Origin of the sequence: Nostoc foliaceum FACHB-393 (assembly GCF_014698505.1) — a bacterium.
Taxonomy (GTDB): domain Bacteria; phylum Cyanobacteriota; class Cyanobacteriia; order Cyanobacteriales; family Nostocaceae; genus Nostoc; species Nostoc foliaceum_A.
Genome location: NZ_JACJTD010000026.1, coordinates 57,672 through 111,486, shown reverse-complemented (window position 1 = coordinate 111,486; position 53,815 = coordinate 57,672). Strand labels below are relative to the sequence as shown.

At 41.7% G+C, this 53,815-nt stretch carries 46 protein-coding genes, 1 tRNA gene and 1 pseudogene (1 of these 48 running past the window's edge); 23 read left to right on the top strand and 25 right to left on the bottom strand.

Annotated elements, in window-relative coordinates; genetic code table 11:
* Positions 1-109: 109 nt before the first annotated feature.
* Both H6G92_RS21255 and H6G92_RS21250 read right to left on the bottom strand, forming a co-directional pair.
* Positions 110-325, bottom strand: coding sequence for a hypothetical protein (locus tag H6G92_RS21255; protein ID WP_190895578.1), 216 nt, complete (start codon positions 323-325; stop codon positions 110-112).
* A gap of 1,539 nt (positions 326-1,864) precedes the next feature.
* Complete coding sequence (locus H6G92_RS21250; protein WP_190895588.1) at positions 1,865-3,553, bottom strand: iron uptake porin; 1,689 nt, start codon at positions 3,551-3,553, stop codon at positions 1,865-1,867.
* 302 nt (positions 3,554-3,855) lie between these two features.
* Here H6G92_RS21250 and H6G92_RS21245 point away from each other — a divergent pair, with 302 nt between their 5' ends.
* Positions 3,856-6,210 carry a hypothetical protein gene (locus H6G92_RS21245; protein WP_190895577.1) on the top strand — a complete coding sequence of 785 codons (2,355 nt, stop codon included), beginning with the start codon at positions 3,856-3,858 and terminating at the stop codon, positions 6,208-6,210.
* Between the two features lie 99 nt (positions 6,211-6,309).
* Here H6G92_RS21245 and H6G92_RS21240 read toward each other — a convergent pair whose 3' ends face one another.
* The gene (locus tag H6G92_RS21240; protein ID WP_190895576.1) at positions 6,310-6,501 is read right to left on the bottom strand and encodes a hypothetical protein; all 192 of its coding nucleotides are present in this window, start codon (positions 6,499-6,501) and stop codon (positions 6,310-6,312) included.
* A 528-nt stretch (positions 6,502-7,029) separates the two neighbouring features.
* On the opposite strand from H6G92_RS21240, the gene thrC reads away from it, so the two are divergent.
* Both thrC and H6G92_RS21230 read left to right on the top strand, forming a co-directional pair.
* Positions 7,030-8,121 (top strand): threonine synthase, encoded by a 1,092-nt coding sequence (thrC, locus tag H6G92_RS21235; protein WP_190895575.1) that lies wholly within the window; start codon positions 7,030-7,032, stop codon positions 8,119-8,121.
* Positions 8,122-8,322: 201 nt separating this feature from the next.
* The gene (locus H6G92_RS21230; RefSeq protein ID WP_190895574.1) at positions 8,323-8,913 is read left to right on the top strand and encodes a chromophore lyase CpcT/CpeT; all 591 of its coding nucleotides are present in this window, start codon (positions 8,323-8,325) and stop codon (positions 8,911-8,913) included.
* Between the two features lie 66 nt (positions 8,914-8,979).
* Here the strand turns inward: H6G92_RS21230 and H6G92_RS39630 are convergent.
* A pseudogene (locus H6G92_RS39630) lies at positions 8,980-9,075 on the bottom strand (MbtH family NRPS accessory protein); the annotation flags it as partial.
* Between the two features lie 282 nt (positions 9,076-9,357).
* Between H6G92_RS39630 and H6G92_RS21220 the strand changes: the two are divergent.
* From H6G92_RS21220 to H6G92_RS21195, 6 genes are all read left to right on the top strand, one after another.
* Positions 9,358-9,428: transfer RNA gene (locus H6G92_RS21220), tRNA-Cys, on the top strand.
* Between the two features lie 601 nt (positions 9,429-10,029).
* Positions 10,030-12,336, top strand: a complete 2,307-nt coding sequence (locus tag H6G92_RS21215; RefSeq protein ID WP_190895572.1) for a sensor histidine kinase — start codon at positions 10,030-10,032, stop codon at positions 12,334-12,336.
* Positions 12,281-12,727: a response regulator gene (locus H6G92_RS21210; protein WP_190895571.1), complete on the top strand. Its 447-nt coding sequence runs from the start codon at positions 12,281-12,283 to the stop codon at positions 12,725-12,727. Before H6G92_RS21215 ends, H6G92_RS21210 begins: the two co-directional genes overlap by 56 nt.
* Before the next feature lie 124 nt (positions 12,728-12,851).
* Positions 12,852-14,015: a hybrid sensor histidine kinase/response regulator gene (locus H6G92_RS21205; RefSeq protein WP_190895570.1), complete on the top strand. Its 1,164-nt coding sequence runs from the start codon at positions 12,852-12,854 to the stop codon at positions 14,013-14,015.
* A 457-nt stretch (positions 14,016-14,472) separates the two neighbouring features.
* On the top strand, positions 14,473-15,819 hold the full coding sequence (locus tag H6G92_RS21200; protein ID WP_190895569.1) for an NAD(P)/FAD-dependent oxidoreductase: 1,347 nt from the start codon (positions 14,473-14,475) through the stop codon (positions 15,817-15,819).
* A gap of 280 nt (positions 15,820-16,099) precedes the next feature.
* Positions 16,100-17,122: a tRNA-dihydrouridine synthase family protein gene (locus H6G92_RS21195; protein WP_190895568.1), complete on the top strand. Its 1,023-nt coding sequence runs from the start codon at positions 16,100-16,102 to the stop codon at positions 17,120-17,122.
* Between the two features lie 242 nt (positions 17,123-17,364).
* Here the strand turns inward: H6G92_RS21195 and H6G92_RS21190 are convergent, their stop codons facing one another.
* Positions 17,365-17,649, bottom strand: coding sequence for a hypothetical protein (locus H6G92_RS21190; protein WP_190895567.1), 285 nt, complete (start codon positions 17,647-17,649; stop codon positions 17,365-17,367).
* Between the two features lie 328 nt (positions 17,650-17,977).
* Between H6G92_RS21190 and H6G92_RS21185 the strand changes: the two genes are divergently transcribed.
* Positions 17,978-18,424 (top strand): hypothetical protein, encoded by a 447-nt coding sequence (locus H6G92_RS21185; RefSeq protein ID WP_190895566.1) that lies wholly within the window; start codon positions 17,978-17,980, stop codon positions 18,422-18,424.
* A 271-nt stretch (positions 18,425-18,695) separates the two neighbouring features.
* Positions 18,696-18,893, top strand: coding sequence for a hypothetical protein (locus H6G92_RS21180; protein WP_242059262.1), 198 nt, complete (start codon positions 18,696-18,698; stop codon positions 18,891-18,893).
* 386 nt (positions 18,894-19,279) lie between these two features.
* On the opposite strand, the gene H6G92_RS21175 is transcribed toward H6G92_RS21180, so the two are convergent.
* The 4 genes from H6G92_RS21175 to acsF all read right to left on the bottom strand — a co-directional run bounded on the left by H6G92_RS21175 (position 19,280) and on the right by acsF (position 23,058).
* Positions 19,280-20,221 carry an ATP-grasp domain-containing protein gene (locus tag H6G92_RS21175; protein WP_190895565.1) on the bottom strand — a complete coding sequence of 314 codons (942 nt, stop codon included), beginning with the start codon at positions 20,219-20,221 and terminating at the stop codon, positions 19,280-19,282.
* Positions 20,215-20,958, bottom strand: a complete 744-nt coding sequence (locus H6G92_RS21170) for a hypothetical protein (protein ID WP_190895564.1) — start codon at positions 20,956-20,958, stop codon at positions 20,215-20,217. The genes H6G92_RS21175 and H6G92_RS21170 overlap by 7 nt, the downstream gene beginning before the upstream one ends.
* A 6-nt stretch (positions 20,959-20,964) precedes the next feature.
* Positions 20,965-21,834 (bottom strand): hypothetical protein, encoded by an 870-nt coding sequence (locus H6G92_RS21165; protein WP_190895563.1) that lies wholly within the window; start codon positions 21,832-21,834, stop codon positions 20,965-20,967.
* 147 nt (positions 21,835-21,981) lie between these two features.
* Complete coding sequence (gene acsF, locus H6G92_RS21160) at positions 21,982-23,058, bottom strand: magnesium-protoporphyrin IX monomethyl ester (oxidative) cyclase (protein ID WP_190895562.1); 1,077 nt, start codon at positions 23,056-23,058, stop codon at positions 21,982-21,984.
* A gap of 366 nt (positions 23,059-23,424) precedes the next feature.
* Here acsF and H6G92_RS21155 point away from each other — a divergent pair, with 366 nt between their 5' ends.
* Complete coding sequence (locus H6G92_RS21155) at positions 23,425-23,919, top strand: TM2 domain-containing protein (protein ID WP_190895587.1); 495 nt, start codon at positions 23,425-23,427, stop codon at positions 23,917-23,919.
* Between the two features lie 61 nt (positions 23,920-23,980).
* Here H6G92_RS21155 and H6G92_RS21150 read toward each other — a convergent pair whose 3' ends face one another.
* A complete protein-coding gene (locus H6G92_RS21150; protein WP_190895561.1) occupies positions 23,981-24,640 on the bottom strand; it encodes a DUF2996 domain-containing protein in 660 nt (219 codons plus the stop codon).
* Between the two features lie 292 nt (positions 24,641-24,932).
* Positions 24,933-25,991 carry a DMT family transporter gene (locus H6G92_RS21145; protein WP_190895560.1) on the bottom strand — a complete coding sequence of 353 codons (1,059 nt, stop codon included), beginning with the start codon at positions 25,989-25,991 and terminating at the stop codon, positions 24,933-24,935.
* A gap of 256 nt (positions 25,992-26,247) precedes the next feature.
* Here H6G92_RS21145 and H6G92_RS21140 point away from each other — a divergent pair, with 256 nt between their 5' ends.
* Complete coding sequence (locus tag H6G92_RS21140; protein ID WP_190895559.1) at positions 26,248-26,610, top strand: hypothetical protein; 363 nt, start codon at positions 26,248-26,250, stop codon at positions 26,608-26,610.
* A 277-nt stretch (positions 26,611-26,887) separates the two neighbouring features.
* Here the strand turns inward: H6G92_RS21140 and H6G92_RS21135 are convergent, their stop codons facing one another.
* Both H6G92_RS21135 and H6G92_RS21130 read right to left on the bottom strand, forming a co-directional pair.
* Entirely contained in the window at positions 26,888-28,402 is a 1,515-nt protein-coding gene (locus tag H6G92_RS21135) for an NYN domain-containing protein (RefSeq protein ID WP_190895558.1), read from the bottom strand.
* 63 nt (positions 28,403-28,465) lie between these two features.
* Positions 28,466-29,335 (bottom strand): D-alanyl-D-alanine carboxypeptidase family protein, encoded by an 870-nt coding sequence (locus tag H6G92_RS21130; protein ID WP_199344908.1) that lies wholly within the window; start codon positions 29,333-29,335, stop codon positions 28,466-28,468.
* Positions 29,336-29,735: 400 nt separating this feature from the next.
* Between H6G92_RS21130 and mnmG the strand changes: the two genes are divergently transcribed.
* From mnmG to H6G92_RS21120, 3 genes are read left to right on the top strand one after another with little or no spacing between them, the layout of a single operon-like run.
* A complete protein-coding gene (gene mnmG / locus H6G92_RS21125; protein ID WP_190895585.1) occupies positions 29,736-31,658 on the top strand; it encodes a tRNA uridine-5-carboxymethylaminomethyl(34) synthesis enzyme MnmG in 1,923 nt (640 codons plus the stop codon).
* Between the two features lie 47 nt (positions 31,659-31,705).
* Positions 31,706-31,828 (top strand): hypothetical protein, encoded by a 123-nt coding sequence (locus tag H6G92_RS40405; protein ID WP_277926767.1) that lies wholly within the window; start codon positions 31,706-31,708, stop codon positions 31,826-31,828.
* Between the two features lie 60 nt (positions 31,829-31,888).
* Positions 31,889-33,247, top strand: coding sequence for a hypothetical protein (locus tag H6G92_RS21120; RefSeq protein WP_190895557.1), 1,359 nt, complete (start codon positions 31,889-31,891; stop codon positions 33,245-33,247).
* 79 nt (positions 33,248-33,326) lie between these two features.
* Here H6G92_RS21120 and H6G92_RS21115 read toward each other — a convergent pair whose 3' ends face one another.
* Together H6G92_RS21115 and H6G92_RS21110 are read right to left on the bottom strand one after the other, a co-directional pair.
* A complete protein-coding gene (locus tag H6G92_RS21115) occupies positions 33,327-34,889 on the bottom strand; it encodes a glucosaminidase domain-containing protein (RefSeq protein ID WP_190895556.1) in 1,563 nt (520 codons plus the stop codon).
* A gap of 90 nt (positions 34,890-34,979) precedes the next feature.
* Positions 34,980-35,741 carry an N-acetylmuramoyl-L-alanine amidase gene (locus tag H6G92_RS21110; RefSeq protein ID WP_190895555.1) on the bottom strand — a complete coding sequence of 254 codons (762 nt, stop codon included), beginning with the start codon at positions 35,739-35,741 and terminating at the stop codon, positions 34,980-34,982.
* Positions 35,742-35,935: 194 nt separating this feature from the next.
* Between H6G92_RS21110 and H6G92_RS21105 the strand changes: the two genes are divergently transcribed.
* Positions 35,936-36,211, top strand: a complete 276-nt coding sequence (locus tag H6G92_RS21105; protein ID WP_190895554.1) for a hypothetical protein — start codon at positions 35,936-35,938, stop codon at positions 36,209-36,211.
* A gap of 266 nt (positions 36,212-36,477) precedes the next feature.
* Here the strand turns inward: H6G92_RS21105 and H6G92_RS21100 are convergent, their stop codons facing one another.
* Both H6G92_RS21100 and H6G92_RS21095 read right to left on the bottom strand, forming a co-directional pair.
* The gene (locus H6G92_RS21100) at positions 36,478-37,098 is read right to left on the bottom strand and encodes a hypothetical protein (RefSeq protein ID WP_242059261.1); all 621 of its coding nucleotides are present in this window, start codon (positions 37,096-37,098) and stop codon (positions 36,478-36,480) included.
* A 313-nt stretch (positions 37,099-37,411) separates the two neighbouring features.
* Positions 37,412-38,359, bottom strand: coding sequence for a DNA polymerase III subunit delta' (locus H6G92_RS21095; RefSeq protein ID WP_190895553.1), 948 nt, complete (start codon positions 38,357-38,359; stop codon positions 37,412-37,414).
* Positions 38,360-38,980: 621 nt separating this feature from the next.
* On the opposite strand from H6G92_RS21095, the gene H6G92_RS21090 reads away from it, so the two are divergent.
* Entirely contained in the window at positions 38,981-40,543 is a 1,563-nt protein-coding gene (locus H6G92_RS21090; RefSeq protein WP_190895552.1) for a phytoene desaturase family protein, read from the top strand.
* Positions 40,544-40,761: 218 nt separating this feature from the next.
* Positions 40,762-41,379: a DUF411 domain-containing protein gene (locus H6G92_RS21085; protein ID WP_190895551.1), complete on the top strand. Its 618-nt coding sequence runs from the start codon at positions 40,762-40,764 to the stop codon at positions 41,377-41,379.
* A 123-nt stretch (positions 41,380-41,502) separates the two neighbouring features.
* Here the strand turns inward: H6G92_RS21085 and H6G92_RS21080 are convergent, their stop codons facing one another.
* The 3 genes from H6G92_RS21080 to H6G92_RS21070 form a co-directional block, all read right to left on the bottom strand.
* Positions 41,503-42,468, bottom strand: coding sequence for a tetratricopeptide repeat protein (locus tag H6G92_RS21080; protein ID WP_190895550.1), 966 nt, complete (start codon positions 42,466-42,468; stop codon positions 41,503-41,505).
* Between the two features lie 238 nt (positions 42,469-42,706).
* A complete protein-coding gene (locus H6G92_RS21075) occupies positions 42,707-43,096 on the bottom strand; it encodes a hypothetical protein (RefSeq protein WP_190895549.1) in 390 nt (129 codons plus the stop codon).
* A gap of 461 nt (positions 43,097-43,557) precedes the next feature.
* A complete protein-coding gene (locus tag H6G92_RS21070) occupies positions 43,558-45,321 on the bottom strand; it encodes a Rieske (2Fe-2S) protein (RefSeq protein ID WP_190895548.1) in 1,764 nt (587 codons plus the stop codon).
* A 144-nt stretch (positions 45,322-45,465) separates the two neighbouring features.
* Here H6G92_RS21070 and H6G92_RS21065 point away from each other — a divergent pair, with 144 nt between their 5' ends.
* Complete coding sequence (locus H6G92_RS21065; RefSeq protein ID WP_190895547.1) at positions 45,466-45,708, top strand: hypothetical protein; 243 nt, start codon at positions 45,466-45,468, stop codon at positions 45,706-45,708.
* Between the two features lie 122 nt (positions 45,709-45,830).
* Here the strand turns inward: H6G92_RS21065 and H6G92_RS21060 are convergent, their stop codons facing one another.
* On the bottom strand, positions 45,831-46,193 hold the full coding sequence (locus H6G92_RS21060; protein ID WP_190895546.1) for a hypothetical protein: 363 nt from the start codon (positions 46,191-46,193) through the stop codon (positions 45,831-45,833).
* 242 nt (positions 46,194-46,435) lie between these two features.
* Between H6G92_RS21060 and H6G92_RS21055 the strand changes: the two genes are divergently transcribed.
* Together H6G92_RS21055 and H6G92_RS21050 are read left to right on the top strand one after the other, a co-directional pair.
* On the top strand, positions 46,436-48,580 hold the full coding sequence (locus tag H6G92_RS21055) for a tetratricopeptide repeat protein (RefSeq protein WP_190895545.1): 2,145 nt from the start codon (positions 46,436-46,438) through the stop codon (positions 48,578-48,580).
* 61 nt (positions 48,581-48,641) lie between these two features.
* Positions 48,642-49,118, top strand: coding sequence for a tetratricopeptide repeat protein (locus H6G92_RS21050; RefSeq protein ID WP_206758845.1), 477 nt, complete (start codon positions 48,642-48,644; stop codon positions 49,116-49,118).
* Here H6G92_RS21050 and H6G92_RS21045 read toward each other — a convergent pair.
* Positions 49,083-49,496 (bottom strand): hypothetical protein, encoded by a 414-nt coding sequence (locus H6G92_RS21045; protein ID WP_190895544.1) that lies wholly within the window; start codon positions 49,494-49,496, stop codon positions 49,083-49,085. The two genes, H6G92_RS21050 and H6G92_RS21045, sit on opposite strands and share 36 nt — an antisense overlap.
* Before the next feature lie 36 nt (positions 49,497-49,532).
* Positions 49,533-51,053, bottom strand: coding sequence for an aminotransferase-like domain-containing protein (locus tag H6G92_RS21040; RefSeq protein ID WP_242059260.1), 1,521 nt, complete (start codon positions 51,051-51,053; stop codon positions 49,533-49,535).
* Between the two features lie 216 nt (positions 51,054-51,269).
* On the opposite strand from H6G92_RS21040, the gene H6G92_RS21035 reads away from it, so the two are divergent.
* Positions 51,270-51,485: a hypothetical protein gene (locus tag H6G92_RS21035; RefSeq protein WP_190895542.1), complete on the top strand. Its 216-nt coding sequence runs from the start codon at positions 51,270-51,272 to the stop codon at positions 51,483-51,485.
* A gap of 61 nt (positions 51,486-51,546) precedes the next feature.
* On the opposite strand, the gene H6G92_RS21030 is transcribed toward H6G92_RS21035, so the two are convergent.
* Both H6G92_RS21030 and H6G92_RS21025 read right to left on the bottom strand, forming a co-directional pair.
* On the bottom strand, positions 51,547-53,097 hold the full coding sequence (locus H6G92_RS21030; RefSeq protein WP_190895541.1) for a hydantoinase B/oxoprolinase family protein: 1,551 nt from the start codon (positions 53,095-53,097) through the stop codon (positions 51,547-51,549).
* Between the two features lie 299 nt (positions 53,098-53,396).
* Positions 53,397-53,815, bottom strand: partial view of a hydantoinase/oxoprolinase family protein gene (locus H6G92_RS21025; RefSeq protein ID WP_190895540.1) — the end only. Its footprint extends 1,672 nt past the window's final position; only the last 419 of its 2,091 coding nucleotides appear in the window; the start codon falls outside the window, past its right edge — the gene reads right to left on this strand; the stop codon is at positions 53,397-53,399.

The following is a 53,815-nucleotide window of genomic DNA, read 5'->3' as shown; positions in this document are numbered from 1 at the left end:
GTTTTCTGGCGCTGGCATGTTTCTATCCCGCTTGTGATCTGGGTTTCCGACTCTTGGATTTCCCATCGTTTTTTCCCTTGATGCACCTGTTGACAAGCTTACCTTTTTCTTAAGTTGTCACCAATAGCCAGAGGCTGGGAATGCCCATCAAAATCTCCGGGGTACTCCAACCACACCCGTAAGGGTCGTTGGTGATAGCGTTCGCGTAGCGTCTCGCAGAGAAGCGGTAGCGAGTCTTCTCCCAGCGTTGGGATGATAGGAGCGGCGGTGTGGACGCATCGTTGCAGGCTGTGGAAGATACTGGAATACCAGTCCTGTGAATCAAAACTCTAATCGTGAGGTTAGATGCTTCCGTTACCGCTCTTTTATTACTCTGAAAAAATAAAATATTTGTAGGTTGGGTTGAACAGAGTGAAACCCAACAAAATCAAGGATTCTTGGTGTTGGGTTACCCTGCGGTAAGCCTCTTTGCGTCTACGTTCCTCAACCCAACCTACGCCTAGATTTATAAAAACAAATCAGAAACCAATGTTTCTGATTTTTATCTCGTGAGAGTCATAAAACAGCGTTACACCGCTTGCGGTTAGCGGGAGAGCGTCACTAAGAGGCTCCCCTCCGCCTACCTGACTCGCGGCGGAAATGATGTAGGCAGCATTTCCTTTTTAGATCCTGGAAATGAGATTTTTTCCTGTCTGTTGATTTAAGTTGATACTAATAAGGAATGGCGCACCACTGATGTTGTGGGGCTGATTTTGCTTAACTAACTATATAGCAATTATCTGAACAACGTGAGTTCGACGAACCTCTCCTTGCCTTGAACCTTAGTTAAAGGCAGCCCCTCTCAAATTCAAAGAGGGAAGGTTTTGTTTAGTAAAACCAAGGAGAGGTCTTTTGATTGGGCTAATTAAACAGACACGATATGAGGTGTCAAATTCACGTTCATTACCCACAATATAAAACTATATTTTCTTGTTGCAATTCATAACTAGACCCTTTGAGTAACTATTATTTTTTGGCGAGAGCAAAATTTATAGCTGATAAAAATATCTAACTACAGAGAAATTAATATTTATGCTTTATTGGTAAGTATTTGGCAATTTGGCAGATTGTGATTAAAGTATTTTGATATATTGCAGAAATTACCAAGATGTTTTACTTATTATACAGGAGACGGGCTAACCCCCGTCTTTTTTGTTGTTCATTATTTGGCATTTTGGCATTACATTACAATCAAACTATGTTAAATTGACTAGAATGCAAATGATTAAAACATTAAGAGTCAACTAAACGAGCATTCTTTTTGTTCATATTATTTGCTAGCCTTACAACCTATTGAATTTTATTTGTGCTATTTTTCCAGAGTCCAAGGTGTATTGCTACTTTCAAGCTATTTAGACGGGATAAATAATCCCGTCTTTTATTTTGATTGCTAGTTGGGAACATCGCTTTGATGCAAGTTCTGGAAGTAAAAATCTTTCTAACTATTTTACTAACTTTAACATCTCAATAAATCTGTCGTAGCCTCTAGCCTATGGCAGATTAATTTTTTATTTTAGTATTCAGAGATACTCAGGTAATGTTCTATCAGGTTTCAGGATATTTGCACACATCCTATAGGAAGATGCCCTATGAATATAATAATGAGTAAATTAATTCGGGATGTTGTTATGCACTGGATTTATATAGAGGTTTGGCCATGAGCCAAACCTTTTTTTATATCAATTGAAAATGGAGCATGGTTTATAGGGCATTGAGTATAGGATATTTAAAAAGAGATTTTCATTGTATGTTGCGTCCACTTGGGTATAAACATCTGTAAATACTTAAGTTCAATAAGTTAAATAATATTTATGTGCAAGCGAAATTAAAAAGTAAAAGTACTCCGCAGAATCCCGATGGTAACTGAGTCACTATCTGGTGTATGTCCAGGCTCCAAGAGATGAATTATTCCTGGTGTAATACTGATGTTGTCTGTTAGCTGGAAACGATAAAATGCCTCAATTTGAGTGGTTGTCCCTGGTTGTCCACCTCCACGTCCTAAACCTGTATTGACAAAATCAGGGACATTATTCCCTAAAGGTAAGTTGCTACTGGTGATTTTAGGAGGTTGACCGACATAAATTCCTCCCAAATTTCCTTTAGCGAATAAATCAGGGAAATTCAGAAACACCATATAATTTGTCGTCTCTACATTTCCCGATCGCCCAGGAATGTAAGATTTAGTATAACCACCCCACGCACCTGCGCTAATGCGGGAAGAAATTTGCCAAGTTACAGTCGCACCCACGGCGTTGGTTTGCAAGGGTGCTGATTTTCCTGTAGTAGTATTAACTGTAGTTAAGCATTCATCGCCAACAAAGGTTAGTAAACAGCCATCTGAGGAGTAATTGTTAACGTAATACAAACTTAAATCTAGAGTATCGGTTGGTGTCAGCAGCAATTGCACGCCTGTAGTGGTGGTTCCATCAAATAAACCGCTGCTTTGACCGGGATTTCCTGGTTGATAACTAGTATAAATAGCTTGCAAACTAGCGCGTTGAGCAAATTGCCAATCAATAGCTATACCGCCGTGACCGTATCCCATATTTAAAATAGGGTTTCTTTGGGCAAAATAAGATAACGGCCCTGTTGCAGCACTTTCTACTCGATTGGGGCCTCGGAAAGCAGCTGGCATACTTACACCTTCTGTTCCCACCATCACTGCTAATTTATCTGTCACTAGCCAATGAAAATTAAGGTCACTTACAATCAAGCTATTTGTAGGAAATTCATAGCCGAGTAAAACATCATTCCGGGAAACACTATTGGTAAATCTCGGCGCAGTAGTACCTTTTCCATCTATAAGACCTATAAACAAGTAACTACTGGGAGTGATTTGACTAGTTAAATACAACTGCGCCAGAGACATAACATTAACGTTTGTCCCTGCATCATCTGTATCTTTTTGTCCATCTCTAGGATTAACATCGCCACGATTGTTAGTGCGTCCTTGAATGCCAACTATCAGTAGTCCACTGAGTTTGGTTGTTGTTGAGAATTCGTTAGCTTCGATTTCGGCGGTTCTAGCTTCTAAACTATCCATACGACCCCGCAAAGTTGCTAATTCAGGGGCAAATTCTGACTGCAATTTTTGTAATATTGCTAAATCTTCGCGGGTGACTAAATCGCTGGTGGCTGTAGTGATTAATTCGTTGACTCTATCTAGACAAGCATTCACACCGGCCGCAAATTCATACCGATTTAACGCACGATTACCGCGATAGCTGCTATCTGGATATCCGGCGATACAACCATAACGTTCTACTAGAGACTGTAATGCCTGGAATGCCCAATCGTTCGGTTGTACGTCTTTGAGTTGAGAAACCGATGTAACTTGTGCCATCGGATCTTTTGGGGAGAGGGATGGAGATGAGGGAATAATATTATCACTCTTAACTTCTGTCTCCTGGCTCCTAACTTTTAACTCCTGAGTAGTTATTGTGTTTATGTACTCTTGTGCTATTGCTTTTTGTGCAACTCCATTTACTCCCGCAATTAGTAACCATGCGAACATCCAGGTTTTGCTATGACTGCGGCTACTAATAAATCTACCTTTCAATTTTTTACACTCTGTTCACATACTTAAGTGAAGAGTGTATTCCCGATCATCTAGCGTTCACATGGGGAAATTTACGGATTTTGTCCCAAATTAGACTTAATGCTTCTGGGCAACTTCTGAAAGGGCGAGTATAACAGGGTATTAAGTACTGGGGAATGGTCGAGCCACGGGGATGTGGGGACGTGGTGAATAACTAATACCCAATCTCCAATGCCCAATACCTAATGCCTAATTTAATGGATTGATTGAAAACTAATATGGCAAATCGCTCACGCAAGCTGACGCCAAAAGCCTCTAAACTAAATAAACCTCATGCAGGTGTGATGAAACGTGTTGCTAAAAAACCCCAGAAAAACCTAAAACGGGGAAGTTGGTTGTCGTCAACGCTAGCGATCGCAATTTTGTTGAGTAGTGCTAGTCTAATTATGGCTTTTGCCTGGATTAGTGTTCTCTTTATCTTCAATCCAGATCAGGTAAGCTGGCTAAATAAAATTTTACCTGCATGGGCAAAAATCCCCCTAGGTAATCATGAACGCCCCCAAACTCTCAAACAAATTCAACTCGATTTGAGTAAAAAAAACCAAATATTTGGGAAAACTCTGCCTTTACATCAGGATGCGGAAAACTCATTTTTACTGCCAGTTTTTCAACAGCGTGCTAATTGTCAATCTGATTGTGAAAAACTTGTGGAACTTAGGGTTTACGAGCGCTCAGAGGAGTTAGAGTTTAAATCTCGGTCAGAAAATTACTACTACCTGGCGACTCAATTATCTATAACTGGGCCAGAAGAATCCTTTGTGACTTCTCCCTTGCTTGATGGGATATCAGAACCTCAGGATATCAATATTCCCCTACCTTTAACTGAGGTGCAACGCATTGAAGGTGGGACACCATTACCAGGGGTTTGGTTTAATTTGCGGGGTCAACGTCAACAAGGAACTGGTGCGATCGCCTATGGTCACATCGTATACTACAATCCAGAACGCACAAACTTATTACAAATGTTGTCTTGGACTAGTCCTAATGGACAATTGCCCAAATGGCAGCAAGTAACTGGTGATGGTACAAAAGAGTTAGTTGTTGATCAAACAGTCGGTTTAGAACCGCACTTACAGGTTTACCAAGTTAAGCCTCTGAAGTTATTCCTCAAACCAATTCAATTGGAAGCGATTACCCTTCAATCAGCAGCCCTCAAGGATTCTACATTTCAAAATGCCCTGTCAATTGCCCGTAGTGGACTGTGGACACCAGCCTTTGAATGGTTGAAATTCATCAAGAAACAACGCAAAGGAGTTTTGCCAGAGGCAGCGCAAGCGCAAATGGATTTGATTCGCTTGCACTCCCAACTTACTAAAACCCAAGCCCAGAAAAATTGGGCAAGTCCTAGTCAAGAAGCGCTAGCAGATTTGATTGATGGTCGCTGGGCAAAAGCTTTACAGGTGTTTGAAGCGTCGCCACATAATGCCCAAGAAATTGCTACCCTACTCAAAGCTGATGAAAAACGGTTGTGGAATCGCACAGTAGCAGCGTTACGGGTGAACCCAAATAGACGAGAGGTGCAAGCTTGGTTTGCCTTGATTTTAGCTGTTCAGCGGGGAGAAGGACATGCTAATTCTTGGTTGAAGGCGCAACTAAAAATTACAAAAGATGACCTTGCCTATATTCAAGGTCTGTTAGCAAAACTCAATGGTGAGGGTAAAAAGTCGCAAATATCCTCTACTCACCCCAGTCAAATTGTCGGTACGGTGCAATCAATTACTCAAGTTAATAGCACCGAATGGCTGCAACCATCCTCAGCAGACTTGAAACTCCCAGATAACCAAGTTTGGTATCAGGTAGAGGTGAGTGCATTTCATGACGGGAAACGCTGGTTAAATTCCCCCTTTGAGAATTTGAACCCACCCAAAACTTCCGCCAAATTTTTGTGGGAAACTTTGGGAATCAGTTCTGACCCTGAAATCCAGATTGTGGTCTGGTTACCAAATGGAGAACAAAAAATTACGATAGCCGCTATCAAAGCGGTGCAAGTACAGGGTAAAGTTTTACGCCTATTAGCTGCTGGCCTAAAAATTCCAGAAAATCAAAACGATGTTCTCCAACCCAAACCTTTAGCCTTGACAAATGCAGCACTGGAATGGGTACAACCATCTCCAATTACTCTACAAGAACTGCATCAACAAAATCCCCAAGGGATGAAGGTAATGTTATCGAGTCTGTGGCAATCTTTACAGCAATCTGGTGAAGTTCCGGCTGGTGGTATTCCTAGCTTTGAGCAGATGCAGGAAAAATTGGGTGATTGGCCGGTTCAAGTGATTGATTTAACAAATAACGCTCAACCAGAAATAATACTGACTATCTCAGTAGAAGCAATAGCATCCTTGAATCAGCCTACACCTGAAATTCAGGGGAAAAACACAGAGCAACGGCGTGACCGGACTATAATTTTGTCTGATAGTAATGAAGTCATTTACACTGATTTTACAGGAAATTACTTACAAAGACTCTCTGCGATCGCCAAGCTTTCAGGCGTGCAATCCTTAGCTTTATTAGTAGAAAATGCTCATAACTACAGTTTGAGGCGCTGGTCAGAGAAAAATCAGCGCTTTGAATAGCACGCCCTTACTCAAATTTACCCTTTACTCAAATTTAGATTAGAGAGGGGAAAAGCGTAGGCGTAGCCCGTCGTAGACATCGCTATCTTCAAGACCTACTTATTCTTTTTGGTTGGTTTCGGCCAGACGTTGGTGCTTCAGATTTTCCAACTGCTGCAACAGAGAATCTACCTCTGCTTGTAAATGTATCAATTTAGCTTGCTGATCGTCTTGATAATAAGACTTGGTTAACTTACTGACCCAGTTAGCCTGGGACTCGCGATCAGAAACACTAGATAAACAAGTAGGCATCGCTAATTAAATCCACAACTTAACTCACACCATTAGTAAATATTATAATAATGCTCTTTTAAGCTTTATTAAATTATTGTATATTTTCAATCAATTACTCTAATGGTTTTTAGGTTCAATCATAAGAGACGGTGAACATAATGGCTGTGTTCCTGAGAACACATCGCCCCAACTGTGCAAAACTTCTGTACAGTCGACGGTATTTAGAAATACTTAATTGATAGTCAGTAAATTATTTTTGTATTAATTATTACCGCATTTTACCTTTTTTCACTCCGTCAGCATCCCCAGCCGAATTTGTTAAACCGAAGGTCGCTGTGGCGGTTATGATAAACTGACATTCTAAATAAAAATGGCAAGTGAAACGCCTACACCACAAAAAATAATATTCTTAAGTAATATTCTTTTGGAATTAAGGGGCTGGGAACTGGCAAGGAAAAATTCACTTTCTTCCTCTTCCCCATCCTGCGCTTCCCTATGCCACCCTTTCTAAATATCCAATCCTTACATTAAGAAATTTTAAATCCCGTGACTTTGAGCCTGTCTGCTGCTAAATCTCATCGCCAACCCTGGCCCGGACTGATAGAAGCCTATAGCGAATACTTGCCTGTCAGCGAAAAAACACCGATCGTCACTTTGTTGGAGGGTAACACACCCCTCATACCGGTGCCAGCGATCGCAGAACGCATTGGTAGACAAGTGCGGGTTTTTGTAAAATATGACGGTCTCAATCCCACCGGCAGCTTCAAAGACCGGGGGATGACTATGGCAATTTCCAAAGCCAAGGAAGCAGGAGCAAAAGCAGTAATTTGTGCCAGCACGGGAAATACCTCAGCAGCCGCCGCCGCTTATGCAAAGCGTGGGGGCATGAATGCCTTTGTACTGATTCCCGACGGTTATGTGGCACTGGGCAAGTTAGCCCAAGCATTATTGTACGGGGCGGAAGTATTGGCAATTAAAGGTAATTTTGACCAAGCGCTAGAAATTGTCCGTGAGATGTCCGAAAGCTATCCGGTAACTTTGGTAAATTCGGTCAATCCCTACCGCCTAGAAGGGCAGAAAACAGCGGCCTTTGAAATAGTTGATGTGCTGGGTGATGCGCCAGACTGGGTATGCATCCCCGTGGGCAATGCAGGAAATATCACAGCATATTGGATGGGATTTTGTCAATATCATCAAAACGGGAAGTGCGATCGCTTACCGCGAATGATGGGATTTCAAGCCGCAGGTGCAGCCCCGTTAGTACATGGTCAGCCAGTACCACATCCCGAAACCCTAGCGACAGCAATTCGTATTGGCAACCCTGCTAGCTGGGAGTTAGCGATCGCAGCGCAAACCGCAAGTCAGGGGAATTTCCACGCCGTTACCGATGCAGAAATTCTCGATGCGTATCGACTTTTGGCAGCATCAGAAGGTATCTTCTGCGAACCTGCTAGCGCCGCTTCTGTAGCCGGGTTGTTGCAGGTGAAAGACCAAATTCCCACAGGGGCGACAGTGGTTTGTGTCCTCACAGGCAATGGTCTAAAAGACCCAGATACAGCCATTAAACACAATCACAGTCAATTTAAACAGGGGATTGCAGCAAAACTGGGCGCAGTCGCCGAGGCAATGGGATTTTAAGCACTCTGGAACTAAAACTCTGGAACTATGAAAAATTGCGTAGGCAAAGCCTACTCTAAACTTTACTACCTGAAGCAGGGGCGAAGGGATCTCGGCTACGCGTAGCGGACGCACCAGAAGTTATCACAGCCAGTTTTTTCAGTCTGTGGAGTGTCAAAATAATCCTAGTTAATTTTTAAGCAACTACTTGATTATCTTGTAATGACTCATTCTACTGATATCGCCACCTTAGCCCGCTGGATGGCAGCTGACTTCAGCAATCAAGAACAAGCTTTTGAAAATCCGCCTTTGTATGCTCACATTCGTGTGTGTATCCGTCCCCTTCCCTTGGAGTTGTTCTCAGGGGTAAGTTTGTTTCTCGAACAAGCTTATGATTTTATGCTCAATCAACCCTACCGGATGCGGGTAATGAAGTTGATTCCAGCAGAAAACTACATTGTTATTGAACACTACACGATCAAGGAAGAACAAAAATTTTACGGCGCATCTCGTGATCCCGAACGTTTAAAAGTTTTATCCGTTGACCAATTGGAAAAAATGCCAGGTTGCAACATGGTTGTAGATTGGACAGGTACTAGCTTTAAAGGTAGGGTTGAACCTGGTAAATGCTGCATTGTGGTTCGTGACGGCAAAAATACTTATCTAGATAACGAATTTGAGATTGACGCTAAAGAATTTTTTAGCCTCGATCGGGGAAGGGATTTAGACACAGATGAACATCTCTGGGGTTCTATCGCTGGACCATTTCACTTTGTCCGATGGGGTAATTTTGCCGATGAAGTGAAGGTGTAAGAAGTGATCTCTAACGAGATTGATCTGTTTTTGATTGGGTGCGATCGCACCCAAATTCTTTCGTCCTTTCGTACCAGTTTTGCCAGCATCCTGCCAGCCAAGGGGATTCTCTCGGTTGGCTGGCCATATCGAATACTGATCTTCATTATTTACATCTGCCAAAAAATTTGGTGATTTTCTAACCCGACTACCTTTGCTATTTCTGGTAATAATTTCCTTAGCATTTGTGCTTGGTTATGTAATATTTAATACATTTATTTTAACGTCAGGCAGATGTTTTTGTCATGCTCGATTGGTAAAGTCAAACAGTCAAAAGTCAAGTCAAACTTAGGCGCTTACTAGGTTAAACTTGTGCTATTATTGTTGAATTAGCATTGTTAAATACTCTTTATATCTTTAAGTTATCGAGCAGTAGACAAAACAAAGCTCTATATTTCATGATGTGGCGGCATAGCCAAGTGGTAAGGCAGAGGTCTGCAAAACCTCCACCCCCGGTTCAAATCCGGGTGCCGCCTTCAAGGCTTTCAGCCTTTTAGGACTTCCAGAAACAACACAAATGGCGGTTTTGATAGTCAAACTGATAGTCAAAGCCCCAGTTTACCTTTAGATATCCGATGGGTTAACCCTGTTTGCCTCTGTTTGGTATCCCTGGCTGACCAATATTACCCCTAATGTCTTAGTGATCACCCCCAGATGCTTAGTTAGTATGTGGTTTAATGTCACAAACTATGAAATACAAGTAAACCTGATGAGGATAGTTTGATTTTTAGTTTTCTTTTGAGTTTGGAATGTTTCGCGTTCTCTAACTTCAGCCAAATTTGAGCGATTCTGAATTCTGGCTTCTGAATTCTGTTTTTTAACATATCTACACATATACAGAATTGTTTAATCACATGCATTTCACATTTCTTATCGCTATGTAACTTTAGCGACTGTTAGACTTTTCAAAGCGCAAGCAGATGATATTAAGGCTGCAAAACGCAACACCAGGGCATGGGAAATTAGATACTAAGTAAAAATGCTGAATGAAAAATTATAAAATTTCTTACATTCATCATTCTCCGTTATTATAGATACTCTAGTTTTGATGCTCCCGGACAACACAGGAGGATCGTCATGGAAATGAACTTACAATTCCCAGGTATTAATTTAATTAGCTTGAAAGAGGCACCGATTCATATTTCTAGCCAAATTCAGCCTCATGGTGTCCTGTTAGTCTTAGAGGAGCCTGAGCTAAAAATATTACAAGTTAGTACTAATACATTAAATATTTTCGGAATTGCTCCCGAAAATATGTTGCACAAAAAACTAGAAGATTTACTTGATCCCTTTCAAATAGAGAGAATTAAAACAGGGCTATCCGGGGAAAATCTTGATTTCATCAATCCCACCAAAGTTTGGGTGCGAAAAAAAGGTGATGATTACATAGTATTTGATGCAATATTTCACCGCAATCAAGAGGGATTTTTAATTCTGGAATTAGAACCTGCTATTACTCAGGAAAATATTCCATTTTTAAGCTTTTATCACCTTGCTAGAGCCTCCATAAACCAACTAGAAAAAACAGCAAATCTTCGTGATTTCTGTCAAGTTATCGTTCAAGAAGTTCGGAAAATAACGGAATTTGACAGGGTAATGCTATATAAATTCGATGATGATGGACATGGTTCCGTTGTCGCTGAAGAAAAACTAGAAAGCCTAGAACCATACTTAGGACTACATTACCCAGAGTCAGATATTCCCAAACCAGCGAGAAAATTATTTGCCGCCAATTCGATCAGAATCATCCCAGATTCTTATTCTCAGCCAGTAAAACTTTTTCCTGTCAATAATCCAATTAGCGATCGCCCGATTAATTTAACCAACTCTATTCTCAGAAGTGCTGCTGCATGTCACATGGAGTACTTGCATAATATGGGTGTTGGTGCGTCGCTGACGATCTCTTTAATTAAAGACCAAAAACTCTGGGGGCTAATTGCTTGTCATCATCAGTCTCCTAAATATGTTTCTTACGAATTGCGTAAAGCTTGCGAATTTTTGGGGCGAGTAATATTTGCAGAAATCTCTGCTAGAGAAGAGACTCAAGACTACTATCACCGGATAAATCTGACACACCTTCAATCAGTCTTGATTGAATACATGTCTCAAGAAGAAAACTTCATTGATGGTTTAGTTAAAAACCCGCAGTATCTTTTAGATTTGGCCAGCGCTCAAGGCGCAGCTGTGTGTTTTGGAGGAAATTGCACAGTAGTCGGTGAAACACCTAGAGAAGAAGACCTGAATTTTTTAGTCCAATGGCTTAAGAATAATGTTGAGGAAGAAGTATTCTATACAGATTCTCTACCACACATTTATCCAGATGCCGAAAGTTTTAAAAATGTCGCCAGTGGTTTGTTAGCGATTCCCATCGCCAAGCGAAATTATGTTTTGTGGTTCCGACCGGAAGTAATTCAAACTGTAAATTGGGGTGGCGATCCTAATAAAGCGTTTGAAATTAGCCAGTCAGAAGGAAATGTTCGCCTATGTCCACGCAAATCATTTGAACTGTGGAAAGAAACGGTTCGCTTGACATCTTTACCTTGGAAAGATGTCGAAGTTAAAGCAGCATTAGAACTGCGGAAAGCAATTGTTAATATTGTGCTGCGTCAAGCCGATGAACTAGCCCAGTTAGCGCAGGATTTAGAACGTTCTAACGCCGAATTGAAAAAGTTTGCCTACGTCGCCTCCCATGACTTGCAAGAACCACTCAATCAAGTTGTGAATTACGTGCAGCTGTTGGAGATGCGGTATAGCGAAGAACTTGACGAAGATGCTCAGGAGTTTATTAGTTACGCTGTGCAGGGAGTTAGCCTGATGCAGACGTTGATTGATGATGTGCTGGCATACTCGAAAGTGGATATGCAAGCGATCGCATTTCAAATGACCGACGTAGAGAAAGCCTTAAATCGGGCGTTGGGCAATTTGCGTCAACGCATTAATGAAACTGGCGCTATTATCACTCACGATCCCTTACCAATAGTCATGGCTGACAGCACCCAACTGATGCAGCTATTCCAAAACCTCATCGGTAACGCTATTAAGTTCCACAGTGACCAGCCGCCACAAATCCATCTGGGAGCAGAAAGGATAGAAGATGCATGGCTGTTCTCAGTTCGGGATAATGGTATTGGCATTGACCCAAAATTTAGCGATCGCATTTTCGTCATCTTTCAGCGCTTACACACGCGGGATGAATATACTGGTACAGGTATGGGTTTAGCCATCTGTAAGAAGATTGTCGAATGTCACCGAGGGCGAATCTGGGTAGAGTCAGAACTGGGTGAAGGCGCAACCTTCTTCTTTACGATTCCAGTTGGAGGACGCGAACTTGAGCGTAGAAACGGGAGAAAAACACAAAACCATCTTTTTGGTCGAGGACAATAAAGCTGACATTCGCTTAATCCAAGAAGCATTGAAAAATAGTTCAGTGCCTTACCAAGTGGTAACGGTCAGGGATGGCATAGATGCTATGGCTTATTTACGCCAAGAAGGTGAATATGCTGATGCAGCGCGCCCTGACCTCATCCTGCTGGATTTGAATTTGCCTAAAAAAGATGGTCGAGAAGTACTGGCGGAAATAAAAGCCGACCCAGTACTAAAGCGTATTCCAGTTGTTGTGCTAACAACCTCAAAAAATGAGGATGACATTTTTCATAGCTACAATTTACATGTAAATTGCTATATCACTAAATCTCGCAACCTCAACCAATTATTTCAAATCGTCAAGAGTATTGAAGATTTTTGGCTCTCTACTGTGACGCTACCATCGGAGTGAGGCAGAGGGAACAGGGGAAGCAGGGAGAGCAGAGGAGGTAGGGGAGGCAGGGGGAGACAAGGGGACAAATGACAAATGATTAATTACAAGATAGAGGAGCAATAGGGGGTGAAACCCGAAGATTATGGTTGTGAGCTACTCAGTAAAAATCTTGTTAATTGAGGATAACCTAGCTTATGCAAGGTTGTTACAAGAGTTTCTGGCGCAAGCCCAGTCCCAAGAGTTTACTCTGGTTCATGTGAAGCGATTGGGGGAAGCATTTCAGGAACTAAGTCAGTATAATTATGATGTTATTTTGTTAGATTTAACTCTACCTGACAGCCAAGGATTATCATCTCTACCTCCGCTAATTAGTCAAGCGCCAAGCATCCCAATTGTTGTCCTAACTAATACAAATGATGAAGAACTGGCAATTGAGGCAGTCCGGCAGGGGGCACAAGATTATCTAGTCAAGCGCCAGGTAAATGTAGATGTGTTGGTGCGATCGCTACGTTATGCGATCGAGCGCAAGCAGGTTTTAGAATCATTACGCACGGTCAATGAGACGTTACAAATTCGGGTTGAAGAACGAACTGCGGAACTGGTGAAAGCCAATGAACTCAACCAGTTTAAATCTGAATTTGTCTCGATGCTCTCCCATGACATCCGCAATCCCCTAAATACTATTCTCTTGGCTGCTGGTTTGCTACAAAACCAGGATGAAAGATTGACCAAAGAGAAAAAACTGAATCATTTACAAATGATTCGCTCGGCAATCAAAAATATGGCAAAGCTCTTGGATGAAGTTACATTCATTGGGAAAGCTGATTCTGGTAGGCTGGGGTATGAACTCATCTGCTTAGATTTAGAAGCTTTTTGCCGCCAAATGGTCGAAGAAGTTCGATTAATGGCAAGTGATAAGCATGTGAATTTAGTGTTCACCAGTTTTGGGCAATTAGACGAAGCATTATGGGATGAAAGCTTGCTGCGGCACATTTTGGGCAATTTACTGAGCAATGCAATTAAGTATTCACTACCGGGCGGCATAGTGCGCTTTGAACTAATTGGTGAGGAAAAAGCGGTAATTTTCCGAGTTCAAGATTGGGGAATTGGTATTCCTAAAGAAGACCAAAAGAGACTATTTCAGCCTTTCCGACGTGCAGACAATGTGGGAAACATCCCTGGTACTGGCTTGGGGCTAGCGATCGTCAAAAAATGTGTCGATGCACACGGAGGCGATATTATAGTCGATAGTCAAGTTGGAGTTGGCACAACCTTTACCGTCACCCTCCCTTTGCTTGAAGTTTAAGCATAGACACAAGCAATTAAAGTAAAATCCTATACTGCCTAACGAATGCAGCCAAGTGTCCCTAAAGAAATTTTTTTTGAGTGTCTAGACCTACCTTGAAAATAAAACGGTTGATAGTGCTTAGGAAAATAAAATAGATAATAGAATGCCTTGGTACAATGTTGAGTCTTCTGTTTGTGATAATTTCAAACAGAAGCAAAAAAGGTGTCAGTACAGAACGGCGCAAGTAGTTTTTGTTTTAACTTGGTGCTGGAGAGGTGTGCGCTTCGAGAGTCACCTTATACCAAGCTGTTCCAATCGAGTAAAACAACAGGGATTTTCTTTGTAGGGTAAGAACTAACTTTGACTACTTTTATGATTTTTTCAATTGTTCTAAATAAACAGCAACCTCTATCATAATGCTGTTACATCTTTGTTAAGAATAGTTACAAGTTCTTAACACAAGGCAATATTTCTTATGGAAGTCTCACTTGATAAAAATGCACCACATCAGGTTGTTATCATTGGTGGTGGCTTTGGTGGACTGTATGCAGCAAAGGGTCTGAATGCAGCGAATGTAAATGTTACTCTCATTGATAAACGTAACTTTCACCTATTTCAGCCGCTTTTATATCAAGTTGCCACAGGTACGCTATCACCTTCTGATATTTCCGCACCATTGCGATCTGTATTCAGCAAAAGCAAGAATACAAAGGTGTTGTTGGGAGAAGTACATGATATTGATCCAAAAGCGCAACAAGTTATTTTGGGTGATGAAGTAGTACCTTATGACACATTAATTGTTGCCACAGGTGCTAACCATTCCTATTTTGGTAAGGATCATTGGGAAGAAGTTGCTCCTGGCTTGAAAACTGTGGAAGATGCGATAGAAATGCGTCGCCGGATATTTGGCGCATTTGAAGCAGCAGAAAAAGAAACTGATCCCGAAAAACGTCGTGCTTGGTTGAGTTTTGTGATTGTGGGGGGTGGCCCGACTGGTGTAGAGTTAGCAGGTGCGATCGCAGAATTGGCATACAAAACTCTCAAAGAAGATTTCCGCAGTATCGACACCTCAGAAACGAAAATTTTACTATTACAAGGGGGCCCTCGCATCCTCCCACACATGGTGCCAGAGTTATCGGCATCAGCAGCAGTATCTTTGCAAAAGTTAGGTGTAGAACTCCACACTCACACCAGAGTGACAAATATTGAAGGTGATATTGTTACTTTCAAGCAAGACAATGAATTTACAGAAATTGCCTCAAAAACTATCTTGTGGGCAGCAGGTGTTCAAGGTTCCCCAATGGGGAAAGTCTTAGCAGAAACTACAGGTGTAGAGCGCGATTACTCTGGGCGTGTAATTGTAGAACCTGACTTGTCTATCGAGGGTTATGACAACATTTTCGTAATTGGAGATTTAGCCAACTTCTCCCATCAAGATGCTAAACCTTTACCTGGTGTTGCACCTGTAGCTAAACAACAAGGAGAGTATGTAGGTAAACTAATTCGACGACGGCTTCAAGGTAAGACTTTGCCACAATTTCATTACAACGATGTGGGTAGTTTGGCGATGATTGGGCAAAATTTAGCTGTTGTAGATTTAAGCTTAATCAAACTCACAGGTTTCATTGCTTGGGCATTTTGGCTACTAGTTCACATCTACTTCTTAATCGAGTTTGACACTAAATTACTAGTAGTATTTCAGTGGGCGTGGAATTATATCACTCGTAATCGTCGCTCTAGATTGATTACAGGTAGAGAAGCTTTTGTAGAACCAAAAACTGTTAACAATAGGGTGCAACAGCCTTCTGGGACACCTCTATAACTTTTGGGCTGCTTCTTGAGCGAGACTAAGAAGCGATCGCTCTTAAGGTAGGTGGAGCGTAGTCCATTACGATAACAATCGACCAAGATTAGCAAGAGCACTGCTGTTTGAAAGAACGACCTCTCTTTCTTGCTCTGACACGAGAAGTCTTTGGGCATAGCTAGGCTGGTGAAGGCGAAGGTTTTTGCTGGATACATCTTGAGTATCTGCTTTTACCGAATGTAAGCACTATTTTCCTGAATTTGATAGAGTGATGCTTTGTCGAACGCTCTTCATTTCTATGTCGTCCCAGGTATCGCTCCCCCATTCGCTCTATCCATACTTACCCCTCACCGCTCTAGCGCCCATGCAGGATGTGACAAACCTTTGGTTTATGAAGGTTATTGCCCACTACGGCAGTCCTGACTACTTTTTCACCGAGTATTTCCGCGTCAATGATACCTCACGCCTCAATCGTAGCATTCTGGCAGCAATCACCGAAAACGACACGGGTCGCCCTGTTTTTGCTCAAATGATTGGCGAAAGCATTCCAGACTTGGTAAGAACAGCAAAGGAACTTTGCAACTATAATATCGCTGGAGTTGACTTGAATATGGGCTGTCCAGCACCTAGAATCTATCGCAAAAAGGTTGGGGGTGGATTGCTGCTCTCACCAGAAAAAGTGGATCGGATTTTAGGAGAACTGCGGCAAGCAATCAACGATCGACCTTTGACGGTCAAGATGCGCGTAGGCTTTGAAAATACAGATAACTTTTACGAAATTCTAGATATCATCAATCGCCACAGCATTGATTTGCTGAGTTTGCATGGTCGCACAGTGAAAGATATGTACCACGGGGCAGTGAAATATGATTTGATCGGTGAAGCGGTCAGACGAGTCAATTGTCCAGTGCTTGCCAATGGCAATATTAACTCTGCGACAACTGCCCAAGAAGTGCTTTCTCAAACAGGTGCGGCGGGTGTGATGGTGGGACGCTGGGCGATCGGGAATCCTTGGCTTTTTAACCAAATTCGGCAGGCTTTGCGCTTCGAGCCAATCACGCCCGTTCCTTTAGTAGAAGTACGCAACTATATTGATCGTTTATGGCAAACCCCCACTGCGGCAACTATGCCAGAGCGATCGCGTGTAGGCTACCTCAAAATGTTCCTCAACTACATTGCCCTGAGTGTTGACGCTGAGGGTCATTTCCTGCGGCTGATGCGACAGACCCAGACCGAGGTAGAATTGTTTAACCTCTGCGATCGCATTCTCCTTGCTGATCTGACAAAAACTTTAGCCCTAGAACCCTCCTTGAGCGTCTAACAGTGAACAACAGATCTGATTCTGCCGCAGAAATTTAATAATGACTCATTCCTTGATAGACAAAGCTTGTGAAGGTTTTAATACCTGCTCAAGTTGATTTCAATAAGCAATCAAGCATATAGTTCCCACTCAGATGCGGTACAACATCATATCGCCAGGTGTAGGGGCACGGCAGTGCCGTGCCCTTACGGGTGTACCTCACGTAAACGAGAACCGCTATATTGCTTTCTCAAAATGCTTGATTACTCTCTCATTTCAGTAGATTCAGCAAGCAAAAAGCCATATTGCTTTCTCAAAATGCTTGATTGCTTTCTCATTTCGGTAGATTCAGCAAGCAAAAAGCCATATTGCTTTCTCAAAATGCTTGATTGCTTTCTCATTTCGGTAGATTCAGCAAGCAAAAAGCCATATTGCTTTCTCAAAATGCTTGATTGCTTTCTCATTTCGGTAGATTCAGCAAGCAAAAAGCCATATTGCTTTCTCAAAATGCTTGATTGCTTTCTCATTTCGGTAGATTCAGCAAGCAAAAAGACATATTACTTTCTCAAAAACTTAATTGCTTTCCTATTTCGGTATATCGCGTATTCATTTCGGTAGATTCAGTAAGTAAACAGCCATATTTCTTTCTCAAACTGCTTAATTGCTTTTTCATTTCAGTAGATTCAGCAAGCAAAAAGACATATTGTTTTCTCAAAAGCTTGATTGCTTTCTCATTTCGGTATATCGCGCATTCATGACAACCATCGCTATGTAACAAAAACCATTGCATAATTGCTGGAGTTTTCTCAAGCCGATCGATACGGAAGTTTTTTAAAGTAAAGAATATTAACCGTACTGGATTACAAGGTTTATATCATGGCTCGGAGAAAAAGAACGTCTCAGGTGTTAGAAAAAGCAGCGCGTCGTGCTGCTGGCATCAACTCAATTGATCCGAATTTAAATGTAGGCAATGGACTCACCCTACCGGCCTTCTCAAGCTTAATTGAGACGATGCGAACTAGAGAAAATTTATACAATACTGCTCTTTCCAACCTTGATAAGTTGTACTATGAAATGCTCGAAACAGAGCGCGAGTTGGCAGATATGGCAGAGCACATGCTGTTGGGAGTTGCTACTCAATATGGTAAAAGCAGTGTGGAGTACGGTATGGCGGGAGGTGTTCTTAAGAACCAGCGCCGCAAGGGACTGCGAGGCGAGTCAGCAGTTCCCAGTTCACAGCAACCGTCATTCATTGCTAGTGTGAACGGTAACGGCAGCAAAAATGGCAGCCAGAATGGAAACAAAGCAGCTGCAACAAGTTAGCTTGAGTATTTTTCTTCTGAGAATCCCTATAGACTGACGCTTCATAAAAAATCATTCTGATTTCTCGTTACTCATTACCGATGCCATTGCACTTGTGAACAGGTGATGAGTGTTACAGGCTGGTACTTATTTGGGAATACTTTTATAGGAGTGATGAAGAAGGCGATCGCGCTAAGACTTTCAATTTAAATGTACTACGTCACCTTACAAATCACTCCTATTTTACAAAAAAGACGTATCAATAATCACTAATGTATCAGGAGTAAGCAAGATGGGATTCACTGAAAATATTGCTAAGGTGTCTGAACAAGTGCGTAAGCGATCTGACCAAGTTGTTGGCGAAGAAGCTGCTAAGATGGCACTAATTGTTCCTTTTTTGAGTGCTGTTGGTTACGATGTCTATGACCCTAGTGAAGTAATTCCCGAATATGTAGCTGATTTTGACCTCACTTCCATTCCTCTCTCCTAAAAGGCTACGGTGTACACACAAGTCGAATTACCCCCCTCAATCCCCCCTTGGAAAGGGGGGAAGCCGGAAATCTAGTTCCCTCCCCTTTACAAGGGGAGGGTTAGGGTGGGGTAAAAACCAGCTTCTTAAACTACTTCAGACTTGTGTGTACACCGTAGCCTTTTAGGAGAGAGGAATGGAATCTTACTCCCCTTCCCTTGTAGGGAAGGGGCTGGGGGTTAGGTCTGTATTAGACTCAACCTAGAAGTGCTATAGTACAAAACCACACTATACTACCCAAATATCTTTTTGCTGTCTCCCATTCTGAGTTTTGAATATTTGTAGACAAAGGCAGATTAGGGATAACAGCATAGTTAAAAGACAAAGTTATTAAACAAGTTTATTGATCAGATTCGATTTTTGCCTGCCAGCAAATTAGCGATCGCAGTACTAATCGGCTGACCTGTAAACTGTTGGTAATAAGTAAATCCAGGTGAAGGATTAACCTCGAAGCAATACCAATCCCCTCCAGGTGTGCGGCGTAAATCAATGCCGCAAAGAGGTAAATTTATCGCTTTTGCCAATACTCTACACTGCTGTTCTACTTCTTCAGGAAGATGACAAGCACGGATTTCTGTGGATTCATCATTTTCTGCTGCATAGCGGTAATCATCAGCTTGAGAAATTACCTCGCTGGCAAAAATTTCTTTACCTACAACATGAACGCGATAATCTCTACCGGGTATATACTGCTGAAACTGAGTTGGACACCAAGATACATTATCAAGGCGTTCTAGATGCTCAACTCCCACACGTGAGACTTTGCTACGAATACCACTGATTGATTTATAAATTATGTCGCCGTGGAGTTCCCAAAAAGATCGCACAGCTTCGGGGTCTGTGGTGACAAGGGTTTCGGGAACTTTGAAGCCGAGTGAACGAATTTGCTCTAGTTGATAAGGTTTAGAGCCATTAGCAGCCATTGCAGACGGACGGTTAACGACAAAGGCGGGTGTCATTTCCGACCAAGACATTAAGGTATCATCAACTGCGATCGCATGTTGCCAAGCTCGACTATTTGCACCTGCTTGGGCAATTTGAGGAAGGCGGCGCGAGTCATAGGGGCGCAAATACGCTGCTGTAATTTCACTCAAATCAATTTTTTGATACCAAGTACGAATTTGCCCTTGGACGGGTAGTTGTAAGCGATCGCCTATAGAAAGTTCAATTTCAGTATCTAAAATATCTCGTTGGTCGAGGAATACTGAAGGTATGCCTAGACTAGTTAATTCTGAGTGAACTGCTGCTAAGGGAGATTCTTCGGTAATACCCCACAATAAAATCAGCATTTGGCATTACCTCCACTCAAATACTCAAGTATGGCATCACCTACATCTGGTGCAGAAATATCAATCCACAAGTCAGCGCCCAAAAACTCTGCTGGGGATTCGCTACTGCTAAAATGAACAGTCAACAAATCAACTTGAGCAGCATCAGCGATGCGTCTGGCGTGTGAAGCTAGGGTTTTTTCAACTTCACCCAAACAGCGATCGCCCACCACTGTCACCTTTACCGAAGATTTTTCGAGAACCTGGGGACACACATTTGCCGACATTGAACTTTGCCGTCGCATCGGACGTACTGGAATACCCAGTTGAGCAGCCGCATAAACCCATTGTTCAGGTCGCCAAGCAGGCCCTAATAAATATGTCGGCGTTGGTCTGTTCAAGACTGGACATTTTAAGCTGGACAACCAAGCAATTAGAAAAGCATTCATTTCCGTAGCGATGTATGCCCGGTCTTCAGGAACGATGTGCAGAAGTTCCTGTTCAAAAATAGAAGGTAGGCGAGTCAAAACGCCGGTGATTTGATCGAGAGCACTCGCAACCCCACCTACCACTGCTGAGGAGAATGAGGAAGAATTTTCTTCCCCTGCTTCCCCATCAATAGAACTCAAGTAATGTCGCCATCCAACCACTGACAAATCTTCAGGTGTCAGTAGGCTGACACCATGACCATGAGCCGCCCAATTAGCAACCAGCGCCTCAGCGGCTTTGTCATGACGACTGGCAACAACAACCAACACTCTTGCTTAATTCCTTGGTTGATTAACTACTTGTTGACCGACATTTGGGCGTTCTTGGGGCTGGATGAAAGATTGCCCATTTGCCTGTTCTATTTGATCAAGACGTTGAGCCATCAGACCGATTAGCCGCTGTAGGTCATTTGAACCATTTGCTGAAGCCAGATTTTCAACTTGACTTGTCTCAGGGAGTTTTTCAGCCTGAATTTTCTCGAAGTCTTTATCTTTCTGAACTTTCTCGAATTCTTTGACTTCTATCTTCAGTTCCTTAGTACTTTTCAACGCTAGCGGCCCTGTCAGCGTAAACAAGCTTCCACCAGTAGATGTGGGCAGAGAATAGGCTAATTGATCGAAGTCAAGATTGCGAATAGTTAAATCTTGAGGTAGGAATGTACCTCTCTGTTCAGGCGTTAACAGCAGATTAACTGGAGTTGCCGCAGAGGGAGAATTTACTAAGATTTCCACATACCCGCGAATTTCTAGGTTTGCTGCTTGTAATATCTCTGGCTTGGTGACATCAGGTAGTAAGGTAACTAAAGCTGTGTCGTTGGCTGAAATGCCTACACTGAAGGTAAATCTGTTGGGATCGCCTGCAACAGGGATTAGATCACTAAAATTGTTAGCTCCTGTGACATCGCTGATTGTTACGGTATCGGCTACATTTAATTGCGGTGTAGTTGCAGTGAATTGCAGCGTCAATCTTACATTGGAGCTGCTAGTATTGGCGATGGTTAAAAAGTAACCTTGGACAACTGTGCGAGCAACAGCCCCGCCACCAGGAGCAGTAACTGGTGTAATTGGCTTTACTAGCAGTTCAAAGGTTGAGACTAAAGTTGGTCTTTGTCTAATGATTCCAATTCCGTTTGATATGTCTGTCATCTGTTTGTACACAGCGAAACTACATATCAAACTTAACTGCCTAGACTTATTGACGAGTAGTACCCCTAAGGGTAATATTTCGGCCAAAAAAAGTGGTTCTGCTGGTTGCAGAACCACTAACTAAAGCTTTTGCAAATCTGTTATAACTTAACGAACTGCTCCTTGAGCAGAAACAGTATCAATCGGTTTCATCAGGTACAACCGCAATAACTGCCAGCCATTGGAGATGTAAAGTGGCAGTTTTTGGAAGAATTGCAGGAATTTGGGAGTGTTGGAGTTAGCGATCGCACCCAACTTCTCGTTATTGCTTATACAAGTATCCAACCGCTGATAAAACTCTGGATTTTCTACATCCAGCATCAGTGGGAATACGCGACCTGCGTTTTCGTTAGTCTTCTTAATTACATGGATGTCATATTCTCGCGCATCCAATCCAAGGGTGGCATAAAAGTCCTTGCGTTGGATGTCATTGAGATACATTGTCGCAAACACAGACAATAGGAAGAAGCGACTCCACAGCTTTGCTTTCCAATCATTCAATATTTGCGGCTGGGATTTCATGATCGCATCAAAGAAATCGCCGTGACGGTTTTCATCTTGACACCAGTTCTCAAAGAACCGGAAGATTGGATAAACCCGGTCTTCGGGATGCGCTTCTAAATGGCGATAAATGGTGATATAGCGCCAATAACCGATTTTCTCAGAAAGATAAGTAGCGTAGAAGATGAATTTCGGTTTAAAGAAGGTATAACTACGGCTCTTAGTCAAAAACCCTAAATCTAGGGACAGATTAAAGTCAGACAAAGCTTTGTTCAAAAAGCCAGCGTGACGTGCTTCATCCCGTGACATCAGGTTAAAGCACTCTGCCAAGACGGGGCTTTTTCCTTTCAAGCGACGGCCAAGTTCTTTATACAGCAAAAAGCCGGAAAACTCTGCTGTACAAGAACGTTCTAGAAATTCAACAAACAATTTACGAGTTTCCCCGTCAATATGATCCCAGGATTGGTCAAACTCGGCATCCCGAACAAAGTGATGGCGGTTGTAGTCGGTGCGGAACTCTTCGAGAATGGCTTGTAACTCGTCTTCATTGACGGAGATATCCATCCGCGCCATTTCATCAAAATCGGTAGTATAAAACCGAGGTGTTAACAGGGTTTCTTTTGCCGGGACTTTAATCCCTGGCCGGATTTCTTCAAAGCCTGGTTTTTTGAGGGAATCTACCATGTCTTGATTGCTCTTTCGTCTTTATTATCTTAAGTAGACCAGAAAGCCAAGGTTAAAGCTCTGGCAAGGCGTAACAGCCCACAATAATCCAATTGTATAAAGTTCAGTCTACCAAGGTGCGGGTGAGAAATTTGTAAGCAAAAGATTAAGAGTTGCAACAATCATTCAATGTTTACGGAACCAAGAATCGCGGATTAGTAGTCAAATAAACGTAGTTCAGTGATTAGAACTGTTTCCATCAAGTGGAGCAGCACGCATTCCTTGTATTTTCAAGCACTTTTAACTCAGTAATTTTCTGTAGTTGTGACTACAACATGGAAAACCCATCTCCGACAACAAGAGCAAATCCAAAGGGTTGAAAACAAGATGAATCTTGAAAACAATCAACAGAAAGACCGACTCCTTGTCTCTTATATTTTGTGTGCAGTCGGATTTTTCGGCTTGGGAGGGCTACACCGCTTATACAATGGCAAAATAGGGACGGGTTTGTTGTGGCTGTGTACTTTTGGTTTGTTTTACATAGGGCAGACCGTGGATCTGCTTCTTATCCCTGGCATGGTTGACGAATATGAACGCAAACTGAGATTAAAAGCGGGTGTATCTCCCTTGGGTGTGCCGTTAAATCAAGCAGTGGTTGCCTCTCAAGTCCACCGCCCAACAGGCAATCAACTGATGATTAAACTGATTGAAGCGGCAGAAAATAAAGGTGGTATTTTAACTGTTACTCAAGGCGTAAAGTTCACGGGAGCTAGCTTTGCTGAAGTTGAAGCTACTCTCAATGAGATGTACAAATCTGGTTACGTGAAAATAGATAACGACCCCAATACTGGAGCCGTTATCTACCATTTCCATGAACTTTAAATTATCATTAGTCATTTGTCTTCTGTTAAAAAACTAATGACTAATGACTAATGACCAATGACTAATTTATACCTAGCCACTTTTGTCCATCCAAACGCTGAACTAAGCCAAAGACCAACAAATCGAGGGTAATTTTGCGCTCATCGATCAAGAATGACTCAAGAGTGCTAGGTTTTTTGCCTTCATTACAGGAAAATCCCTTTTTCCCTTGAATATCTTCTTCGGGGAAATACAGGTTAAACTGACGCTGACCTTTTTCTTTCCAACTGCCAATAATTTGCCAGCATTCTTCAGCAGATTCAAAGCCAGTGATTGGAACTTTCTGCTTGGCAAAAGACACCTGTAAATCTTGCACACCTTGTTGAGCGATCGCTTTTTGTAAAGCTGGCAAGTAGTCTTGCTCAATGAACTCTACAAATGGCTTATCTTCAACAGATGGGGCTTTTTCCTTTTTGGCGGCTTTAGCTGCGGCTGCGGGTTTTTCTCCTGTTGCTGCGGCGGCGGCTTTTTCTCGCTTGGGTGATGCAGCAGCTGGTTTAGCAGCATTGGGGTTATCTTCGGGGTTTGCGGCTTTAGGGTCTGGCGTGTTAGCAGTAGGAAGGTCTGTAGCTTCGGGTGAATCTGTACTAGGAGCGTGTTCTTCAGCCACACTGGGAGCTTGCTTGTCAACAGTGCTGGGAGCTACTTCTCCCGCTTGATTGTGATTGGTTGGGTCTGCCATTGCTCAGGTCAATCCTTTAATCTAGCTTTCGGAGCGATCGCTCACCTTGATGTATCGGGTATTTTCATTTTGACATACTAGTGCAGCAGGGCAGAATTCGTAATTCGTAATGGGCTTCGCCCCGCTACGCTAACGTAATTCGTAATTCTTATACCACAAGGGTTTTACTGATTTGGAAGGGGTGGTTTGCTTTCGCAGTGCTGTATGTATTAATGCAGTAATGCAGCAGGGCATTCATAACTGTACAGTTAAAAATAACGCAAAGGTTTAAGACATCAGCTTTTTTTCCACTTTAAATTCCCTTGAATCCCATACCAGTTTCTACCTGTTGCTTTGCTGGAGTAGAATTCACTTTCTCAGATGCAACTCTGTTAGTAATCTTATGCCAAGTGCCAAGCTGGCTCAAGAATATGCCTACTAAAATCACGCTACCACCAATATATTGAGGTAGGGTTGGGGCTTCACCTAAAATTAAATAAGCTGCTAGGATGCCTGCAATTGGGCTAAATGAGCTAACTAAGGAAGCCATAGATACAGTGGCAGTTTTCAAGCCTTTAATCCAAAAAGACTGACCTAGTACCACAATTAACCCACCATAGAGAAACATCCATTGCCACAAGAACGGTGAGAGAACATCAGCAAAATGATCGCTACCATAGAGGACTAAAGCAATGAAGAAAAAGATTACGGTTCCTAGTGCAGTCCGAAAAATGCTATAGATTCCCAAAGGTATCTGCGAAAGGTATTTCTTACCAAGAATTGTAGAAGCGGCTATGGCCACAGATCCTACTGCTGCTAAAATTTCCCCTATTCCTAAACCGAAACCTCCCATGTTCATCATGGTTTCTTCTGGAGGCTGAAGAATGATCGTTAGGATAACACCGATAAACGCTGCGATCGCTCCGATAAATTCCCAAATATTTACGCGTTCTTTCAATAACCAGACTGATAAAGCCAGAGTTAGAGGCGGTTCCAAACGTCCCACCAAGATGACATTGTTCACTCCTGTGAGTGCTAATGCCTGAAAAATTAAGCCAGGGGCTAAGGCTCCTGATAAAATAGCTACTGCTGTTAGACTGACCCAATCCGTCCTTGAGAATTGCTTCAAAGTAGCTTTGTTCCACTGTCGCCCATAGATTAGGAGCAGAAGTATCAAGGCGCAAAGGTTTCCCACGAATAAAACATTACACAAAGAAATCGGATTGCGATTGCCGATAAAATGTTCAGCACCAATTTCTGTTAGCTTCCGAGTAACTGCGCCAGAAGCTGCAAAAATTACCATTGCTAGCCAGAGATATGTTTGTCCCGAAACTCTATGGATTAGGCGATGTGGTCTTTTGGGTCTAGTCACAATAACACGATTGCAATGAAAGCATTGCTCATTATATTAAGTTGCTCTCATTCAGTTAAAAATGAGGTTTTGTTGAGAAAATACTTAAATTATGCTGTGATTTTCAGATACCATCATTAACTGAGAAAGCGATGAGAATAAACTAAATTTTCTCAAGGGATAAATTCATAAAAATAGTGGCTTAGTTTCAATAGGTTCTCACTCCCGCCTGAGATGCTTGGGATGTTCAGGATAAAACAAACAAGAGGAGTCACAAATGAAACTCGCGCCCATACTTACAAGTTTTGCTTTGGTTAGTTTTTTTACAGTTTGGGACGCACCATTAAAGGTGATCAATCCCTTATTAGTCCAAGCATCAGCAGCCGAAGAAATGTCTATAGCACAGAAACTAGATTTGCTTACTAAGAGTAAGAGTCAGATTGGTAGTGGTGATCAACTGCGTCGTTTCTTTTTTGCTGACTTGGAGCCAATCGGTATCCAGCTAGGTGGTGCAGGTCATGTAGTTAACCTTTATAACAAAACCAATGATGTCACATTCGCTTACTGTTCACACTACGATGTGATTGTAGCAATTAAGAAAGGTAAGGTGACAAAGTTTGAACCCAACGAAGTGAAGTAATACTAAATCGACTTTTCAATTAATATTTTGCTCAAACTAGAGGAGCTATTTGATTACATCTAGGACTTAGACAAAAATAAACGCTGTAGGGGTAATTCATAAATTGCCCCTACATAAAAATCAGTGTTTTGGTTATTGTTGCGTAAATTCTAATATTGTAGGTTGCGATGTTTAACAACAAGCCGCTCTACATCTAGGATATAAAAATCTTTAACAAGGTGTTTAAGCTTCTTGCCTCAACAAGCTTGATCTTATAAAGTTTCACAAATAATTAATATTAAGATTTACCAGCTACTACAATCTCTTTGAAGTTACTGCTAGAGTCAGTTACACCTTTCAAAACTTTATTTGATGAGCCTGTAGAGCCTATCGTTAAAATTTCTCTCAAAACTAATTTATTGTTCTCAATCGATAGACAAATATCTGTTCCTTCAATTACTTTTTTTAAAAAGTTTGTTAACTTTTCACCATGCTTTTCTCTTTTTTGGTCAAAGCATGGAATTTTTTCTCTCAATATTTTGTGAATTTGAGGTATATGAATGCCACCTTGTTTAAGCAGATTTAAGTGCTCAAAATTCTGCTTTAATTCCTGCAAAGCTTTCTTGGTTAGTACTAAAATATCATCATTTAATGAACTATCGCTATTTACTTGATGAATTGGAATCTCCTCTATTTTTGCTTGGGGAGCAGGTATAGGTATAAAGCGATCGCAAACAGACTTGAGAACCCGATTAATTTGTCCTTCGTAAGCACATCCAATTACAGTCTTTCCATATTCATGAAGCTTTTTAGCTAAAGCGGCAAATGCACCATCACCTGATACAATAACGAAAACTTGCAACGTAGGACGACTTTGGGCTAATTCCATCACATCAATGGCTAGTTGCATATCTGCTGCATTCCGTTTATGACTGTAATCAAAAATTTGAATTGCTTCAATGCCAAGTTCTTGAATTTCATTCTTGAGTAGCCTTAATCGAGAATCACTCCAGTCAGCATAAGCACATTGGATAGCAATTTTATTAACTAAGCTAGTATTTTCCAGATTTGTTTGAATTTGTTTCAGAGAAAAATTTAAGTTAGGGTTGCTTCTACCCATTGTTAAGTTTTCAATATCATAAAAAATAGCTGTGTTAAACTGCTCAATCTTAGGTGTAGTATGAACGGTGGCAGTAACCTGCTCTACACGAATTTGACGCTGCTTCAACTCTTTAAACTCAGCGATTAAAGAGGTTATTTCTTGCGTTGACTCGGAACTAATTACTTCCTGTTTTAACTGTGCAATTGTTGTTTTTAAGTCATTGACTTGCAGCTTTGCTTGTTGTAATTCTTCTTGTAATTGCTCAGTTAATGTATTAATTTGACACTGGGTTTGAACAGTCTGCTCCCGAACTTCACCAATAGTTCTGGAGAGAATTTGCTGGCGTTGCTGATAAGCTGTTACCAAAGCTTGCTGGACGATATCCCATTCTTTGGGAAAAGCCTCATGGGTACACACTTGTAAAACTGATTCATAACCAGCGATCGCAATTTCTAGATTACTCGCAGGGTTCCCTTGTTCAAACTCTTGAATAATGGGACTCAATTTGATAAGGACTCTCGCTAAATTAATAGCAATTGCAGGTTCTTGAGCAAAGCGATCGCTTACCCATTTTCGCAAAATTAAAGCTAAATTTTCGTTGAGTTTGCTTAAGTTATGTTGTAATATTGGATAGATTTCCTGATTCTGATAAGTTGCTCTTAATAAATCGATCAGGAAACTTTGCTCCTGGTTAGCAGCTTCGTTTGGCATAGCTAAATCCCTGACAATACATCTTTTAGGTTAGTATTCCCAAGTTTTATTACTATCTAACAATTAAAGTGGCGTAATCCAATAAGTAATGCCTCTAAAAACTTGTCTCTTAAAACCAAATAGAGGTAGACTCTCTTCAGTTAAACCTACATAAGTCCAATGTGGAACATCGTTTTCTACAGTTTGAAACCAACCATTTTCATTAAGAGCTTTTCTTTGTTCTTTACTACCTACGCGTAAATCAATTGCTAATCCCCAGAGATGTTGTGAAGTTCCAGGAGGTGCAACTAAACCGAGAATTTTTGTCTCTTTACCCTCTTTAACTTTTGCCAAAATTTGTTCATTAGCATATTTGTGCCAAAATCTTAAATTTGTGTTAAAAGTGCGAGTGCAATCACCAGAACCATAACCAGATTTTAGCGGTATTTTTTGTAGCGATCGCGCCTTATTTAAAGCATCAGCTGCCGACTTTTGTAAATAACAATCCCTAGTGCCATCAACGTGACCCATTGTTAAAGTAGTTTGAAACTCTTGGGTTTCTTGTTCATTAGCAAAGATATATTTTGGCGGTAGTTTAATCTCGACATCTTGATTTACAAAGACTGCACCATAAGCTCGTAGCAAAATATATTCATAAGTACCAGGCTGGGGAACTGGTAACTTCCTAGCGATCGCAGATAAAAAACGCTGTTGTTCATTTAATTCTTGGTTGGGAATAAATGGTTCTAATATTGTCTTTTTAGAGGTATCGGTACAAGTTAATAAATCACTACTCAAGCATCCATTTAATGGTTGGGCAGTTCTAGCCAATTTGTGATGGGTAATCTCATTACTGGCTACTAAAATAAAAATTATTAAGACAACTATACTGACGAAGGTCGCTTTTCTGATAATTTTAGTAATATTTTTTTTCTTTCTGATGGGGAGTTTCATTTTTAAATAATTGTTTAGTTGATTTAATAAAAGTGCTAAATCTCTTGTAATCTGTTGTTGATGAGTTACAACGAAAAATGATATAGATGAAAGCAGAGAATTTATCACGTTGATATATGCTTCTATATAACTTATGCAATATATCTAATATATAACCGTAACAAATCAGCTTATTTTCATGGTTAACCATGTGAAAAATTGCTGTGGTAAATAAACTGGAACATTGCCACGATTCTTAAAAAATATTATATTTTTTACTTATTGCTCAAGTTAAAAAAAGAAACTTGTCTCTAATTGAGTACTAGTAAATTTGATAACTTTTTTATTAGAAAGATACATCCATGAAACCACTGGAACAGTTAAAATTGGAAAGAACTCTAAGCTTGCTGATCCTGTAAGTATGACCATGCACAATTCCGTTGAATTCCAAGACGCTTTTGATGTCATAGTCGTCGGTGCAGGTCACTCCGGTTGCGAAGCAGCTCTCGCCTCTGCACGCCTCGGTTGTCGTACCCTGCTATTGACGCTCAACTTGGATAGAATCGCTTGGCAACCTTGTAACCCAGCAGTGGGTGGCCCGGCCAAATCTCAGTTGACCCATGAGGTAGATGCACTTGGTGGGGAAATTGGTAAAGTAGCAGACCGCACCTACCTGCAAAAACGTATCCTCAACTCTTCACGGGGGCCTGCTGTTTGGGCATTACGCGCCCAGACAGACAAGCGCGAATATGCAGCGGTGATGAAGAATATTGTCGAGAATCAAGAAAACTTGACAATCCGCGAAAGTATGGCAACAGATTTGGTGCTGGGTGCTAACGGTGAAGTTATCGGCGTTGAAACTTATTTTGGTGTAGGGTTCCAATGTAAAGCAGTCATCTTGACAACTGGCACCTTCCTGGGGGGTAAAATTTGGGTTGGTAACAAATCAATGCCAGCCGGACGGGCTGGAGAATTTGCGGCTGAAGGATTGACACAAACCCTGAATCGCCTGGGATTTGAAACCGGAAGACTCAAAACTGGAACTCCAGCACGGGTAGACAAGCGATCGGTAGATTATAGTAAAATGCTCATCCAGCCAGGGGATGAAGATGTCCGCTGGTTTAGCTTTGACCCAGAGGCGTGGGTAGAACGGGAACAGATGCCTTGTTACATCACCCGCACAACCGCTGAAACCCATCGCCTAATTCAAGATAATTTGCACCTATCGCCAGTTTATGGCGGTTGGGTGGAAGCGAAAGGGCCGCGTTATTGTCCCAGTATTGAAGATAAGATTGTGCGCTTTGCCGATAAGGAAAGCCATCAAATCTTTATTGAACCAGAAGGACGGGATATACCCGAACTTTATATCCAAGGTTTTTCCACAGGGTTACCAGAAAATTTGCAATTGCAAATGTTGCGGACTCTCCCCGGTTTGGAAAAATGTGTGATGCTACGTCCGGCGTATGCTGTGGAATATGACTATTTACCTGCAACTCAGTGTTACCCCACACTGATGACTAAGAAGATTGCCGGACTATTTTGTGCTGGGCAGATTAATGGCACCACAGGTTATGAAGAAGCCGCCGCTCAAGGGCTTGTGGCGGGAATTAACGCAGCTCGATTTGTTGGTTCTCAAGAAATGATTGTCTTTGCCCGTGAGCAAAGTTACATTGGAACGCTAGTTGATGACCTGTGTACAAAGGATTTACGAGAACCTTACCGGATGCTTACCAGTAGGTCTGAGTACCGATTGATATTGCGTTCTGACAATGCCGACCAACGCTTGACACCTTTGGGGCGAGAAATTGGTTTAATTGATGATCGCCGCTGGGATCTATTTACCCAAAAACAGGCAAATATTACCATAGAAAAACAAAGATTGCAAGCTACACGAGTCAAAGAACATGATGAAATGGGAATAGCGATCGCATCTAATACCCAACAAGCAATCAAAGGTTCAATTACTCTCAATGACTTGCTGCGCCGTCCGGGATTCCATTACGTTGACCTCGACAGGTTCGGACTGGGAAACCCCAACCTCAACCGTGCCGAGAAAGAAGGTGCAGAAATTGACATCAAATATTCTGGCTATCTCGCTAGGCAACAAAATCAAATTGACCAAATTGCCCGCCAAGCGCACCGCCAGTTACCTGCGGATTTGGACTATACAACAATTGATACTCTTTCTAAAGAGGCACGGGAAAAGCTAACTCACGTAAAACCACTCACTCTTGGTCAAGCTGCACGTATTGGTGGTGTAAACCCAGCAGACGTTAACGCTTTATTATTATATTTAGAATTGCGTAGAACCAAGAGCCAATCAGAGTTTCCAGCATTAGCTTAACACAAGCTTGATAAAGACTGAGTATAGTAGTAGGGAGGGAGATTGGTATGATAGATGACATAAATATTAGTAGTGGCATCATCAACAATCCCCAGATTAAAGTTGACTTTAATACCAACGCTCAACCAACTCGTCTCAATAAGACGGCGGATTGGATATTTTATCTGTAATCCTAATTCCCAGGCAGTAGGCGCGGCGTTTCCTCGTCCTAGCAACAACCCAGAAAGTCTATGTTACAAGAAGCCAGCACCCGTCTCATAGTACCGGAACCATCAGAAGACTTAATCGCCAACGAGCCTTGGTCGATAGAAAACTATGCTGATGGTTTAATGGATGAACTCTTTGCCGATATCGACTCCATTCTGGATGTTAGTGGTAATCTGCTTTTTCAAACCGTTAGCCACAGTAGGCAGAAGAAATCGAACCAGTCTGTTGCTGGGGTTTCTCCCCAACCTCAACGCCAGTCGCCTCCAGAAAACGTGCTGCAAACAGTTACGATACCGCAGATTATCTTACCGAACACAGTGAATCAACCAGTACAGTCAGTTGCTCAAAATAACCACAAGCACTTGAGCACCGTTGTATTTGACACCGCCACCGTTAAACCAGTTAGTAGAAAGCATCAGAAAAGTAGTCGGACTTTGGGCAAACTGCTAATTGTAGGAACAACTTTAGGCGTGGCGATCGCTGGTATTATCTACCTGGTACAGTCTGGAGTCGTATATCTTTTAAATACCAACTTGGCCCAGCCAGCTCTTCTAGTGCCGCAAGCGCAGTCACAGTTGCCAACAAAAGTAGAAATTGAGGCAGAGTTGGTTGACTACATGCTCCAATCGCTAGCAGTTATAGATAAGCAAGGAGCAAAAAGCAATCAAAAATCTGTCATATCTGGATTCTCCAATCAGGCAAATACTAACCAAATAGCTCTTGGTAACGGGCAAACAACTGGTAATCTACCACCACTTCCCCTTTTAGCAAACAATACACCACCAGCCCCTAACCGTTCTGGAAGCGTTGTTGAGCGGATCTACGTTCCCGTTTATCAAGCGCCGTCGCCAATGCGCTATGCGCTGCCGGCTATTCCTGGGACTCCCACACTTTTACCACAAGTTGCTAGTGCGTTACAGGGATCTCAACCAAATGTTGTGAAAAATGCCCTGAACACGGTGCGACAAGCTGCCAAGCCTGTAACTGTCAACATGTTAGCTGCGGCTGTAAGAGCCGAACTTAAACCTGTAGCTGCGAAAACTGCACCCATTACCGTGCGGCAAACACCCAAGCCTCTGCCTGCATTACCAGTAGTTCCATTACGTGCAGCCCTCGCCCCAGAGTCAGAACCAACTATTACCCAAGAACAAGTATATCCGGCAACTGCGATCGCAGTTGCTCCGAGTAATACTTTAGAGGGATTGCTAGAGTTGGGTAACAAATCTGCCGCTTTATTTAAAATTGATGGCGTGACTCGTCGCATTAATATGGGTGAAAGCATTGGCTCAAGCGGTTGGACGCTAGTAGATGTTAGTAATGGCGAAGCTGTTATCCGCCGTAACGGTGAAGTGCGATCAATTTACGCAGGGCAGAAGTTATAAGAATAAGCTTTTTAAACCTCTCCCTAGTTGAGAAAAGGTTTAGATAGTGGTGAAATCCAATGCATCAACTCACCAAGAATTAGCTCCTCACTGGTGGGTTAATTTCAAAATGAATATGATTATCGTGACCACTCAGAGAAACACAAAGTTTCTCTTTAATTAGCTGTTGATCGTTAAAAAAGACTGCCCTTACCAGTTTTTGCTTCTGAATAGACTTGAGAATAGCTCGTGCAGCATCTTGATCATATTCAGAACTCGACCAAATGATGCCACCAAAATATCGATTTTTTTTGGGTAAGTAAATATCGCACATCATGCCAGTTTCATGTCCATGATGGTCGGGAGTATCCCCTCCATGAGGAAGGCTAACATCGTTAATTGCGAATGGAGCAGCTGTGGGGTGAGTATTACGATAACTGTTTTGATAATCTTGGGCAATTTTTTTAATAACATCAGCTAACCAGTGTGTTCCAAAATCGTGATTATCTTGGGTGTCTTCCAGTTCACCGTTAACGAAACCATTAACAGGGTCGCTTTTTGGCATCAACTCCCACCGTGGTGCGTTAGCTGCTTGCAACCATCGATGAGTGATTCCACCAACATCAACTCGACCATCACCATTAACAGTACTGCGACCAGCAATAATTGACTGAAATAGTTTGATTCCGTCAAAGAGTCCTCTGTCTATGTCTGCACGGTTAGGATCACCTACCCATGTGTAGCCTAGCTCATGCAATCGCGCCTTAATAGCCTTAACATCATCAGCTTTATTGACTCCGCCAATTCCCACACTACCACCGAGTTTAATTACCTTCGCCCCTGGTAAACTGGATGCTGTAGGTTGTTGAGTGTTCTCATCGTCCTTGTGATCGAAAGGAACAACAACTTTAATTTGGATCTCTAGAGTTTGATCATCAACAGCAATTATCATGCGGCGATCGCCTTCTTGTTTAAAGACTAAATCAAATTGCCATTTGCCATCCTGACTAATTGCTACATTTGGGGCTGGAAATTTGTCATCAATCATCACCGACAAAATTTTGCCACTGTCCTCTAAACGAGCTATACCTTCAACCCTGAAACTTTGTCCTACTTCCACTTCTTTTGGCGCACGAATTAGCTGTAGTTTTTCTACCGGAGCAATTGTAACTCCACCGACATTAGCCAGTAAATTCTGTGCCTCTGGAAGCAAATTCACAACTTTATTCACATAGTTAGGATCGGATGAATAGCCTTTACCCTTGAGAAAGCCAAGGAAATTTTCTGGCGTGTTGGTATGATCTTCTAAGCCTTTATAGGGAGTGCGAGTTAAAAACTTCCAATAACCAATAATAAAAGCGTCTATATCTGTAAATTTACAGAACTCAACTTCTTCTGACTCAGAAGGAACTTTGATTTTCAACGGTTCGGCAAACCCTCTCATATCAGGATCTCGCCATTTTAATCCGGCAAAATTGTTAGCATGGACAGCAAGATCGCTTTTCCCTCTAGTAGACTCTAGTAACCATTGAGCAAGGGTAACTTCTTTTAAAATTTGCCTATTTATCTCAGAAACTCTTGCAGTATCAATGCCAATATCTGTAAATATTACTGCTAAATCTTTCTTAAAATAATTGTTGACTAAATTATCTAGTAATGACATATCTTTCTCCTATTAAAAATTTTTGCAGATCCCCAAATCTTTTAAAAATTCGAGGATCTAGGTGTTAACAAATAATTTAGATATAATTAGTTAATTCTTTTCTATAACTTTGGCATGTCCAGCAAAAACAAAATGCCTATCTCGGTTTACTTTACTTTTATCAGACCACTTAACCCAGTAATGATTCTCTTCAAAACGGACATCTAAAATGGGGTAAGTCCCTGGTTCAAGATCGAATAGAGATTCTTTTGGTAGCTCTGATGCCTGTTCTGTGGAAGGCTTTAAAACCGTTCTTGTTGTAACTTCCAAAATGTAATTTTTATCAGATTTAGCTTCATCATCTGACTCACCAATTAATCCATCTTTAATTGCTTCGGCCATTTTTTCAGCATCAAAGCGATCCATATCTACTTTGGCATCACAAAAGCAGCACTCAATTAAAATAGCTGGCATTTGTGTATTTTTGATAACAAAGAAATCTGCATTTTTAACTTTTCTATCATTGAATCCAAGCTTAACAATCTCTTTTAAAACTGATTTAGCGATACCTTTTGATGTATTGCTAATGGCAAAAATTTCTGTGCCATTAGCTATAGTGTTGAACTTATTAAAGTGAATCGAAATAAAGACGTTAACGTTATTGGCGTTTGCTTTATTGACTCGTTGTCTCAGAGAATCGTTTACACTACTAGCACTTGCAGGAGTGCAATCAATAACCGTATGACCTGCGGCTTTTAGCTTTTGGATCAACTTTGTACCAACTGCTTTCGTTAAAATATCTTCTTGTTGGATACCTGTTGCCCCTGTATCGTGAGGAGGGCAATTGTGTCCCATATCAATACCAAATTTCATAGAGTTGATGTCCTTTTTATAACTTGAGAGGTATGGTTTAACTCACTATACTGTATTAATTATTAACCCGATCGATCGCTCTGTCGGTGAGAAAAAGTGAGTCGTTACTGTAAAAAAATGTAACTTTTTACGTAAAAATCTGATTAAAAAGAGAAATTTTATAAGTTCAACCTATAAATAAAGCAGACTAACCCATGACGGCACAAGAGGCGCTGAATCTAGTCGATACTCTTTTATGGTCTACCTTTAGGCAAAGACTCAATGATGTTCAATCTGTAGTCTTGCTGGAAAGTTGGCTGGGACGCACCTATGCGGAAATTGCGGTGCAGATAAGTTATGAACACGACTACATCAAACAAGTCGGTTCTCAGCTGTGGCGAGAGCTTTCTCAGGTAGTTGGTGAAGAGGTTTGTAAAAAAAATATCCAATCTGTTTTGCGTCGCTACCAGCAGTCTCAAAGTAGTGGATAATCAAAGAGCAATGTCTACAATGGTCACTGAGCTTGTCGTACCACTTCGTGGAAGCAAGCTACGCGCAGTGTCTCGTAGAGAAGTGCGGGCTACACCTAAGCAGTTGGCCGTTTCATACTAGTAATCTCATAAACGCCAACGATGTCTCATTATAATTCATATAATTACTTATTAAGTACGGCTTTGTGCTTTATATAAATATTACTAATTAGTAATTATTTGGTCATCACTTTGAGCAGAATCACATCTTAAATAATAGCCTTGGCTTAGTAAACACTTCGCCACGCTTTCACCGTCCCTTTGCCAATTTCGCTATCAACAGTTTGACCTCCTTCTAAGACTAGTCTGATGTTTAAGTTCTCATCTGGAGCATTTTTCAAAGCAGTGGCTAATTCTTGACTGACAGCAAATGTGCCAGTTGAACCATCTAATTGAAAAACTTTGTCCCTGACCTTGAGCAAAAGTTTATCGACTTTCTTAGTAGTGACAAACGGAAGAAAGTCAGGTCTGGGATACACATGACCTGCGGTGTAGAAAGAAGACGTTGCTTGACCTGAATTTACAGTTACGAGGACTCGAATGCTCGAAGGTGTCCACAAACTAATAACTTGCTTTGAACCCTCACGGTACAAATAGCCACCTAAGGAGTTGCGGTCAAAAACCCCAAGAAATTCCCCTTCAAAAGGGTCAACGATTCTCACGGCTTTTGACCAAGGTACATCCATATCGGGGGACAATCCTGCTGATTTAACTACTGGTAAATCGCTTGATGCTTGGGCAAGACTAGCTACCTCTTGAATAGTGAAAGCAGTACAAAGTTCAGGGGAAAGCATAGCCAAAATAGCCCCTAAAAAAAGAACTGGAATCGTCTGCGGTAACTTCATCATAAGTCGGGGGTACAATCTTCAAAGACAATAATCGGACAGCCTTTATTAATCATCTCCCGCAAGACTTTTGTTTGCTATGAAGCTTTGGCAATTGAGCAAATTCCAGTGTCTTGGGGCAATGTATTTTGACTCACCACATTCTCTACGTTCCCTGCGGGATGCTACACAAACACGCAGCGTGTCGCAGACAGATGCTTTGCGTAGCTCAATCTCAATAATACACTAGTACTAATTAGTCACCGTCACTTAAGTAATATTATTTAATATAGCTAGAGGGTTTGAGGGGTTTGTGCAAGAGTTAGTAAATGAGATTTTATTTTTGACATACAGATAAAAGCAGACATTCCCAAACTAACCTTGGTTGAGCGTAAGAAAGCAAGTACTTACGAGCTTGTTCTAGCTGGTTGATGATGCTGGGTTGATGCCACCGCTGCCAGTAGAATTGCTGAAGATAATCAACTAACCACAATTGGGCTTCTGTATCTAAATCTTTATCGATTTTCTTGGCTAACTCCAAAGCTTTGCGGTAAGAAGCAGGGGCTTTTTTCAAATCTTCGAGTAACTCAGGGGGAATAGTTTGTAATTGCTCGTAAGATGCGATCGCACTTCCCGCACTGCCAGCTGCTATACTCAATACCGCCTGATTTGGCAAAATTTCCTGATGACCAGTTTGTGTGAGAACAACAGCCAAAGACTGTGCATCTAAACGATAAAAAGGAATGCGTTGACAGCGTGACACCAAAGTTGGCAAAACAGACTCAGGTGTAGGTGCAATTAAAATTAACGTCGCCTGTCCCGGTTCTTCTAAGGTTTTAAGTAAAGCATTCGCTGCTGCTTCTGCCATTGTTTGGGCTTCTTCCAGCACCACCACATTTCTCGGTGCTTCCAAGGGGGGACGACTGAGAAACTCGGTAATTTCCCGAATTTGCTCTAGCCGAATTACAGGTGGTGCTTTACGCTTAAGTCCTTTCTCGGCTGCTTCTGTTGCTGTTAATCGTTGTCCCTGGTATTGGTACGTTGGTTGCACCCACAACAAAGCTGGATGGTTACCTTGACGCAAACGGTTTTGTAAAGCCGTAGTGACTCCCATCTCACTCGAAAATAGCAATTCCACAAAACACCTAGCTGCTAAACTCCTTCCTACACCATCTGGTCCCACAAATAGATACGCTGGAGCAACCCGGTTTTGTCTAACAGCCTGAGTGAGTAATTCTATGGCTTGCTGTTGTCCTACAAGTGGTGTAAATGGGTTAATAGTCACGTTGCTTCACTCCGAATTCAAAATTCAAAATTCAAAATTAATAATCCCCATAAATAAATTTAGAGGCTTGTATCATGAGTCTGTTTCGGTCATTAATCAAGGATCAATAGTCAAAAATCAAACAGTAATTTTACAAGTATACTTTTAGCTAATTAATACTTTAATCAGTTTTTGTGAAGAAAAGCAAACATTATTAAATCACTTTTTTAGTTTCGATAATATGAATAGACATAAGGATTAAAGAATAAGGGCTTAAATTCGGAAATTATCGCCTGCTAACTATCTGCAAGTTTTTACGGTGATTTGAAGCTAAATTTTGCGGTTACTTTAAATCAGTAAACTGTTAAACATCCTTTAGGGTATCTAAATGTTAGTGAGGATGTTGGCAAAAAATTGCCATAGCTAAATATTCAAATATTCGGTGATGGTGCAATTACTACTATCAACGATAAAATTCCTTACACCTTCTACCGGATGATTTTTTACCTATTTTCATTTAATGAAAACTGCAAAGCTAGGTAAAGAACCGCTGATTATTTCGGCATTTGTACTGGTAAAAAACGGTGATAAAAAGTTATAACGCCGAAATCAAGAGAAATCAAGATTGCCAAGGAGGCTGATATGGAAATCTTCGATTATGTGATTCTGGGAGCCGGACTGGGTGGACTTTCGACCGCAGCGTGTTTAACTCGACAAGGCTATCGGGTAGCAGTTCTAGAACAACATTATTTACCTGGCGGATGTTGTCACACCTTTGATTACGGGGAATACAGTTTTTGTGCTGACGTACATTACATCTCTCAATGTGGTTCTGGACAGACTATAGCCCAATTTCTCGACTATATTGATCAAGATGTACCGTTTAATAGGCTTGATCCTGACTGCATTGATCGAGTTATCACCCCAGAGGCGGATTTTAAAATTCCTTTGGGATGGGAAAATCTGCGATCGCGTTTACTCTCCACATTTCCAGAAGAAACTGCTGCTATTAACCGTTATTGCAATGAAATTCAGCAACTCCACCAAGAAATTCGCAACCTAGTGCAGGAGGTACGCTGGTTTGATCAGAAGTTGTCTGACTGGTTGAAGTTACCAAAATATTTGAATCTATTTTGGAAGCGGAATTGGACACTACAAGATTTGTATAACCATGTCGGTTTATCGCCTAAACTACAAGCAGTGCTGGCGGGGCAAAGTGGCGACTATGCACTACCACCCCAAGAAATTGCGCTACTCACGCACACTTCCCTAGTTTGGGACTACTCAGAAGGCGCTTATTATCCCAAACATCACTTCAAACACCTTGTTAACACCATTGCAAACGTAATTACCGCAGGTGGAGGTGTGATCAAATACTCAACCCCGGTGAGCCATATTCAAGTTAGCAACCACACTGTCCATAGTGTCCTTGCCGATGGTATGACCTATTGTGCCAGCAAAGCTTATATCAGTGACCTCGACCCCAAATTAACAGTGGAGTTAATGCATGATTTTGCAGCCCTGAGTCAAAAGGAGCATCAACGCCTTACTAGTTACGAATACTCAACCAGTGCTTTCAATATTTACCTGGGTTTAGATAGCCGCTTCGATCCCCAACGCTATGGCATCGGTAACTGGAATATTTGGTATTATCCAACAGGCGACCTGAACAGAGAATATCAACAACAATTCCAAGGTGACTTTAGCCAACCGTGGATTTTCCTCTCTTGTCCGACGATGAAATCTAGTGAACCAGGGATGGGGCCTAAGGGACATCATGTCTTAGAGATTGCCACTGTGTGTTCCTATGAACCATTTGAACATCTGCACAAAACCAACCCAAAAGCATATAAAGCCAAAAAACGGGAAGTTTATCAGCAGATTATGGCAAGTGTACGAGATTTGATTCCAGATGTAGACAACTACGCCCGGATGAAAGTTTATGGTACACCTACCACCAGCGAATTTTATCTGGGGCAACCGCAGGGTAATATTTACGGTGCGAAATTAATACCCAAACAGGTTGGTTTAAATCGTCTGGGATATACGACAGAGTTACCTAACCTCTTTTTGGTAGGGGCGAGTGCTGGTTATCCGAGTGTACCAGGTGTAATTGGGAATGGGATGGATGTTGTGGAACTGCTGACAGGGCAATCGGTATGGCAGAAAGTTAAAATACCCCAGCCTTTGGTGGAAGTTGGATAATGATAGTTTTGATGGAATGATGTCTGGCGACAAGCTGCTACGCGTCTAAGCTTGCAGTTATGATGACTGCTAAGGAATTGCTTTTGTTTTGCGTAAAATTGTAGTGTTTTTAAACGCAGGGGGACACAAAATAAACGCAAAAGTAAAGGTATGCAGAGTCTTTTTGGAGGGAATTTGTTACAACAAATTTATGCAATGTTGTACTCAGGAAGTCTTAGATGTCGCACAAAAAATTTATTTATTACTGGCAAAAATGGTTACCTCCTATCTTGGTACGTGCTGCTGTACGTGCAGTGGTAATAATTTGTCTAACAGTAGGAGTGTTGGGCATCTTGGGAAGCACTGCTTCTATGAGTAATGCTCAAGCTGTTTTTCCTGATTCTCTTGCAGCTAATGCTCAACTGGTAAGTACCACTAAGCGTATCCAAGATGAACAAACACCATTAAAATCAACAGGACTAAATGCCACTGTATATCACAGTCCCGATTGTAATTGTTGTGGCGGGTGGATTGACCACTTAAAGACACAAGGTTTTCAAATCACAGACTTTTCCACGCCTGACATCGAAACAGTCAAACAAAAGTATAACGTGCCAGATAACTTGTCATCTTGCCACACAGCAATTGTTAATGGATATGTGATCGAAGGACACGTCCCAGCAGAAGACATCAAACGTCTGCTTCAAGAAAAGCCAAATGTTGCTGGTTTATCTGTTCCCCAAATGCCCGTAGGCACTCCTGGGATGGAGATGGGGAATCGAAAAGACCCGTTTTCTGTGCTTTCCTTTGATCACAAGGACTCAGTTGCAGTATTCAATAAATATCCGTCCTCTTGATGTAATCTCGCTGGATTCAGAGGATGTTTTAAAAGTGGTTTTTCAATGTATTTTGGCGATTAGAAATTGCCAAAGCCTTTTAAAACATCCTCACATTAACTGAATCAGTGGTGGGAGATTTTACTAGTTAGCACCAGCTTTGATGAACTGCGACAAATAACTTAACCATCTCTTAAACCAGAAGCGAGATGCTGCACTTGCAACGTTTTCAGAAAGAAGCTGAATCGCATGGTTACAATCTTGCAGACTTGCATCGAGTCCCATTGCCTGATAGATTTCGCGGGCATGGCAAAAGGCATCCATCGCTTCTGATTCTCGATTGATTTTTTCTAATACCAGACCCAAATTAAACCAGGCATTTGCTTCTGCATTTTGATCATCAAGATTCCTTCTGATCTCTAATGAATATTGATAAAACTCAACTGCCCTTTGGTACTGTCCCAGAGCATTATAAGCATTACCCAACCCACTCAAGGCCATGCCTTCGCCATTGCGATCGCTGATTAATCTTGCTAATTCTAACCATTGCTGGTAAAACTCAATTGCCAGTTGATACTGCCCCAACGATTCATAAGTATTGCCCAAACTTCCCAGACAAATGCATTCCTCATTCCAATCGCCTGTTTTCTTGCTGATACTTAACCACTGCTGATAACACTCAATCGCTTGCTCATACTTGCCTAGGTATTCATAAGTATTGCCCAAACTTCCCAAGCAAATGCCTTCTCCAGTGCGTTGGCTTTGCCCGCCGTAGGCATCGCCTATTTTCCTGGTGATGCTCAACCACTGGTGATAAAATTCAATCGCTCTCTGGTATTTTCCCAGTGATTGGTAAGCATTGCCCAACCCAGATAAAGATTTGGCTTCCTCGAAGCGATCGCCTATTTCTTTAGCTATATCCAACCACTGCTGATAAAACTCAATTGCCAGGTGATACTCGCCTAGTGAGTGGTAAGCATTGCCCAAACTTCCTAAACAAGTGACTTCTCTATTGCGATCGCCTGTTTCTCTGGCTTTGTGCAAGCACTGTTTTTCAAACTCAATAGACTCGATGTTATTTAAGCTCCCGGATCTAATTACTTCTGTCATTCTCTATAGAAAAAGAAATTTGTGGTCGATAGGCTGTCGATTATACAATTTTCTGTGGCTTTAGCACACCAGAAATGCAACTTATAGGCACAACTTTTCTTAAAATTTAAAAATTGTTTTTCGACATTAAACTTTCTTTTATACACAGCAATTTCTGCGTAGAAAAGGCTTTTATTTATATTGGTAATAAGTGCACAAATATACTATAATGAAAAATTTCGCTTTTAAAAAAACCAAATCAATCAGCAGCAGCATAATCAGGCAATGCGTTGAGTTGGAAATTAACAGCACTCAGATAATTTTGGTCGTTTAAAACCTGTGATGGTAATTTATCTGCATTAACAGCAGCCTTAACTAAATCTTTTGCAATAATATTTCTGTTTAGAGTTTCAATTACTAGCTCTCCTCCGCTGGGAATTCCGTGCTGTTTCAGACCTCCCTGATAAGCAAAAGTAACTAGATTGAAAGGCTGGAGATAATTAATAGAAGTAGAGTTACTGGATAAATTGTTAGAGTTAATAACTAATGCACTACCGTTGGTAGTAGCTGTTTGAGCACCAGCGATTCCAGGTACAAGAGTAATAGCAGCAAAAATAAGTGCAGAATTTATTAAGGTAACAAGTTTCATAATTAATTCTTAGGTAAAATGCGAACGGTGTTCTTTATTAATAGAGTCCTCTTTATTATTAATCTCAGCTTCCTTCAGTCAGTTCATCTGATCGGTTGATATATGACTCACCCAAAAGGGTGAGCTAATTGAGCGACATCAAGAGCAATATAGGACTAGTATTTAATTTTTGAAAAGATACGTAGGGTGCGTTAGCGACAGCGTAACGCACCATTCTTAAGGCTTTGGTGCGTTACGGCTTACGCCTAACACACCCTACAAATACTTAGATTTTTTCAGAAATCAAATATGATTCCTATAGAGGCTCCTTTAAGTCCAGTACAGAACACATTGGTTGAAATTTTCAAGTACTTAACTGAGGCGAGTTGAAAATTTATGCAACTTTTAATTCGCCTCTTGAGTTTGCCAAGCATTGCAGAAATTGGCGCGATCGCAGCAATTATTCTGCCAGACTAGCTAAATTACGATTCTTCAAACAGGCGATCGCCTTTATGCAACCGATAAGCAATTTGATAGGTTTGTCCTTGCGATCGCATTGTCGGCGCGTGTGCTGCTAAATAACGAGCAGCAGCAACTAGTACATGAATACCAGCAGCAGTTTGACCTAACAGCGAGTATTGTCTAAAAGCTGCTTCTATTTCCTGAATCACATGAAACTCTCGATTTTCTCGCAGCATCAACTTACCCAACATTGCCATCAACCGTTCAGCAGAACCGCCACTATACAAATAATCAGCCACTAACTGACCTGTCTGATTTACTTGCTGTTGGCGATTTAATAAATCTGGTAGTTGGTTGAGTAATTCTTCAGGATTTTGAGCAGAGTCTTTTGGTTCTGGAAGTCTTGCTGGTGGCACATTCAAAAAACGATTCAAATATACACTCATGGCAGCATCAAACACACCTCGTAATAATTCCAGCGAAGGCACTCGTTGTAATCCTTGATGGACTGCATTGGCAAAAGTGAACGGATGGTGCGCCGAATTCCAGTCCCCAAAATCGTTGTTAGTGTGGAAGCGAGCTACTCGCAGTGCTGCTGTGTAAGTAACTACACTTGCCAATTGTTCTTCAGTACAACCAGCTTCCAGAGCACTCAGAAGAGAGTTGACAATTTTCTCTGGGTCTTCCCCTAACAAAATCGGCACTAATTCTTCTTGGCCTGACCAAGTTCCATGTCGAGGTTGTCCTGTTGCCAAAGCCATAGGTAACTGCTCAAAGGCAGACTCCAGAATTGCGACCAAATCCACCGGATAGCGCCAGGAATTGGATTCTTCCATACGGGAAGCAGTTGCTAAACCAGAAACTAGACTCGCCAAAACTGAATCTGCCCCTTGCCAACCAACGGCATCCAGGGCTTCCAGTGCTTTGTTAATGAAGTCGAGTGCATGACCACTATCGATGTAACGGTGGTCTGTGGCAGATGTAAACAGCATATCTGCAATTTGCTCAGAATTAGCTCCCGCCCGAATTGCAGATATCAGACATCTCTCTGCGGCTTCACTATCTCGCACCTCAATAAACTGGCAAAACCAGCCTTTAAGGGTATTCAGGTCAACGGTAGAATTGGGCAATGGATGAACTACGAAATGAGGCGGCGCTCCAGCGCTATCACTAGCTACTGCTGAAAGTCCTTGGAAAAGGGCGCGGGGTTTGTCTTCTGCATCCAGATAAGACAGCAAATTCATCATGCAAGTATGGATGGTTAAGCCTGTACTCCAGCCTGCTTTGTTGTAACGGGTGCCAAATTCCAGTCCCATCTGAAATGGTTCGGTAATATCTGCCCCCATATCCAATAGTGCGATCGCTGATTTGGCAATAACTAACGAAATACTCTGTTCTAAACCATCCTGAAGACGTTGGCCATGGTGGGCATGAAAGTCAACTAGAGGAGCTAGATTTACCCAAACTTCCCCATCACGGATTTCTACATCAAAGGAGGGAACATCATCTGCCCAAGAGTCAAATGTTCCACCACTGGCGAGATCGAAGCGGGCATAGTGCCAAGGGCAAGTCACAATGCCATCTTTGCAAGTGCTACCGTGAAGCGGAAAGCCCATATGTGGACAACGGTTATCAATTGCATAGACTTTATTATCTGAGTAAAACAGAACTATGGTATGTTTCTCGCTACGAACCAACAAACTACCTGCTGCTTGAACATCTGCAAATTTAGCAACACGCATGTATTTGTCTCTATGGGTTGGGGCTGTAAGTTTTTGAGTCATTTCAGTTTTCAACCAAAGGGATGTAAAAACTCCTACTTTTACTCTGGCGAACTTTCAAGGGTTTGAGCAGCGATGCAAGTCTAATTTTTGTTAACGATAAGTATTTGTCAAGAAAGGTCAGCCAGCGCCTTATCGTTTTTGACGATGCCGACCACGGAGCGCGGTTATTTGCTCTCCAAGAATTTGGCAATCAGTACCATTGCTCAGGCTGGGGATAATATTGTTTCCACTAGTTTTCTATTTATCGTTCTTGGGATAGTTTTACAATCCGCTTTGGGCGGGAGTATGATGCATCTGAGCAGTTTACAGCATCAGGGTCAAAAGCTGACAGAACGATTTGATGCCAACACTTATATAGGACTTACGCACTGTACAAATGCATCGTGATGTGAATTATCTAAAATAGGTTGTTTCAGGTTTTTCTTAATTATCCTGCGATCGTAAATAGACTATGGCTTGGCTGAAATCAACCCACGGACATGATACATTTTTAATTGACATGGCTGCATTTAATGAAATCCTAATCTTTTTTCAGCAAAATTTAGATTTATCAGCCTCTTAACTCGGTGGATTGAGGAAAAAGCTTGGCCTTCTGAGTTCTGAGCATGAAGCTTCGAGATAAAAGCTTGGCCTTCCGAGTTATGAGCATAAAGCTTCGAGATAAAAGCTTGGCCTTCCGAGTTATGAGCATAAAGCTTCGAGATAAAAGCTTGGACTTCCGAATTCTGAGCATGAAACTTCAAGATAAAAGTTTGGACTTCCGAATTCTGAGCATGAACTTCCGAGATAAAAGGTCGGCCTTCCGAGTTCTGATAAAAATTTACAAAAATCCTGATACATATAGATTTCTCGTAGGGGCATGGCATTGCCATGCCCTTACCAGCGTATTTGTATCATTATTAAAGTGAAATGGTATGAGGTGGAATAATGAAGTTGAAAAGGCGATGTCTAACGATAACCAGCCCCGCGTCTACGTTTTTGGAGTGAGTGGTGCGTAGCTTGCCGCCGTAGGCATCGCTCCTAAAAAAGCCCGTTAAGTATAATACACCCTTGACCAGCACCGTAGATTATCATGATTATACTTAAGTAATCTAACTTGTATCTCAGCCTCTAAATGAACAGAGAACAACAGCGTCGATTAGAGGAACAACGAGACCAACTGCAAAAACAGTGGGATATTCAAAGCGAGAAAGTAAAGCGGATAGGGAATGCTTTCGCTATTGAGACTGATACGACAGCAAAATTTAAATTAGAACATCAGCTTTCGGAAGAAAAGGCTCAACTGGCGCGTCTTGAGGATGAACTCAATCAAATTGAAGCTGAAGTGCGATCGCCTTTACAGCCACAAACAACAACTGAAAAACGGTTGGTGGGAAATCAAGCAATCCCAGAAGTACCTGTGTGGAAGGGACGAGATGAACTCCTTGAAGAATTGCAGACAAAATTACTCCAACTAGAAAATCCGCTTAAGGTATTGGCACTCATTGGACAAGGGGGTATTGGCAAAACCAGTTTAGCTGTAAAACTTTTAGAAGCACTGGGCGTTAATTGTGGAAGATCCGCCCAAACTCCCGTTGAAAAAGGGGCAAATGTAGAAGAGTGTCCTTATGAGTGCGTAATGTATTTCAAAGCGCAGGAAGGGACAAGTTTTGATGATGTGGCAAAATTTTTATTAATTGATGGCTTGGGTATTCAAACAGCAGAGAAGTTAAAAAGTGCTGATGAAAAGATAGCCAAAATTATTGAAGGGTTAGCGCAAACACGCACTCTTGTGGTGCTCGATAACCTAGAAAGTATTTTACAGCCTGCCAACCATTCGCAAGCGGGACGGGCAATTTCAGAGGATTGGGGTAAACTGCTAAATGCCTTAGTCTATCAGCAGCATCAATCACAAACGCTATTAACCAGTCGGGAAGTGCCAGCAGATTTGGCAGATAGCCGTTATGAGGGTGCGGAACCAGATTCAGAATTGGTGTATATCGAGAGAATTTTTGGAGTGGCGACAGTCGCGGGAGTTGAGATTTTGCGACAGCGCCAACTGAAAGACAGTGTACCAGATTTGCGGTGGGTATCTGAGCGCGTTGAGGGACACGTATTTTTGTTAACCCAACTGGCGGCTATTGGTAAGGGTAAGCCTGGGTATCTGCGGAAGCATTCAGAATTGGTGACGAAAAAAGCTGAACCCATTCTCAGAGAACAACTGGCAAGGCAAAGTGAAGCAGCACGAGATTTACTCAGTCGGATGTGTGTGTTGCGAGTAGGGATAGATATTCGAGGTTTAACTTTCTTGCGGTTATATACAGATGATTCAGAGCAAGATGATCGCTTTGAAAGGGCAGCATTCTTAGAAGAACCTGCTGAATTGACAGAGGAAGAAATTAGTGAAACGCAAGCAATTTTAGAGCGATTAGTTGATGGCAGTTTGGTGCAGAGTCGCTATGATGAACAGCAATGTGAGGTATTTTATGACTTGCATCGGGTGATTGTGGAGTTTCTACAAGGGGAATATAAAGACGAACTGCCCAATCTGCTCAACAGTATCTATAAATTTTACTGCTCTGGAAAAAATGTTGAAAATCCTAAAACTTTAGAAAATTTGCGCCCAGTGCTGGAGGCTCAATATTTTGCTTTTCAGTTGGGCAATTACAGCGAAGCATATTATTTGGCAACAGGAAGTCTGGGAGAATGCCTGCAACGTTGGGGACACTGGAGTTTATTAAAAGATTTATGTGAACAAGTTTTGCCGCATATTGACGAATATAAACGCTGCATCTGCTTGCAAAACATTGGAGTAATTCATCGTGATTTAGGCAATTGGGATGAAGCAGCAAGATGTTTTCAGAATGCTTTAGCCATTGCACAAAAGCAAGAAAGTAAAAGTACTATTGCACATTGCAATGGATTGTTGGGATATATTGAGCAATGTCGCGGCAACTGGGATGCAGCCGAAACCCTCTATCGGCAAGCTTTGGAAGTGATGACAGAATTAGGCGATCGCTCTGGTATGGCGAATAGTTGGGGAGCGTTGGGAGATATTGAGTACCTTCGCAGCAACAGGGATGTAGCCGAAACCCTGTATCAGCAAGCTTTAGAAGTGATGACAGAATTAGGCGATCACTCTGGTATGGCGAATAGTTGGGGAGCGTTGGGAGATATTGAGCGCAATCGCGGCAACTGGGATCCCGCATTTCTCACAAGCTTCAGGCGTTTGATAGAGCAGAGGGGCGGAGGGGCAGAGGGGAAAGAACTTAGTATTTGAACTCTCCCCTGCTCCCCTGCTCCCCTGCTCCCCTGCACAAGCGCAGGCTTTGAGAGGTGTGGTGAGAAATCCGGGGGATGCAGCCGAAACCCTGTATCAGCAAGCTTTAGAAGTGATGACAGAATTAGGCGATCACTCTGGTATGGCGAATAGTTGGGGAGCGTTGGGAGATATTGAGCGCAATCGCGGCAACTGGGATGCAGCCGAAACCCTGTATCAGCAATCTTTGACAGTGAGAACAGAATTAGGCAATCGCTCTGGTATGGCTGAGTCTTATAGTGGTTTAGGAGAAAATGAATGCGATCGCGGTAATCTCGAAGCCGCAGAACAGTTTTCTAAACAAGCTTTAGTAATAGCCCAAGAATTAGGGATGATTCACCTAGTGGCAGAGGCTAACTACGATTTAGCACGGCTAGAGCGTAAACGCAGCAATACAGAACTTGCCCAACAGCATTACAACACAGCGCATCAAATCTTTCAGCAATTGGGTGCGGCGAAGGATTTAGAGAGAATCGAGCGAGAGTGGGAGCAAGATTAAATAATTCGTAATTTGTAATTTGTAATGACGTTCCTGCAAAGCTAGACCTTTCGAGTTCTGAGCATGAACTTCCGAGATAAAAGCTCGGCCTTCCGAGTTCTGAGCATGAACTTCCGAGATAAAAGCTCGGCCTTCCGAGTTCTGAACACGAACTTCCGAGATAAAAGCTCGGCCTTCCGAGTTCTGAGCATGAACTTCCGAGATAAAAGCTCGGCCTTCCGGGTTCTGAACATGAACTTCCGAGATAAAAGCTTGAGTGATGAGGCTCAGAGGTGGAACTATAGAGAAAAAACCTTGACGCATCGCATTTACTGCTACAAAAACAAATGTAGAGCCGTAATTTATGATTGCCAAGACGTGGTGCATTGTGTAAATCATCTTCAACGTGAAGTAGATTAGGACATCTGTGCTAACCTACAAACTCTGAACAAGCGGTTGATAATTAGATATGCGATGTTTGACGACAAGCCGCTCTGTATCTACGCATCCTTTGGAAATATACTTTTTCAGCAACTTACCCACAATCGAAATACCTTGCTCAATCTCCTCTGGCGACATACAGAAAGTCAGACGCATCGCTGGATAACCCTGCTTATCGGGGAAAAATGCCGAACCACACGCCAAGTAGACATTTTGTGCAAAGGCTTCCTTACGAATTGTCCCAATCGGAATATCATCTGGTAACTGTACCCAGAGAAATAATCCACCCGTGGGAACTGTCCACCGGATCTCTTCAGGAAAATAACGCTCCAAAGCTTGCAGCATGGTATTACGACTTTGCAGATTATCTGTGCGAAGTCGGCTGAGGTGACGGCGGTAATGTCCTGAAGCGAGATATTCGCTAACTATTGTTTGCGAAATACTGGATGTGTGCAAGTCATGGAGCAACTTCCGCTCAATAATTGCTTGATAATGCTTACCTGTAACTACCATATAGCCCACTCGTAAACCAGGCATTAAAGTTTTAGAAAAGGTGCTTAAATAAGTCACCAAATTGTTTTTATCTAAAGCTTTAATTGGCGCTGGCACAGCATCAAAATTTATTCCTTCATAAGCATTATCTTCTAAAATAGGACACTCATATTTCTCCGCTAATGCTAATAATTGTTGACGATGATTTTGTGTTGTCGTCAATCCAGTCGGATTGTGAAAGGTACTAATCGTATAAATTAATTTCGGGCGATGGCTGTGGAGATATTGCTCTAATAAATCTAAATTCATTCCCTCCGCAGTCATGGGAATGCCAATAATCTTGGCTCCTAAGTTTTCTAAGATAGAAATTGCACCATAATAGGTGGGAGCTTCGACAATCACCCAATCACCAGATTTTACATAATAATTCATCGCTAATGACAACCCTTGCTGAGAGCCATTAGTAATAATTAAATCTTCTGGAAAAACCTCTAATCCTTGATTTACTAGCATCTGGGCAATTTGTCTGCACAGAGTTAGTTGCCCTTGAGGCATCTCATGGGGAAAGAAAATATCAGCATCATCTTGTCTTAATGCTCGTCTGGCAATCAGGTTAATATCTTTGGGTGGACGAGGATAACCGTAACCAAAATTAATTATTCCTGCCTGTGTTTGTGCTTGCACCAGTGGAGTATACATTTCATAAAAAGAACACTTCCCTGGTTTTGTAATTATGACATTTTGGGCTGGAGCAAATGTAGATTCTAAGTTGGCACTCTTAACAGAAACGCTGTTGACAAAATATCCCGAACCTTGACGAGCAGAAACAATACCATCTGCTTCTAAAACGTTATATGCTTCAATAATCGTCAGTTTGTTAACTTGTAAACTTTCTGCCAGAGAGCGGATAGAAGGGAGGCGATCGCCACTTTTGAGTGCGCCAGATTTAATCAGACGACTGATGCGATCGCGGATCTGTAAATAAATCGGTTTGCGTGACTGTCGTTCTAATAAAATGTTCATTTTGGCGCACTCGTTAATGACTAAATAATCATCAATACTGGCAATATAAACTATTTTTACCAAGTTTACCTAGTACAGTTGAGGGAATTTTTACTATACCAGTTGAGATAGCGTTTAACTGTACTAGATAAAATCTATCAAAACTGTACCTTCTCAGTTGAAAAAACTTACGTGAAAGTAAAAGTAATAGTTCACTGTGTATCAGGTGCTTTCACTATGAATAAATTTAATTTTTTGTTAAATTTACAAAAATATTGGCAACATTTGGTCATATGGATGACTAGTGGTTCTGACCTCCAAGTGTGGCAGGAATCAGACTGGCATGGTCACATTTCTTGTTGGCGTGCCTACGATCCAATGACAGGACGTTCTGCCTGTTTTGGTTCAGAAGAAGAAATGCGAATTTGGATTGATAAATGTTATTACAGATAAAAACTTTTGCCAATCAATATGACAAATAGACACTGCTGAAATTCTGAGAGTTGAAAAGTCGCTAGGAGACTTTACCAAATCCGCCTCCACCAGGAGTTTCTATCACAAAAACATCCCCAGGTTTCATCTCTACTGTTGCTGTGCTATCTAAATTCTCTTCAATTCCATTCTGACGTTGAATCCAGTTGCGTCCGACAATTCCAGCTTCCCCACCATTTAACCCAAAGGGAGGGACAACCCGATGTCCAGAGAGAATATTAGCTGTCATTGGTTCTAAAAACCTGATGCGGCGGACAACTCCATTACCGCCGGAATGTTTTCCTTTACCACCGCTATCGGGACGAAGGCTAAAGCTTTCTAAAAGTACAGGATAACGGGTTTCTAAAACTTCTGGATCGGTCAAGCGGGAGTTAGTCATGTGAGAATGAACACCATCAGTTCCATCAAAATCAATTCCTGCTCCAGAGCCACCGCAGATAGTTTCATAATATTGATATTGCTCATTACCAAAAGTAAAATTATTCATCGTTCCTTGAGAAGCAGCCATGACACCCAAAGCGCCATATAAAGCATCAACAATGGTTTGAGAAGTTTCTACATTACCCGCTACCACTGCTGCTGGATAAATTGGATTCAGCATACAGCCGCTCGGTATAATAATTTCTAGAGGATTAAGACACCCGGAATTAAGAGGAATATTATCATCAACCAATGTCCGAAATACATATAATACTGCTGCTTGAGTTACAGCTTTAGGAGCATTGAAATTACTATTTAGTTGCTCAGAAGTTCCAGTAAAATCAATTCTAGCACTGCGACTTTCTTGGGAAATTGTAACTTTTACTTGAATGATTGCCCCATTATCCATTGCATAAACAAATGAGCCATCCTTAAGAAGATGGATAGCCTTTCTGACGGACTCCTCAGCATTAGATTGTACAAACTTCATATAGGCTTGGACAGTATCGAGCTTGTATTGTGAAACCATTTTACGGAGTTCAATGACTCCTCGTTCATTTGCAGCAATTTGTGCTTTAAAATCAGCGATATTTTGGTTAGGGTTACGAGCAGGATAAATATGATTTGAAAGGTGCTCTCTTACTGCGGGTTCTCGGAAATTTCCCTCTTCAACCAAGAGAAAATTATCAAAAATAATTCCTTCCTCTTCTACTGTAGTACTGTGGGGAGGCATTGAACCGGGAGTAATTCCACCGATATCTGCTTGGTGTCCACGAGAAGCAACGTAGAAAATAACTTGTTTTTTATCTTCATCAAAAACTGGGGTAATTGTAGTTACGTCAGGAAGATGTGTTCCCCCGTTATAAGGATTATTTGATAAATATACATTCCCTGGTTTTAGAGTGTCATTTTTTTCATTAATTAAACTGCGGACACTTTCACTCATTGAGCCTAAATGTACAGGAATATGAGGGGCATTAGCGACTAATAATCCAGAGTAGTCAAAAATGGCACAGGAGAAATCTAGCCTCTCTTTGATATTTACAGATGCTGCTGTATTTTGCAGAACAATTCCCATTTGTTCGGCGATAAATTGATAGAGATTTTTGAATATTTCTAAGCGGACGGGATCGGGTTGAGATGTTGTGTACATTTTTAACTCCTTAAAAAATTGTCTAAGAATTGCTTAAACGTTTTTTAACATTTTTAAGCTCACCCCTAAAAGGGGATGCGATAACACGTGCATACTGATGACTGTTAACCGTTAACAGTCAACCGTCAACAGTCGCAGGGCGGCTATCCCGGACACCCCTTGTTCGTACAGCGTCTCGTAGAGAAGAAGTGGGCTTCCCGCTGCCTTGGTGAGTGTCCATGAATGGATAGACTTTTTATTGTAGAATCGTGTTGATTTTAGTGTAGCGATGATAAGAATTTTCTAGTAAAACAGCTAGTCTATAAACATTCTAAAATTAGATGGTTACGTTCAGTTAATCTCGCTTGCCAGTTAGGTTCCACTACAATCGTGCTAATTTTTTCTACAACGATCGCAGGCCCATTAATACTATCTTCTGGTTGTAAATCTTCTCGCCGATAAACAGGCGTATCATGCCATTTGTCAGCAGTAAACATTCTGACTATCTCAACAGATACAGGAGCTTTATCTAAAGGACAACTACGAGTAATTAAGGGTTCTTCGGGAGTTTCCATCTTCTGAATAACTTCCACGGAGACGGATTCAACAATTAAAGTTTTCTCTAATTGAATGAAACCATAACGGGATTTATGTTCAACCTCAAATTCTTGTCGCATAAGTCCCACATCATCGGCAAAGCTAATGGTCAAAGTAGAGTTAGTCCCTTCATATTTCAAGT

Excerpts from the sequence above, each read along its gene's own strand:
- H6G92_RS21250 (WP_190895588.1), bottom strand. The coding sequence starts at position 3,553 with ATGTTCGCATGGTTACTAATTGCGGGAGTAAATGGAGTTGCACAAAAA.
- H6G92_RS21245 (WP_190895577.1), top strand. The coding sequence starts at position 3,856 with ATGGCAAATCGCTCACGCAAGCTGACGCCAAAAGCCTCTAAACTAAAT.
- H6G92_RS21240 (WP_190895576.1), bottom strand. The coding sequence starts at position 6,501 with ATGCCTACTTGTTTATCTAGTGTTTCTGATCGCGAGTCCCAGGCTAAC.
- H6G92_RS21230 (WP_190895574.1), top strand. The coding sequence starts at position 8,323 with ATGACTCATTCTACTGATATCGCCACCTTAGCCCGCTGGATGGCAGCT.
- H6G92_RS21215 (WP_190895572.1), top strand. The coding sequence starts at position 10,030 with ATGGAAATGAACTTACAATTCCCAGGTATTAATTTAATTAGCTTGAAA.
- H6G92_RS21205 (WP_190895570.1), top strand. The coding sequence starts at position 12,852 with ATGGTTGTGAGCTACTCAGTAAAAATCTTGTTAATTGAGGATAACCTA.
- H6G92_RS21200 (WP_190895569.1), top strand. The coding sequence starts at position 14,473 with ATGGAAGTCTCACTTGATAAAAATGCACCACATCAGGTTGTTATCATT.
- H6G92_RS21195 (WP_190895568.1), top strand. The coding sequence starts at position 16,100 with ATGTCGTCCCAGGTATCGCTCCCCCATTCGCTCTATCCATACTTACCC.
- H6G92_RS21185 (WP_190895566.1), top strand. The coding sequence starts at position 17,978 with ATGGCTCGGAGAAAAAGAACGTCTCAGGTGTTAGAAAAAGCAGCGCGT.
- H6G92_RS21180 (WP_242059262.1), top strand. The coding sequence starts at position 18,696 with ATGGGATTCACTGAAAATATTGCTAAGGTGTCTGAACAAGTGCGTAAG.
- H6G92_RS21175 (WP_190895565.1), bottom strand. The coding sequence starts at position 20,221 with ATGCTGATTTTATTGTGGGGTATTACCGAAGAATCTCCCTTAGCAGCA.
- H6G92_RS21165 (WP_190895563.1), bottom strand. The coding sequence starts at position 21,834 with ATGACAGACATATCAAACGGAATTGGAATCATTAGACAAAGACCAACT.
- acsF (WP_190895562.1), bottom strand. The coding sequence starts at position 23,058 with ATGGTAGATTCCCTCAAAAAACCAGGCTTTGAAGAAATCCGGCCAGGG.
- H6G92_RS21155 (WP_190895587.1), top strand. The coding sequence starts at position 23,425 with ATGAATCTTGAAAACAATCAACAGAAAGACCGACTCCTTGTCTCTTAT.
- H6G92_RS21150 (WP_190895561.1), bottom strand. The coding sequence starts at position 24,640 with ATGGCAGACCCAACCAATCACAATCAAGCGGGAGAAGTAGCTCCCAGC.
- H6G92_RS21140 (WP_190895559.1), top strand. The coding sequence starts at position 26,248 with ATGAAACTCGCGCCCATACTTACAAGTTTTGCTTTGGTTAGTTTTTTT.
- H6G92_RS21135 (WP_190895558.1), bottom strand. The coding sequence starts at position 28,402 with ATGCCAAACGAAGCTGCTAACCAGGAGCAAAGTTTCCTGATCGATTTA.
- H6G92_RS21130 (WP_199344908.1), bottom strand. The coding sequence starts at position 29,335 with ATGAAACTCCCCATCAGAAAGAAAAAAAATATTACTAAAATTATCAGA.
- mnmG (WP_190895585.1), top strand. The coding sequence starts at position 29,736 with ATGACCATGCACAATTCCGTTGAATTCCAAGACGCTTTTGATGTCATA.
- H6G92_RS40405 (WP_277926767.1), top strand. The coding sequence starts at position 31,706 with ATGATAGATGACATAAATATTAGTAGTGGCATCATCAACAATCCCCAG.
- H6G92_RS21120 (WP_190895557.1), top strand. The coding sequence starts at position 31,889 with ATGTTACAAGAAGCCAGCACCCGTCTCATAGTACCGGAACCATCAGAA.
- H6G92_RS21115 (WP_190895556.1), bottom strand. The coding sequence starts at position 34,889 with ATGTCATTACTAGATAATTTAGTCAACAATTATTTTAAGAAAGATTTA.
- H6G92_RS21110 (WP_190895555.1), bottom strand. The coding sequence starts at position 35,741 with ATGAAATTTGGTATTGATATGGGACACAATTGCCCTCCTCACGATACA.
- H6G92_RS21105 (WP_190895554.1), top strand. The coding sequence starts at position 35,936 with ATGACGGCACAAGAGGCGCTGAATCTAGTCGATACTCTTTTATGGTCT.
- H6G92_RS21100 (WP_242059261.1), bottom strand. The coding sequence starts at position 37,098 with ATGATGAAGTTACCGCAGACGATTCCAGTTCTTTTTTTAGGGGCTATT.
- H6G92_RS21090 (WP_190895552.1), top strand. The coding sequence starts at position 38,981 with ATGGAAATCTTCGATTATGTGATTCTGGGAGCCGGACTGGGTGGACTT.
- H6G92_RS21085 (WP_190895551.1), top strand. The coding sequence starts at position 40,762 with ATGTCGCACAAAAAATTTATTTATTACTGGCAAAAATGGTTACCTCCT.
- H6G92_RS21080 (WP_190895550.1), bottom strand. The coding sequence starts at position 42,468 with ATGACAGAAGTAATTAGATCCGGGAGCTTAAATAACATCGAGTCTATT.
- H6G92_RS21075 (WP_190895549.1), bottom strand. The coding sequence starts at position 43,096 with ATGAAACTTGTTACCTTAATAAATTCTGCACTTATTTTTGCTGCTATT.
- H6G92_RS21070 (WP_190895548.1), bottom strand. The coding sequence starts at position 45,321 with ATGACTCAAAAACTTACAGCCCCAACCCATAGAGACAAATACATGCGT.
- H6G92_RS21065 (WP_190895547.1), top strand. The coding sequence starts at position 45,466 with ATGCCGACCACGGAGCGCGGTTATTTGCTCTCCAAGAATTTGGCAATC.
- H6G92_RS21060 (WP_190895546.1), bottom strand. The coding sequence starts at position 46,193 with ATGGCAATGCCATGCCCCTACGAGAAATCTATATGTATCAGGATTTTT.
- H6G92_RS21055 (WP_190895545.1), top strand. The coding sequence starts at position 46,436 with ATGAACAGAGAACAACAGCGTCGATTAGAGGAACAACGAGACCAACTG.
- H6G92_RS21045 (WP_190895544.1), bottom strand. The coding sequence starts at position 49,496 with ATGATTTACACAATGCACCACGTCTTGGCAATCATAAATTACGGCTCT.
- H6G92_RS21040 (WP_242059260.1), bottom strand. The coding sequence starts at position 51,053 with ATGAACATTTTATTAGAACGACAGTCACGCAAACCGATTTATTTACAG.
- H6G92_RS21035 (WP_190895542.1), top strand. The coding sequence starts at position 51,270 with ATGAATAAATTTAATTTTTTGTTAAATTTACAAAAATATTGGCAACAT.
- H6G92_RS21030 (WP_190895541.1), bottom strand. The coding sequence starts at position 53,097 with ATGTACACAACATCTCAACCCGATCCCGTCCGCTTAGAAATATTCAAA.